Source organism: Agathobaculum hominis (assembly GCF_014288055.1).
Lineage (GTDB): Bacteria > Bacillota > Clostridia > Oscillospirales > Butyricicoccaceae > Agathobaculum > Agathobaculum hominis.
Window position 1 is genome coordinate 227114 of the sequence record NZ_JACOPK010000003.1, and the last position, 57475, is coordinate 284588.

General features: G+C 60.4%; 54 protein-coding genes and 1 other annotated feature (2 of these 55 cut by a window edge). Of the genes, 37 read left to right on the forward strand and 17 right to left on the reverse strand.

What is annotated here, in order from left to right:
• Positions 1–330: the 3' portion of a hypothetical protein gene (locus H8S02_RS04590; protein WP_186969499.1), read on the forward strand. 225 nt of this gene lie to the left of the window's left edge; only the last 330 of its 555 coding nucleotides appear in the window; the start codon falls outside the window, past its left edge; the stop codon is at positions 328–330.
• A gap of 987 nt (positions 331–1317) precedes the next feature.
• Positions 1318–2976 carry a ribonuclease J gene (locus tag H8S02_RS04595; protein WP_186969500.1) on the forward strand — a complete coding sequence of 553 codons (1659 nt, stop codon included), beginning with the start codon at positions 1318–1320 and terminating at the stop codon, positions 2974–2976.
• Positions 2977–3096: 120 nt separating this feature from the next.
• Here H8S02_RS04595 and H8S02_RS04600 read toward each other — a convergent pair whose 3' ends face one another.
• A complete protein-coding gene (locus tag H8S02_RS04600) occupies positions 3097–3633 on the reverse strand; it encodes a hypothetical protein (protein WP_186969501.1) in 537 nt (178 codons plus the stop codon).
• Between the two features lie 28 nt (positions 3634–3661).
• Positions 3662–4648 (reverse strand): biotin--[acetyl-CoA-carboxylase] ligase, encoded by a 987-nt coding sequence (locus H8S02_RS04605; RefSeq protein ID WP_186969503.1) that lies wholly within the window; start codon positions 4646–4648, stop codon positions 3662–3664.
• Positions 4649–4926: 278 nt separating this feature from the next.
• On the opposite strand from H8S02_RS04605, the gene H8S02_RS04610 reads away from it, so the two are divergent.
• From H8S02_RS04610 to hisE, 18 genes are all read left to right on the forward strand, one after another.
• Positions 4927–5724, forward strand: coding sequence for a YlmH family RNA-binding protein (locus H8S02_RS04610; protein ID WP_186969504.1), 798 nt, complete (start codon positions 4927–4929; stop codon positions 5722–5724).
• A gap of 127 nt (positions 5725–5851) precedes the next feature.
• The gene (locus tag H8S02_RS04615) at positions 5852–7933 is read left to right on the forward strand and encodes an S-layer homology domain-containing protein (RefSeq protein ID WP_186969506.1); all 2082 of its coding nucleotides are present in this window, start codon (positions 5852–5854) and stop codon (positions 7931–7933) included.
• Positions 7934–8052: 119 nt separating this feature from the next.
• Entirely contained in the window at positions 8053–8775 is a 723-nt protein-coding gene (gene pyrH, locus H8S02_RS04620) for a UMP kinase (protein WP_118686226.1), read from the forward strand.
• Entirely contained in the window at positions 8776–9330 is a 555-nt protein-coding gene (gene frr / locus H8S02_RS04625) for a ribosome recycling factor (protein ID WP_186969507.1), read from the forward strand.
• 388 nt (positions 9331–9718) lie between these two features.
• Positions 9719–10468 (forward strand): isoprenyl transferase, encoded by a 750-nt coding sequence (locus H8S02_RS04630; RefSeq protein ID WP_186969508.1) that lies wholly within the window; start codon positions 9719–9721, stop codon positions 10466–10468.
• 49 nt (positions 10469–10517) lie between these two features.
• Positions 10518–11336 carry a phosphatidate cytidylyltransferase gene (locus H8S02_RS04635; RefSeq protein WP_186969509.1) on the forward strand — a complete coding sequence of 273 codons (819 nt, stop codon included), beginning with the start codon at positions 10518–10520 and terminating at the stop codon, positions 11334–11336.
• Positions 11337–11385: 49 nt separating this feature from the next.
• Entirely contained in the window at positions 11386–12519 is a 1134-nt protein-coding gene (locus tag H8S02_RS04640) for a 1-deoxy-D-xylulose-5-phosphate reductoisomerase (RefSeq protein ID WP_186969510.1), read from the forward strand.
• Between the two features lie 27 nt (positions 12520–12546).
• Positions 12547–13593 (forward strand): RIP metalloprotease RseP, encoded by a 1047-nt coding sequence (gene rseP / locus H8S02_RS04645; protein ID WP_186969511.1) that lies wholly within the window; start codon positions 12547–12549, stop codon positions 13591–13593.
• A gap of 58 nt (positions 13594–13651) precedes the next feature.
• Positions 13652–14713 (forward strand): flavodoxin-dependent (E)-4-hydroxy-3-methylbut-2-enyl-diphosphate synthase, encoded by a 1062-nt coding sequence (gene ispG / locus H8S02_RS04650; protein ID WP_186969576.1) that lies wholly within the window; start codon positions 13652–13654, stop codon positions 14711–14713.
• Between the two features lie 3 nt (positions 14714–14716).
• On the forward strand, positions 14717–19093 hold the full coding sequence (locus H8S02_RS04655) for a PolC-type DNA polymerase III (protein WP_330601927.1): 4377 nt from the start codon (positions 14717–14719) through the stop codon (positions 19091–19093).
• Between the two features lie 804 nt (positions 19094–19897).
• Positions 19898–21532, forward strand: a complete 1635-nt coding sequence (hisZ, locus tag H8S02_RS04660; protein WP_186969512.1) for an ATP phosphoribosyltransferase regulatory subunit — start codon at positions 19898–19900, stop codon at positions 21530–21532.
• A gap of 27 nt (positions 21533–21559) precedes the next feature.
• Complete coding sequence (gene hisD, locus H8S02_RS04665) at positions 21560–22852, forward strand: histidinol dehydrogenase (RefSeq protein ID WP_118686217.1); 1293 nt, start codon at positions 21560–21562, stop codon at positions 22850–22852.
• On the forward strand, positions 22849–23424 hold the full coding sequence (gene hisB / locus H8S02_RS04670) for an imidazoleglycerol-phosphate dehydratase HisB (protein WP_118686216.1): 576 nt from the start codon (positions 22849–22851) through the stop codon (positions 23422–23424). The genes hisD and hisB overlap by 4 nt, the downstream gene beginning before the upstream one ends.
• Before the next feature lie 27 nt (positions 23425–23451).
• On the forward strand, positions 23452–24069 hold the full coding sequence (gene hisH / locus H8S02_RS04675) for an imidazole glycerol phosphate synthase subunit HisH (protein ID WP_118686215.1): 618 nt from the start codon (positions 23452–23454) through the stop codon (positions 24067–24069).
• A complete protein-coding gene (gene hisA, locus H8S02_RS04680; RefSeq protein ID WP_118686214.1) occupies positions 24066–24779 on the forward strand; it encodes a 1-(5-phosphoribosyl)-5-[(5-phosphoribosylamino)methylideneamino]imidazole-4-carboxamide isomerase in 714 nt (237 codons plus the stop codon). Before hisH ends, hisA begins: the two co-directional genes overlap by 4 nt.
• On the forward strand, positions 24779–25543 hold the full coding sequence (gene hisF / locus H8S02_RS04685) for an imidazole glycerol phosphate synthase subunit HisF (RefSeq protein WP_118686213.1): 765 nt from the start codon (positions 24779–24781) through the stop codon (positions 25541–25543). The genes hisA and hisF overlap by 1 nt, the downstream gene beginning before the upstream one ends.
• A 14-nt stretch (positions 25544–25557) precedes the next feature.
• Positions 25558–25887: a phosphoribosyl-AMP cyclohydrolase gene (gene hisI / locus H8S02_RS04690; RefSeq protein WP_118686212.1), complete on the forward strand. Its 330-nt coding sequence runs from the start codon at positions 25558–25560 to the stop codon at positions 25885–25887.
• Positions 25888–25902: 15 nt separating this feature from the next.
• Positions 25903–26226: a phosphoribosyl-ATP diphosphatase gene (gene hisE, locus H8S02_RS04695; RefSeq protein WP_186969513.1), complete on the forward strand. Its 324-nt coding sequence runs from the start codon at positions 25903–25905 to the stop codon at positions 26224–26226.
• 52 nt (positions 26227–26278) lie between these two features.
• Here the strand turns inward: hisE and H8S02_RS04700 are convergent, their stop codons facing one another.
• From H8S02_RS04700 to H8S02_RS04715, 4 genes are all read right to left on the reverse strand, one after another.
• Positions 26279–27520, reverse strand: a complete 1242-nt coding sequence (locus tag H8S02_RS04700) for a CapA family protein (protein ID WP_186969514.1) — start codon at positions 27518–27520, stop codon at positions 26279–26281.
• Positions 27517–28011 carry a pyridoxamine 5'-phosphate oxidase family protein gene (locus H8S02_RS04705; protein ID WP_186969516.1) on the reverse strand — a complete coding sequence of 165 codons (495 nt, stop codon included), beginning with the start codon at positions 28009–28011 and terminating at the stop codon, positions 27517–27519. The genes H8S02_RS04700 and H8S02_RS04705 overlap by 4 nt, the downstream gene beginning before the upstream one ends.
• 88 nt (positions 28012–28099) lie before the next feature.
• On the reverse strand, positions 28100–28435 hold the full coding sequence (locus H8S02_RS04710; protein ID WP_186969517.1) for a DUF4363 family protein: 336 nt from the start codon (positions 28433–28435) through the stop codon (positions 28100–28102).
• Positions 28435–29109, reverse strand: coding sequence for a DUF421 domain-containing protein (locus H8S02_RS04715; RefSeq protein ID WP_186969518.1), 675 nt, complete (start codon positions 29107–29109; stop codon positions 28435–28437). The genes H8S02_RS04710 and H8S02_RS04715 overlap by 1 nt, the downstream gene beginning before the upstream one ends.
• A gap of 152 nt (positions 29110–29261) precedes the next feature.
• Positions 29262–29510, forward strand: a binding site (T-box leader).
• A 78-nt stretch (positions 29511–29588) separates the two neighbouring features.
• Between H8S02_RS04715 and ilvB the strand changes: the two genes are divergently transcribed.
• From ilvB to pyrE, 5 genes are all read left to right on the forward strand, one after another.
• On the forward strand, positions 29589–31253 hold the full coding sequence (ilvB, locus tag H8S02_RS04720) for a biosynthetic-type acetolactate synthase large subunit (protein WP_186969520.1): 1665 nt from the start codon (positions 29589–29591) through the stop codon (positions 31251–31253).
• 19 nt (positions 31254–31272) lie between these two features.
• Complete coding sequence (ilvN, locus tag H8S02_RS04725; protein WP_186969522.1) at positions 31273–31749, forward strand: acetolactate synthase small subunit; 477 nt, start codon at positions 31273–31275, stop codon at positions 31747–31749.
• A gap of 88 nt (positions 31750–31837) precedes the next feature.
• The gene (gene ilvC / locus H8S02_RS04730) at positions 31838–32833 is read left to right on the forward strand and encodes a ketol-acid reductoisomerase (protein WP_186969523.1); all 996 of its coding nucleotides are present in this window, start codon (positions 31838–31840) and stop codon (positions 32831–32833) included.
• A 424-nt stretch (positions 32834–33257) separates the two neighbouring features.
• On the forward strand, positions 33258–34880 hold the full coding sequence (gene ilvD / locus H8S02_RS04735) for a dihydroxy-acid dehydratase (protein WP_243166417.1): 1623 nt from the start codon (positions 33258–33260) through the stop codon (positions 34878–34880).
• Between the two features lie 124 nt (positions 34881–35004).
• A complete protein-coding gene (gene pyrE / locus H8S02_RS04740) occupies positions 35005–35667 on the forward strand; it encodes an orotate phosphoribosyltransferase (RefSeq protein WP_186969526.1) in 663 nt (220 codons plus the stop codon).
• Positions 35668–35725: 58 nt separating this feature from the next.
• Here pyrE and H8S02_RS04745 read toward each other — a convergent pair whose 3' ends face one another.
• Both H8S02_RS04745 and H8S02_RS04750 read right to left on the reverse strand, forming a co-directional pair.
• Positions 35726–36910, reverse strand: a complete 1185-nt coding sequence (locus tag H8S02_RS04745; RefSeq protein ID WP_186969527.1) for a pyridoxal phosphate-dependent aminotransferase — start codon at positions 36908–36910, stop codon at positions 35726–35728.
• The gene (locus tag H8S02_RS04750; RefSeq protein ID WP_186969528.1) at positions 36904–37395 is read right to left on the reverse strand and encodes an Lrp/AsnC family transcriptional regulator; all 492 of its coding nucleotides are present in this window, start codon (positions 37393–37395) and stop codon (positions 36904–36906) included. Before H8S02_RS04750 ends, H8S02_RS04745 begins: the two co-directional genes overlap by 7 nt.
• Positions 37396–37617: 222 nt before the next feature.
• Between H8S02_RS04750 and H8S02_RS04755 the strand changes: the two genes are divergently transcribed.
• The 4 genes from H8S02_RS04755 to H8S02_RS04770 all read left to right on the forward strand — a co-directional run bounded on the left by H8S02_RS04755 (position 37618) and on the right by H8S02_RS04770 (position 40728).
• A complete protein-coding gene (locus tag H8S02_RS04755; RefSeq protein ID WP_186969529.1) occupies positions 37618–38316 on the forward strand; it encodes a DUF2461 domain-containing protein in 699 nt (232 codons plus the stop codon).
• A complete protein-coding gene (locus tag H8S02_RS04760; protein WP_186969530.1) occupies positions 38313–38948 on the forward strand; it encodes a 3'-5' exonuclease in 636 nt (211 codons plus the stop codon). The genes H8S02_RS04755 and H8S02_RS04760 overlap by 4 nt, the downstream gene beginning before the upstream one ends.
• A gap of 18 nt (positions 38949–38966) precedes the next feature.
• Entirely contained in the window at positions 38967–39269 is a 303-nt protein-coding gene (locus tag H8S02_RS04765) for a hypothetical protein (RefSeq protein WP_186969531.1), read from the forward strand.
• A gap of 103 nt (positions 39270–39372) precedes the next feature.
• Entirely contained in the window at positions 39373–40728 is a 1356-nt protein-coding gene (locus H8S02_RS04770) for an AI-2E family transporter (RefSeq protein WP_186969532.1), read from the forward strand.
• 46 nt (positions 40729–40774) lie between these two features.
• On the opposite strand, the gene H8S02_RS04775 is transcribed toward H8S02_RS04770, so the two are convergent.
• Genes H8S02_RS04775 through H8S02_RS04790 form a run of 4 tightly spaced genes read right to left on the reverse strand, consistent with a single transcriptional unit; the run spans position 40775 to position 43654 of the window.
• Positions 40775–41839: an aminopeptidase P family protein gene (locus tag H8S02_RS04775; protein WP_186969534.1), complete on the reverse strand. Its 1065-nt coding sequence runs from the start codon at positions 41837–41839 to the stop codon at positions 40775–40777.
• 13 nt (positions 41840–41852) lie between these two features.
• Positions 41853–42287, reverse strand: a complete 435-nt coding sequence (gene aroQ / locus H8S02_RS04780; RefSeq protein ID WP_118686195.1) for a type II 3-dehydroquinate dehydratase — start codon at positions 42285–42287, stop codon at positions 41853–41855.
• 4 nt (positions 42288–42291) lie between these two features.
• Positions 42292–43152: a TIM barrel protein gene (locus tag H8S02_RS04785; RefSeq protein ID WP_186969535.1), complete on the reverse strand. Its 861-nt coding sequence runs from the start codon at positions 43150–43152 to the stop codon at positions 42292–42294.
• Complete coding sequence (locus tag H8S02_RS04790; protein WP_186969537.1) at positions 43145–43654, reverse strand: YqeG family HAD IIIA-type phosphatase; 510 nt, start codon at positions 43652–43654, stop codon at positions 43145–43147. Before H8S02_RS04790 ends, H8S02_RS04785 begins: the two co-directional genes overlap by 8 nt.
• A gap of 193 nt (positions 43655–43847) precedes the next feature.
• Between H8S02_RS04790 and H8S02_RS04795 the strand changes: the two genes are divergently transcribed.
• Entirely contained in the window at positions 43848–44615 is a 768-nt protein-coding gene (locus H8S02_RS04795; RefSeq protein ID WP_186969539.1) for a hypothetical protein, read from the forward strand.
• On the opposite strand, the gene ybaK is transcribed toward H8S02_RS04795, so the two are convergent.
• Together ybaK and H8S02_RS04805 are read right to left on the reverse strand one after the other, a co-directional pair.
• On the reverse strand, positions 44602–45093 hold the full coding sequence (gene ybaK / locus H8S02_RS04800; protein WP_186969541.1) for a Cys-tRNA(Pro) deacylase: 492 nt from the start codon (positions 45091–45093) through the stop codon (positions 44602–44604). The two genes, H8S02_RS04795 and ybaK, sit on opposite strands and share 14 nt — an antisense overlap.
• Before the next feature lie 15 nt (positions 45094–45108).
• Positions 45109–45999 carry a fumarylacetoacetate hydrolase family protein gene (locus H8S02_RS04805; RefSeq protein WP_186969543.1) on the reverse strand — a complete coding sequence of 297 codons (891 nt, stop codon included), beginning with the start codon at positions 45997–45999 and terminating at the stop codon, positions 45109–45111.
• A 342-nt stretch (positions 46000–46341) separates the two neighbouring features.
• On the opposite strand from H8S02_RS04805, the gene H8S02_RS04810 reads away from it, so the two are divergent.
• The 6 genes from H8S02_RS04810 to H8S02_RS04835 all read left to right on the forward strand — a co-directional run bounded on the left by H8S02_RS04810 (position 46342) and on the right by H8S02_RS04835 (position 52711).
• Positions 46342–46515, forward strand: a complete 174-nt coding sequence (locus H8S02_RS04810; RefSeq protein WP_186969544.1) for a DUF6472 family protein — start codon at positions 46342–46344, stop codon at positions 46513–46515.
• A gap of 15 nt (positions 46516–46530) precedes the next feature.
• Positions 46531–47112, forward strand: a complete 582-nt coding sequence (locus tag H8S02_RS04815) for a sugar O-acetyltransferase (RefSeq protein ID WP_186969546.1) — start codon at positions 46531–46533, stop codon at positions 47110–47112.
• A gap of 104 nt (positions 47113–47216) precedes the next feature.
• Complete coding sequence (locus H8S02_RS04820; RefSeq protein WP_186969547.1) at positions 47217–48407, forward strand: pyridoxal phosphate-dependent aminotransferase; 1191 nt, start codon at positions 47217–47219, stop codon at positions 48405–48407.
• 587 nt (positions 48408–48994) lie between these two features.
• The gene (locus H8S02_RS04825) at positions 48995–49909 is read left to right on the forward strand and encodes a DMT family transporter (protein ID WP_186969548.1); all 915 of its coding nucleotides are present in this window, start codon (positions 48995–48997) and stop codon (positions 49907–49909) included.
• A 115-nt stretch (positions 49910–50024) separates the two neighbouring features.
• A complete protein-coding gene (locus tag H8S02_RS04830) occupies positions 50025–51194 on the forward strand; it encodes a peptidylprolyl isomerase (protein ID WP_186969549.1) in 1170 nt (389 codons plus the stop codon).
• A gap of 146 nt (positions 51195–51340) precedes the next feature.
• On the forward strand, positions 51341–52711 hold the full coding sequence (locus H8S02_RS04835) for a citrate/2-methylcitrate synthase (RefSeq protein ID WP_186969550.1): 1371 nt from the start codon (positions 51341–51343) through the stop codon (positions 52709–52711).
• Between the two features lie 333 nt (positions 52712–53044).
• On the opposite strand, the gene H8S02_RS04840 is transcribed toward H8S02_RS04835, so the two are convergent.
• Positions 53045–54052, reverse strand: coding sequence for a Gfo/Idh/MocA family protein (locus tag H8S02_RS04840; RefSeq protein WP_186969551.1), 1008 nt, complete (start codon positions 54050–54052; stop codon positions 53045–53047).
• A gap of 340 nt (positions 54053–54392) precedes the next feature.
• Here H8S02_RS04840 and H8S02_RS04845 point away from each other — a divergent pair, with 340 nt between their 5' ends.
• On the forward strand, positions 54393–55412 hold the full coding sequence (locus tag H8S02_RS04845) for a LacI family DNA-binding transcriptional regulator (protein WP_186969552.1): 1020 nt from the start codon (positions 54393–54395) through the stop codon (positions 55410–55412).
• Positions 55413–55782: 370 nt separating this feature from the next.
• Here the strand turns inward: H8S02_RS04845 and H8S02_RS04850 are convergent, their stop codons facing one another.
• Both H8S02_RS04850 and H8S02_RS04855 read right to left on the reverse strand, forming a co-directional pair.
• Positions 55783–56763, reverse strand: coding sequence for an ABC transporter permease (locus H8S02_RS04850; RefSeq protein ID WP_186969553.1), 981 nt, complete (start codon positions 56761–56763; stop codon positions 55783–55785).
• On the reverse strand, positions 56756–57475 hold the 3' portion of the coding sequence (locus tag H8S02_RS04855; protein ID WP_186969554.1) for a sugar ABC transporter ATP-binding protein. Its footprint extends 786 nt past the window's final position; 720 of the gene's 1506 nt are visible here — the last part of the coding sequence; its start codon lies beyond the right edge, outside the window; its stop codon occupies positions 56756–56758. The genes H8S02_RS04850 and H8S02_RS04855 overlap by 8 nt, the downstream gene beginning before the upstream one ends.

Sequence of the window (57475 nt, forward strand, 5' to 3'; positions counted from 1 at the left end):
GCGCTGCGCGCCGCATCGCATATCGTCTTTGCCGGTCTCGGCGCACTTTACCTCAAAAAGCATCCGGACACCATCGACCGTCCTGTCGCAAGCACCGTGTTCAATTTTGTGATTGCGCTGCTGCATGCAGCGGCGGAGATGATCGTCGTTGCGCCGTTCTTCCTGTCCGGCGCGCTGTTCACGCCCGAGCAGCTGGCGAACGGCTTTGTGACGAGTGTCGTCCTGCTCGTCGGCCTCGGCACGCTCATCCATTCCATGCTCGACTACTCGATTTCCATTCTCATCTGGAAGCCGGTCAGCCTCGCTGTACCGCGCTCCACGAAGGCGTAAGCCTTCAAAACCAAAGGCTCTCACATATTCCGGTGAATGTGTGGGAGTCTTTTTTTATCCGCAGGAAAGCTTTTTTACCCTCAGCAGAGGGTGAAGCCTTTCCGCCGTTCCGGCGGCCTGCCGCCGCAGGCGAGACTGGCCCTCCTGGGCCGGGGGTTATTCGCCATGACATGGCGTGGGGAGTGCCGCCGTCTGGCGGCGGAGACAAGAGGGGACGTAGGACACCTGCGGTTTCCTATGTCCCCTCTTGACACCCCTTTGACCTTCCGCGAGCCGCGACTCCCTGCGGTCGCGCGGCTAAACGGGGGTTACGGGGGCTCGGTTCCGTGCGTCGGGCAGCTTTTGGGACGCATTACTGCCCCGAATTTACTTTGCGTAAACCGCAGCGCTGTCAGTGCGCGGCCAGACAGTGCAGGGCGGCAGCGTTCCGCTGCGAAAAGCTCCGCTTCGATCAAGGATGAAGCCTTGGAGCACTAAACGCATCTGTGGGCCCCTCGCTTTTAGACGCGCGACCGAAGGGAGTCGCGTCCAAAGGAAGGTAGGGGGAGTCAAGAGGGGACAGGAAACCATATGGTGTCCTGTCCCCTTTTGCCCTTGTCGGTGGGCACCGACACCCCCGGCCGCCGAAGGCGGCCATTGTCCACGCTCACTTCGAGCGTAAATCTCGCCTCCAGCGGCGAGCCGCTGTATCGGCGGAAGGTCTGCCGTCTGCTGACGGTAAAGAAGAAGGGCGCTCATCGCCTCCGGCGCACCGAAGTTTCGCGACAGCTCAAAAAAAGACTTTACAGCGGGAGAGGGTTGTGGTATGCTGATAATAAGTGTTTGCAGGATTTCGTGGGGACGGACGACAGGTCCGCAGGCCTGCATCATATTTTATCTCATTATGTTGAAAAAAGGCAGATGAACGTCAGATCTGTCTTTGCGGCGCTTTATACCGCGTAAATAGAGAACAAATTTCGACTGATAAAGGAAAGTGATAAAATCGTTATGAAAGAAAAACTGAAGATCATACCGCTCGGCGGTCTCAACGAGATCGGCAAGAACATGACCGTGATCGAGTACGGCGGAGATATCGTCGTCATCGACTGCGGCGTCGCGTTCCCGGACGACGACATGCTCGGCGTAGACCTCGTCATCCCGGATACGACCTACCTCAAGCGCAACATCAACAAGCTGCGCGGCTACGTCATCACGCACGGCCATGAGGACCACATCGGCGCGATCCCGTATGTTCTGCGCGAATGCAACGCGCCGATCTATGCGACCCGTCTGACCTGCGGCATCATCGAGACCAAGCTCTCCGAGCACAGGATGCCCCAGAAGGTCAAGCTCAACCACGTCCGCGCCGGTGACACGATCAGGCTCGGCTGCTTCAGGATCGAGTTCATCCACACCAACCATTCGATCGCGGATTCGGTAGCGCTCGCCATCACTACGCCGCTCGGCACCATCCTGCACACGGGCGACTTCAAGATCGACCTGACGCCGGTCTCCGGCGAGATGATCGACCTCGTGCGCATCGGCGAGCTGGGCAAGAAGGGTCTGCTCGCGCTGATGAGCGACTCGACCAACGTCGAGCGCCCGGGCTACACGCCGAGCGAGAAGATCGTCGGCAAGTCGCTCGAGAAGTTCATCCTCGAGAGCGACCAGCGTATCATCATAGCGACGTTCGCCTCCAACGTGTCCCGTCTCCAGCAGATCCTCGACATCGCGGCCCGTGCAGGCCGAAAGGTCGCGGTCTGCGGCCGAAGCATGGAGAAGATCTCTCGTGTCGCCACCGAACTCGGCTACCTCAAGGACACCGGCAAGGTCATGATCGATATTTCCGAGATCAGGCGCTACGCGCGCAGCCAGCTGATCATCGTATCGACCGGCTCGCAGGGCGAGACCATGTCCGCGCTCTACCGCATGGCATACGGCAGCCACAAGCAGGTGGAAGTCAATGCCGGCGACCGTATCCTCATCGCGGCGTCCGCCATCCCGGGCAACGAGAAGTCTATCAACAACATGGTCAACGAGCTGTACAAGCAGGGCGCAGAGGTCATTTATGACCGCTCCGCAGCCATCCATGTTTCTGGCCACGCCTGCCAGGAGGACCTCAAGCTCATGCTCGGCCTGTGCAAGCCGAAGTATTTCATTCCGGTGCACGGCGAGTACCGCATGCTCGTGCAGCATGCCGGTCTGGCGCGCGAGATGGGCGTGAACCCGAAGAACATCCTCATCACTGAGATTGGCCGTCCGGTCGAGATCAGCGAGAATTCCGCCCGTCTGGGCAATCCGGTACCGTCCGGCCGTCTGCTTGTCGACGGTCTGGGCATCGGTGATGTCGGCACAGCCGTTCTGCGCGACCGAAAGCATCTGTCCGAGGACGGCCTGCTGATCGTCGTCGTCACGGTGGACGCGACGACCGGCGTCGTTATCGCAGGCCCGGACATCGTCTCCCGCGGCTTTGTCTACGTCAAGGAGGCCGAGGCGCTCATGGAGGAGCTGCGCACCATTTCGCAGATGGCGCTCGACCGCTGCTCGGTCGAGAACCTGCGCGACTGGAACAGCCTCAAGACCGCCATCAAGGGCGACGTCAGCGACTATCTGTTCAAAAAGACCAAGCGCAGCCCGATGGTGCTGCCCATCATTCAGGAGATCTGATTCTCTCCGTAAAAAAGAATATAACAAAACCGGGACCGGTTTCTCTTATAAGAGAGCCGGTCCCGGTTTTTGTCTGTCGATAAGCATTGTTTCAGACAATAACAGCAGCTGCGCGGCAAGTCATCCTTTGTACATGCCGATTCTGCACAGCTCGCGGATCATGTCGGGGATGGTCTGGCCGGCGACCTCAAGACGCTCGGCAGAGCCGGGATGCGCTTCGGAGAAGGTGTCCCACGCGGTGATGAGGTTCGGGGTCTTTTCCACATCGAACTGACGGAGCAGCGGCTCGAAGCGCTCGACGGTCTCGCTGTAGATCGAGAGCACCTTGTACTTCTGCACGAAAAGCTCCTCCTCGGTCGTGAGCGAGCCGATGGCGAATGCGGACAGACCGTCCTGGCACAGCAGCTCGCCGTAGCCGTCGAGGATCATGGTCAGCTGCTTTTTGGTCATGCCGTCCAGATACCAAACCTCGTCGGCCTCAGCGTCGGGATGCACCGCGAGGAACAGCGGCTCGTCAAGCTCGGCGTAGAACGCATGGATGAAGTCGGAGAGCTTTTCGAAGCTCAGATTTGCGGTGATGGTGTTGCCTTCGCGCAGATACTGCTCGCTCAGCTTTTCAGGGTAGGGTACGGTAACGCCTGCTGCGGTTTGAAACATATCGGAAATCTCCTTGCTGTGATGATTTTTATAAACGAATACTGATCTCGCCGGTCGAGAGCGCGGTCTCGGCGCCGTCGGCGGTGCGGATGAGCAGATGCCCCTCGCTGTCCAGACCGACGCATTCGGCCTCGTATTTTTCGAGCGGGGAGACGACTGTGATTTTCCGGCCGATGCAGCACAGCCGCTCGCGGTACAGCGCGACAAGCTCGCCCTCGCGTCCCTGCTCGACGAGCGAGTACGCCTGCTCGAAATGCGTCAGCACCGAGGCGATGAGCGCGGCTCTGCGCGGCACCGGGCCGAAGTCCGAGATAGCCCCGGCGACGCGGCGCACCTCCTCCGGCCACGCCGGGTTGGGGCGCAGATTGATGCCGATGCCGACGATGAGCGAGGAAACCGTGCCGCTCTCGCCCTCGATGACCGCCTCGGTCAGCGTGCCGTTGAGCTTCCGGCCCTGCATGAGCACATCGTTGACCCATTTGATCTCAGGGGTGAAACCTGCGGTGTCGGAAACGGCCTGCGTGACCGCGACCGCCGCCGCGAGCGTGGCGTACTGGATGTGCGTCAGCGGCAGCGCAGGGTGGAGCAGGATGGTGAAGTACACGCCGGTGCCGGAGGGGGAGACAAACGTGCGCCCGAGACGGCCGCGGCCGCCGGTCTGCTCCTCCGCCGCGAGCACAAAGCCGTGCGGCCGGTCGAGATACTGCTCCTTCATGACCGTGTTGGTCGAGGTGATGGAGGGCACGACGACGATTTCTCTGCCGATGCACCGGGTCTGAAGCAGCGCCATAATGCCTGCGGCGGTCAGGCTGTCGTCATCGCAGGCGAGGCGGTAGCCCTCGCCGGGCACGCCGTCGATGGCGAGGCCGTCCGCACGCAGCGTGCTGATGGCCTTGTGCACCGCCGCACGCGACACGCCGAGCGTCTCCGCGAGCCTGCCGCCCGAAAGCCTTTCGCCGCGCGCCTGCTCGAGCGCCGCGAGCACCTTGTCCTTCACTGCCATGAGTATGTTCATCCTTCCCAAACGGATTTTCTGTCTCATCTATTGTAAACGAAAAACGAAAATAGTACAATAGATATAATAATATTAGCCTGTTGAAAAGTCAGCTTTCTATTACGTGTTTCGTGCGGCAGCACGCATTTAATAGAATTTGCGCAGCAAATTCATAATTTCCGGGGGCGTGTACCTCGGAAATTATACAAGGGAAGAAAAAATGTGCCTGAAAGGCGCGGTTTTTCTTCAGTTTCGCTCGAAAGCGTGGTTTCGAGCGAGGATCAAAGGAGAATACCGTTTTGAAGACCAAGCATGAAATACTGACCGCGCTCGCGCACAGCGGCGAGGAAAAGATCCTGCTCGCAAGCCTGCTCGACAAGGAGCAGACCTGCGAAACGCGCGGCTACGCGACCAGCACCCGCTTTCTCAGCATGAGCGAGCGGGCGCTCTGCACCGAGGCGGTGCATCAGGCCGGGGCGACCGGCCACGCGCTGTTCTGGGGCGGCTACGAGGACGCCGAGCGCGGCATTTACCTGTTTTACCCGGATTACATGGACGAGGAGAGCGCAAGGCTGTCCGCGCCGCTCGCGCTGCTGCGCGCGCACAAGAGTCGCAGCGACACGCTGACCCACCGGGACTATCTCGGTGCGCTGATGGGACTTCAGATCGACCGCAGCGTCGTTGGCGATATTCTCGTGCACGACGAGGGCGCGGACATCATCGTTCTGGAGGACGTAGCGGAGTTCATCCTGATGAATTTCGGCAAGGCGGGCCGCAAGAACCTTTCGCTGACGCGCGAGGAGCTGTCCGATCTCCGGCAGGCCGTGACCGAGGAGAAGCGCGGCACCGGCTCGGTCGCCTCGCCCCGTCTCGACAGCATCGCCTCCCTCATTTTCGGTCTGCCGCGAAAGGACGCGCAGGCGCGCATCGAAAAGGGACTCGTGTTCGTCAACAACGCGCCCTGCCTCAAGCCGGAGCGCCAGATCGCCGAGGGCGACCGCATCACGGTGCGCGGACTGGGGCGCGCGAGGGTCGAGAGCTTCGGCGGGACCAGCCGGAAGGGCAGAATATTTTTGGATTTTGTTCGGAACATGTAATTTGGTTCGAAATATGTAAAAAACCGCCTGTTGCCAAGCGATTACCCCTATGGTATACTGGATATAACAGAAACAAACCATACCCGTTCCGCGCATGGTCTGCGGATTTTCAAAAGAGGTGTTTGTGATGAGAAAACGACTGCTCGCCGCTCTGCTGAGCGCCGTCCTGCTGCTGACCCTTGTGCCGGCGGCCTTCGCGGCGTCCGATCTGGACGGCCACTGGGCGAAAAAATATATCGACTATCTTGCGGATGAGGACATCATCAACCCCTCCGCGACGACCGGCAAATACCAGCCGGATACAAAGGTGACCCGTGCCGAGTTCATGCGCTACATCAACCGCGCGTTCCACTTCACGGAAACGGCCTCCATCAGCTACACCGACGTGCCGAAGAGCGCGTGGTACTATGAGACCGTGTGCATCGCACAGAAATACGGCTACATCAACGGCGTGGGCGGCGGCAGAATGGACCCGACCGGCACCGTGACGCGCGAGCAGGCCGCGACCATCATCGGCCGCCTGTACAAGGCCGACCCGGGCAATGTGTCCCCGTCGAGCCTCGACTTCAAGGACAAGGCGAAGATCTCGAGCTGGTCGGCCGGCTACATCAGAGCGGCGGTCGACAAGGGCTTCCTTGCCGGCTACAGCGACGGCACCTTCCGTCCGACCCGCGAGGTAACGCGCGGCGAGGTCGCGAAGATCATCTATTATTACCTCGGGACCTCGCTTTCGAGAGCCGGAAAGGCCTATACGGGCGCCGACCTGCGCGGGGATACGACGAACGCTACCATTTCGGAGAGCTGTACGCTGTCCGATGCGACGATCGAGGGCGATCTGTTCATCACGGAGGGCCTCGGTACGGACGCGGTAACGCTGAGCAACGTGACGGTCGAAGGAACCATCATCATTTCGGGCGGCACGGTAACAATGACAAATACGACGAGCGACCACATCATCGTGTCCTCGGCGATGGGGCGCCTGCTGCAGACCACTGCGACAGGCGCGTCGCGCTTTTCGGAGGCCGAGGTCCGCACGGCGGCGGTGCTGTACGAAAAGGTGCTGACCGACGGCTATGACGGCTTCGAGAACGTAACGGTCTGCGGCGGGAACAAGGTCTCGCTGACGGTCGACGCAGATCTGCTGAAGCTGACCGTGAACGCCCCGGCGACCGTCACGACGACGGCGGCGGCGAAGGTGTATCATCTCCGGGCGAACAGGGCCGCGACCGTCACCGGCTACGGCTCGGTGTATCAGGCGGATGTCCGCACGGACGGCGTCAGCTTTACGAAGGACGTAGTGCTCGGCGGCTATACGCTCGCGAGCGGCGTTTCGGTCTCGGTGGCGGGCGAGAACAGGACTTCGTCGAGTACGGCGGCGGTCTCGCCCTCGAGCGTCATCCTTGACCTCGGAGACGAGGAGTCGCTTGCGGACGGCGTGGAGTTTTCGCTTCCGTCCGGCGTCACGGCGGAAAAGCTGCTGCTGGACAGCAGCGAGCTGACCGGCACGGCCTTCGAAACCACGAGCCGCGGCCTCCGCGTGAAGGCGGACACGCTGAAGACGCTCTCGACCGGCAGCCATACGCTGACGTTCCGCCTGTCGGACGGGCAGACCGCGACCGTCATGGTCTCGGCGACGCGAGAGACGGCGGCGCAGCCGGTGCAGACGGCCGCGTTCGACCGCTATTACCGCAGCACGAATTTCAGGGATATTTCGGTCAAACTCGAGGGCGTGAACGCGAAGAGCGACATCGCAAAGGTCGTTCTGGGTCTGACGCCGCTCTCGTATGAGTTCGACGAGGCCTCGCGCACGCTGACCCTGCGCCGCGCCGCGCTTGCGCAGCTCCCGAGCGGCACCTATACCGTGACCGTCGAGACGCAGAGCGGCGGCAGCGTGCAGGCGGTCGACCTGACGGTCAGCGACACGACCCAGGCAGGCGTCAATGCGCTCACGGCAGCCTATCGGAGCGCGTCTCCGGCGGCGGTGCGCTTTGCGGTGCCCATGCAGGGCAGGAGCGTGCGCAGCATCACGGTCGCGCAGGACGGCCGCGCGTATACGCTGAACGCCGGCACGGATTACTTCGCCGCCTCGGACGGCATTTCGCTCGCGGCGAATGTGCTCGGGCGGTACGGGATCTCGGGCGCGTGCACGGTCTACACGGCGGCGCTCTCGGACAATTCCATCTGGCTGCTCGCGGCGGACTGCATCTGAAAGAGGCGGGAAGGGCGCGGTCTTTGCGCCGCTCCGCTTCCGGCAGAGAAATGTCCTTGCATTTTATACGGTTTTCGAGTAAACTATAATTTAGGAAAATAGCATGAGGAGTGTGGAGCATGGAAGCACAGAAATATAAGCGCGTACTGATCAAGATCAGCGGCGAGGCCCTTGCGGGCGACAAGCATTTCGGTCTGAACTTTGATGTGATCGGCCCGGTCTGCGACGTGATCAAGAAATGCAGCGAGGAGGGCTGTGAGATCGGCATCGTTGTCGGCGGCGGCAACTTCTGGCGCGGCGTCAAGGACGGCGGCGGCAAGATGGAGCGCACGCGCGCAGACCATATGGGTATGCTCGCGACCACTATCAACGCCCTGGCCCTTCAGGATGCGCTGGAGCAGCGCGGCGTGGACGTTCGCGTACAGACAGCTATCGAGATGAACAAGATCGCAGAGCCGTACATCCGCTCTCGTGCGACCCGTCATCTGGAAAAGGGCCGCGTCGTCATCTTCGGCTGCGGCACCGGCTGCCCGTTCTTCTCGACCGACACCGCAGCGGTGCTGCGTGCGGCTGAGATCGGTGCGGACGTTATCCTGCTGGCGAAGAATGTTGACGGCGTTTACGATTCCGACCCGGCAGTCAATCCGGACGCGAAGAAGTACGACCAGCTGTCCTACATGGACGTTTTGAACCAGGGTCTCGGCGTTATGGATTCGACCGCGACCTCGCTGTCGATGGACAACCATATTCCGATTCTTGTATTCGCGCTTTCCGACCCCGAAAATATTCACCGTGCCGTAAACGGCGAAAAGATCGGCACGCTCGTAGAGGAGGCAAAATAAATGAAAGAACAGCTCAAGGCCCACGAGGCAAAAATGCAGAAGACGCTCGATGTACTCGCGAAGGAGCTTGCAGCGGTCCGCGCAGGCCGTGCAAACCCGGCAGTGCTCGACAAGATCACCGTAGAGTATTACGGCGCACCGACTCCGCTCAACCAGGTCGCGGCGATCTCGACCCCTGATCCGCGCACGCTGGCAGTCCAGCCGTGGGACGGCTCGGTGCTCAAGGCGATCGAGAAGGCGATTCAGGTCTCCGATCTGGGCATCAATCCGCAGAACGACGGCAAGCAGATCCGCCTGTCCTTCCCGCCGCTGACCGAGGAGCGCCGCAAGGAGCTCATCAAGGGCGCGTCTAAGACCGGCGAGGAAGCAAAGGTTGCTCTGCGCAACATCCGCCGCGACGCGATGGACAAGTTCAAGTCCGCGCAGAAGAAGAGCGAGATCACCGAGGATGAGCTGCACGAGGGCGAAGACAAGCTGCAGAAGCTGACCGACAAGTACGTCAAGGAAGTTGACGCGATGGTCGCTAAGAAGTCCAAGGAGCTTGCAGAAGTTTAATTTCTGCAAGCTTATAGGGGGCTTCACAAGCCCCCTATATCTGAACACCGGTTCCGGGGAAACCGGCGTTCAGTACCCGAACGACGCCGCCCAAGGCGGCTGGGTCGGGGTAGCAAAACCCACGCGCATGTCGCGGGTTTTGCTGCGGCGCGAGCGCCGCTGTTGAATGCCGCCGCGGAGCGGCGGTCGCCTGCGGACGGGACCGAGATGCTCGTCATTCTTAATGAATGACTGCATCTGAGGTTGCAGTTTGCAAGCAAACTGGGATTTTATGCGCTGCTTTGCAGCGCGTGCAAGAGTGCATCGGGGGCGGCGGTATTCGTCGCCCTTTTGCATGAAGTGAGGCGGATTTTCACCGCAAGAGGGACAAAAACGGGGAGGAAACAGGTTGGGACTGTTTACACGAAAAAAGAAAGAGAACGTGCAGGAAAACCGTCCGGTTCCGCAGCATATCGCGGTCATCATGGACGGCAACGGCCGGTGGGCGAAAAAGCGCGGTCTGCCGCGCAAGGCAGGCCACAAGGTCGGCGCGGAGACCTTCCGCACGATTGCGACCTACTGCAAGGACATCGGCGTGAAGTATTTTACCGTCTATGCGTTCTCTACCGAAAACTGGAAGCGGCCGCAGGACGAAGTCGACGCGCTGATGAACCTGTTCCGCGCCTATCTGAAGGAGGCGGCGGAGACCATGTTCGAGCGCGGCGTTGCAGTGCGCGTTCTGGGTGATTTGAGCGTGCTGCCGGAGGATATCCGCGCACAGATCGCAGAGGTGGACGAGATCGCAGACCGACTCGGCCCGGATGCCGCGACCGCGTCGCTCTGCATCAACTACGGCGGCCGCGACGAGATCAAGAACGCCGTCCGCGCGATCGCGCAGCAGGTGAAAAACGGCGAAATTCAGCCGGAGGACATCACGGAGGAAACCATCGGCGCGCACCTTTACACGGCGCATATGCCCGACCCTGACCTCATCATCCGTCCCTCGGGCGAGATCCGCACATCGAACTTCCTTCTGTGGCAGTCGGCGTACTCCGAATATTATTTCACCGATGTGCTGTGGCCGGACTTCAAAACGAGCGATCTGGACGCGGCAATCGACAATTTCAACAGCAGAAACCGCCGTTTCGGCGGCGTATAACGCGCGGAAAACCGTTTTCCGCATAGATAACCAAAACGGGTGATAGAATATGAAAGCAAGAGTGTTATTCGGCGTGTTCGGCTTTATTTTTGTGCTGCTCGCGCTGTATGTATTTCCGCCCATCGTTCTGGAGGCGGTCGTCGCGGCGCTGTGCGTCATCGCGACCTGTGAGGTGCTCGGCTCGACGAAGCTCGTGCACAACCGGCTCGAGCTGCTGCTCGCGATGCTCGTGTCGCTCGGTCTCGCGGTCGGTCATTTTACCGTGCTGCCGCTCGACCTGACCGACGTGATGCAGGGTCTTGTTCTCGTCATGCTCGTCGGCTCGTTCGCCATCGAGCTGAAATTCCACGACAGCATGAAGGTGTCGCAGGTGGCGTGGGGCTTTTTCGGCGCGCTGCTCGTGCCGTACCTGCTGCTCAGCCTGCTGCGCATTTTCCAGATGAACTACCATCACGGCCCGTTCATCGTTCTGCTGCCGCTGCTCGCGGCGTGGGGCGCGGATACCTGCGCTCTGTTCGCCGGCATGTTTTTCGGCAGACATAAGCTCGCGCCGGTCGTCAGTCCGAAAAAGACGGTCGAGGGCGCGGTCGGCGGTGTGATCGGCGGCGCGGTGCTCGTTCTGATCGCGGCGCTCATCATGAACAGCACGCTGAAGCTCGGTCTGCCGCTGTGGGCGGCGGTCGTGCTCGGCGCTGTGGGCGCGGTGCTGGGCGAGATCGGTGACCTGTCCTTTTCGATCATCAAGCGCCAGACCGGCATCAAGGACTACGGCCATATTTTCCCGGGTCACGGCGGCGTGCTCGACCGCTTCGACAGCGTGATCTTTGTCGCGCCGTTCGCGGAATTCCTGTTCCGCATCGTATTCTGACAGAGCAATCCAACTATCGCTGCATTCCGCAGTTTCAGGAGCATAGATTATGAAAAAAATAGCGATTTTAGGTTCTACGGGTTCGATCGGCACGCAGACGGTCGATATTCTGCCTTCGATCGAGGCTGAAGTCGTCGCGCTGACGACCAACCGCCGCATAGGCTTACTGGAGGAGCAGGCGCGCGCCCTGCATCCGAAAATGGTGTGCGCGTTCGACGAAAACGCGGCGAAAGAGCTTCGCGTGAAGCTCGCGGACACGGACATCGAGGTGCTGACCGGCATGGACGGTCTGATCGCCTGCGCCTCGGAAAGCGGCGCGGACATCGTTGTGACCGCCGTTGTAGGCATGGTCGGCCTGCTGCCGACGCTCGCCGCCATCAACGCCGGAAAGGACATCGCGCTCGCGAACAAGGAAACGCTCGTGTGCGCGGGCGGCATCGTCATGGAGGCGGCGCGAAAAAAGGGCGTGCGCATCCTGCCGGTCGACTCCGAGCACTCGGCGATCTTTCAGTGTGTGCAGGCCGCGAACGGAAACCCGGTCTCGAAGATCCTGCTCACGGCTTCTGGCGGCCCGTTCTTCGGGAAAAAGTTCGAGGAAATGCGCGGCATGACGCGCGAGCAGGCGCTTGCGCACCCGAACTGGTCGATGGGCGCGAAGATCACCATCGACTCCGCGACCATGATGAACAAGGGACTGGAGCTGATCGAGGCGATGTGGCTGTATGACCTGCCGCCCGAGGACATCGAGATCGTCGTACATCGCGAGAGCATCGTGCACTCGGCCGTGGAATTTGCGGACGGCGCGGTCATCGCGCAGCTCGGCCTGCCGGATATGCGCCTGCCCATTCAGCTCGCGCTGACCTGGCCGGAGCGCGTGCCGTGCAAAGTGCCGCGCATGTCGCTCGCAGAGGTCGCGAAGCTCACATTCTTCGCGCCGGATTACGAGGCGTTCCCGGCGCTGAATCTCGCAAAGCAGGCCGCCGCCCTCAAGGGCGACCGCGGCGCGGTGCTCAACGGTGCAAATGAAGCGGCTGTCGGACTGTTCCTCGACGGAAGGATCGGCTTTACCGAGATCGCGGAGCGCGTTTCGCACGCACTGGACAGCATCCCGTACAGGAAGGACATCACGCTCGACGACGTGCTCGCCGCCGACAGAGCCGCACGCGAGCTCGTTCTGGGCTGAGACGGCTGACCCGGAAAGGAGACAGCTTTGCAGGTACTTTCAATCATTTTGGCCATTCTGGCCTTCGGCGTGCTGGTCATCGTGCATGAATTCGGCCATTTTATCACCGCCAAGCGCGGCGGCGTGCAGGTCAATGAATTCTGGATCGGCATGGGCCCGACCATTCTCAAGCACGAATATCATGGCACGATGTACTGCCTGAAGCTGCTGCCGGTCGGCGGCGCGTGCGTCATGGAGGGCGAGGACGGCGAAAGCGAGAGCGAGCACGCCTTCGGCAGGGCGCGCCTCCGCCGCCGCATCCTCATCGTCGCAGCAGGCGCGCTGATGAATTTTCTCATCGGCTTTGTCATCCTGCTGTTCGCGGTACAGGCGCCGACCGATAACGGCTTTATCACCACGACCGTTGCGAGCATCAGCGAGGGCAGCTCGGTGCTCGAGGGCGGCCTGCAGGAGGGCGACACGATCATCAGCATCGACGGCTTCCGACTGCTCGTGCGCAGCGATCTGAACGTCGCGATGGGCATGAGCAGCTCGACGACGCACAGCGTCAAGGTGCGCCGCGGCGGCGAGACGGTCGAACTGCCGTCTGTGCCGTTCGAGGCGCGCATCGACGACGGCGAGGGCGGAAAGCTGATCGGCCTCACCTTCGGCGCGACGCCGGACACCGTGGTTTCGCGCGTGCAGTATGCGGCGCTGACCGCGCTCGATGACGCGCGTCTCGTGTGGGTCAGCCTCGGTCAGCTGCTCGGCGGCAGGGTCGGCGTGAACGACCTGGCCGGACCGGTCGGCGTGGCCTCGACCATGGCTGTGACCGCACGGGTGAACATCCGGGCGTTTTTGCAGCTCGTGGCGTTCATCTCCATCAATCTCGGCGTGATGAACCTGCTGCCGCTCCCGGCGCTCGACGGCGGCCGCCTGGTGTTCCTCATCATTGAGGGCATCCGGCGCAAGCCCGTGCCGCCGAAGTACGAGGGCCTTGTGCACGCGGCCGGTCTCATGCTGCTGCTCATGCTCATGGTCTACGTCACGGGACACGACATCCTGCGCCTGCTGACAGGCAGAATGATGCAGTAAAATCAACACAGGGGGTGCAGGAAACCATCCTGCGCCCCGTGTTCGCTTCAAAAGAGGGATAGATATGAAACTGACAAAACAGATTAACATCGGCGGCGTTCCGGTCGGCGGCGGCGCGCCCATCGCCATCCAGTCCATGACGAACACGGACACGCGCGACGCGAAAGCGACGCTCGCACAGATTCGTGCGCTCGCGGAGGCAGGCTGCGACATCGTAAGATGCGCGGTGCCGGACAAAACGGCGGCGGAGGCGCTGCGCGAGATCTGCGCAGGCTCGCCCATTCCGGTCGTGGCGGATATCCATTTTGACTACCGTCTGGCGCTTGCCGCCATTGAGGCGGGTGTGGACAAGATTCGCCTGAACCCCGGCAACATCGGCGGCGCGGACCGCGTACAGGCGGTCGTGAAGGCCGCAAAGGAGCGCCATCTCCCCATCCGCATCGGCGTCAACTCCGGCTCGGTCGAAAAGCACATCCTCGAGAAGTTCGGCGGCCCGACCCCGGAAGCCATGGTCGAGAGCGCGCTGTATCACGTAAAGCTGCTGAACGACTGCGATTTTGATGACATCTGCATCTCGATCAAGTCTTCGTCCGTGCCGAACACCATGCAGGCGTATCTGCTCGCGAGCGAGCGGACGAGCTATCCGCTGCACCTCGGCGTGACCGAGGCCGGCACGGAGTACATGGGCACGATCAAGTCGGCAGCCGGCATCGGCGGCCTGCTCGCGCTCGGCGTGGGCGACACCATCCGCGTGTCGCTGACCGACGACCCGGTCAAGGAGGTCCACGCCGCGAAGGCGATCCTGCGCGCTGTCGGACGCGCGGAGGAGGGCATCAACGTCGTTTCCTGCCCGACCTGCGGCCGCACGCGCATCGACCTGATCGGCATCGCGAAGGAGGTCGAGCGCCGCTGTGCCGAGATCCGCGGCAAAAAGCTGAAGATCGCGGTCATGGGCTGCGTTGTCAACGGCCCGGGCGAGGCGCGCGAGGCCGACCTCGGCATCGCAGGCGGCGACGGCGAGGGCCTGATCTTCCGCCGCGGCGAAATCCTCCGCAAGGTGCCGCAGGAACGGCTTGTGGACGAGCTTATGGATGAAATCGCACATTTCGAAGGAGAATAATCGGTGGCTGCCAAGCTGATAGAGGTTTTTAACAACTGCAAATGTGTCGGAGAGGAGCAGCATCTTGCCGCAGGCGAGGTGCGCTCTCTCGCATTCGGAGACAACCGCTCGGTCATGGTCATCGAGCTGGGTCTGCATGAGGTCGTAAAGCGCGACACACTCGCGAAGGCCGAAAAGCAGCTTGCGAGCGCCTACGGCCTCGACCGCGTGTGCATCGAGCCGCGCTACGAGCTGCCGGGCGAGCTGCCGGGCGAGTATATCCGCTCGCTGTACGACGATATGGCGGCGCGGATGCCGTCGGCGCGCGGCCTGCTGCACGCGGAGAACTGGGAGTATGCGGACGGTGCGCTGCATATCCCGATGGACACCATCTGCGAAAAGCATTTCGAGACCGCGCTGCGCCATCTTGAAGCGCGTATCCGCCGCGAGACCGGGCGGAGCTGCCCGGTCCATGCAGTGCCGCTCGAGCAGACGGACGGCGCGCCGATGCAGGAGAATGAGCAGGAACGCGCGGAACTTTTACACAAGGCTGTGGAAAAAGCCGCAAGCGAAGCGCAGAGCGAGCCAAAGTCGAAAAAGCCTGCCCGTCAGACCCGCTCAGAGGGCCCGGCATACCAGCGCCCGAAGACCGAGAAGGTCCGCGAGGACGATCTCGTGTTCGGAAAGCTCATTCAGGACCCCATCGTCTCGGTCAACGAGGCCGTTTCGGCCTACGACATGGTCACCATTCAGGGCGAGGTGTTCTTCACCGAGCACAAGGATATCCACAGCAAAAAGACCGGCAAGGACTATGTGAAGATCGCGTTCGACATCACCGACCGCACGAATTCCGTGCGCGTCTCCAAGTTCCTTGCGGCGGACAAGGCCGGCGACACGGCCTCGCTCATCAAAAAGGGTCTGTACTGCACCGTGCAGGGCAAAATGGTGTTCGACACCTACGCTCGCGAAATGGTGCTCGAGCCGACCGGCATCGTCAAGGCGAAAAAGCCGGAGCGAAAGGACACCTATGACGGCATGAAGCGTGTCGAGCTGCACCTGCATACCAATATGTCCGCGATGGACGGCATGAGCTCGACCGCCTCGCTGCTGTGCCGCGCGGCAAAGTGGGGCCACCGCGCCATGGCCATCACCGACCACGGCGTCGCGCAGGCCTTTCCCGAGGCGCTCCACGCGCAGGAGGGCAAGCAGAAGGACATCATCGGGGACATGAAGATCATTTACGGCATCGAAGCGTACTACGTCAACGACGCGGACAGCCTGTCGGTCGTGCGCGGCAGGAGCACCGAGCCGCTCACCGGCACGTTCATCGTGTTCGACCTCGAGACGACCGGTCTCAACCCGGCGAACGAAGAGATCACCGAAATTGCCGCGGTGCGCATGGTCGAGGGCGAGATCCGCGACTCGTTCCAGACCTACGTCAATCCGCACAAGCCCATCCCGGCCGAGATCACCGAGCTGACCGGCATTTCGGATGAGACCGTTGCAGACGCGCCCGACCTCGACGAAGCCGTACCGAAATTCCTCGCGTGGGCGGGGGAGGGGCAGTATCCTCTCGTCGCGCACAACGCAGGCTTCGATATGGGCTTTCTGCGGACAGCGTGCAAACGGCTTGGCATCGAGCGGGAGTTCACCAGCATCGACACGCTCGAAATGAGCCGCCTCATGCTGCCGCATCTGCATAAATTCAAGCTGAACATCCTCGCCAAGGAGCTTCAGGTCGGCCCGTTCGAGCATCACCGCGCCAGCGAGGATGCCGCGGTGCTCGGCCGCATTTTCGTCAAGCTGCTCGCGCGGCTCAAGGACGAGATGCACGCGGTCACGACGGCGGACATCAATCCGGTGCTCGCAGCGACGACCGACCGCAAAAACAAGCTGAAAAACCTGCCGCGCTTCCACTTTATCATTCTGGTCAAAAATCAGGCCGGTCTGCGCAACCTGTATCAGCTCATTTCCAAGAGCTTTCTCGAATACTACAACAAGCGCCCCATCATGCCGCGCAGCGAGCTCATCCGTCACCGCGAGGGGCTGATCTTCGGCTCGGCGTGCGAGGCGGGCGAGGTATTCCGCGCGCTTACCAAGGGCGCGGAGTGGGACGAGATCAAGCGGCTGGCCGAGTTCTATGACTACCTCGAGATCCAGCCGATCGGCAACAATAAATTCATGCTTGCCAAGGGGCTCGCGAAGGACGAGGAGCAGCTGCGCGACTGGAACCGCGACATCCTGCGCCTCGCAGACGAGTTGGGCAAGCCGTGCTGCGCGACCGGCGACGTTCACTTCCTCGAGCCCGAGGACGAGGCCTTCCGCCGCATCCTCATGGCCGGTCAGGGCTTTTCGGACGCCGACAATCAGGCGCCGCTCTACCTCAAGACCACGGACGAAATGCTGAAGGAATTCTCCTATCTCGGCGAGGACCGTGCGTATGAGGTCGTAGTAAAGAACACCAACATGATCGCGGACATGTGCGACGTCATCCGTCCGGTTCCGCGCGAGAACTATCCGCCGCACATCGACGGCTGCGAGGACGATCTGCGCAATATGTGCTACGACAAGGCAAAGCGCATCTACGGCGACCCTCTGCCCGAGCAGGTGCAGGCGCGCCTTGACCGCGAGCTGAACTCCATCATCGGCAACGGCTACGCCGTCATGTACATCATCGCGCAGAAGCTCGTTACCAAGTCGCTCGCAGACGGCTATCTGGTCGGCTCGCGCGGCTCGGTCGGCTCGTCGCTCGCGGCGTTCATGTCGGATATCACCGAGGTTAATTCGCTCGCGCCGCACTATCTCTGTCCGGACGACAAGTACATCGAATGGCACGAGGATTACTCATGCGGCGTCGACCTGCCGGACAAGATCTGTCCGAAATGCGGCAAACCGCTCACCAAGCAGGGCTTTAACATTCCGTTCGAGACCTTCCTCGGCTTCGAGGGCGACAAGGTGCCGGATATCGACCTGAACTTCGCCGGCGAATATCAGTCGCGCATCCACTGGTACACGGGCGAGATCTTCGGCCACGACCATGTGTTCCGAGCGGGAACGATCGGTACGGTCGCGGAAAAGACCGCCTACGGCTACGTCAAGAAATACATGGACGAGCGCGGTATCGAGTGCTCGCGCGCCGAAGAGAACCGCCTCGCCGCAGGCTGCACCGGCGTGCGCCGTACCTCGGGTCAGCATCCGGGCGGCGTTGTTGTCGTGCCGAAGGAGATCGAGATCTACGATGTCTGTCCGGTACAGCATCCGGCGGATGACCCGGATTCCGATATCATTACCACCCATTTCGAGTACCACTCCATCGACGCAAACCTGCTGAAGCTCGACGAGCTCGGTCACGATGACCCGACCATGATCAAGCACCTCGAGAACCTCACCGGCATCAACGCGCAGGAGATCCCGCTTGATGACCCGGAGACGATGAGCCTATTCCACTCGTGCAAGGCGCTGCGCTACAAGGGCGAAAACCCGGACACCGACCCCATCCTGGGCGACCTCGGCTGCGTAGCGGTGCCCGAGTTCGGCACCAAGTTCGTCCGCGGCATGGTCAAGGAGACCCATCCGTCCACGTTCGCGGAGCTTGTCTCGATCTCCGGTCTGTCCCACGGTACGGATGTATGGCTCGGCAACGCGGCCGAGCTCGTGCGCAAGGGCATTCCGCTGTCCGGCTGCATCTGCTGCCGAGACGACATCATGAACTATCTTATTTTACAGGGCGTCAAGCCCAAGCTGTCGTTCAAGACGATGGAGTCCGTGCGAAAGGGCAAGGGTCTGACCGAGGAGATGGAGACCGCCATGAACGAGCAGCACGTTCCGGAATGGTACATCGATTCCTGCAAGAAGATCAAGTATATGTTCCCGAAGGCGCACGCGGTCGCTTATGTCATGATGGCGTTCCGCATTGCCTGGTTCAAGGTACATAAGCCGCTCGCGTTCTATTCGGCGTACTTTTCGGTCCGCGCGAAGGGTTTTGATGCGTCCTGCATGGTCAAGGGCGACAAGGTGTGTCTGGATAAGATGGCGGAGCTCAAGCAGAAGGACCGCGACAAGACCATTTCCGCCGCTGAGAAGGATATGATGACGACGCTCGAGGTCTGTCACGAATTTTACCGCCGCGGCTTCACGTTTGAGCCGATGGATGTGTATACCTCGGACGCGACGCGGTTTCTGGTCACGGAAAACGGACTTATTCCGCCCTTTACGTCCATGCCGGGCATCGGCGAGCAGGCAGCGCTCAGCATTGTGGAGGAGCGAAAGAACGGAAGGTTCCTTTCGGCGGAAGAGATGATCATCCGCTGCCCGAAGGCGTCGAAGGCGGTGGTCGAGCTGCTCGATCAGATCGGCGCGCTCGGTTCGATGCCGAAAACGACGCAGATGAGTCTTTTCTAAAAAAATTTTTAACGTCAGCAGACGGTATGCCTTCCGCCGATACAGCGGTGCGCCGGTGGAGGCGAGAATAGCTGCCGATGGGCAGGCTGGGCATTGCCGCCGCCCGGCGGCGGGGGATTGCCGGTGTTCACCGGCGGGAACAAGAGGGGGATAAGACACCGAATGGTTTCTTATCCCCCTCTTGACTCCCCCTCATCTTCCTTTGGACGCGACTCCCTTCGGTCGCGCGTCTAAAAGCGAGGGGCCCACAGGGGCGTCTGGTGCTTCAAGATACAGCACTTGATGGAAGCGGAGCTTTTCGCAGCGCAAATCAAGCGCCCTGCACCGTCTGGCCGTGCACTGACAGCGCTGCAAATCACGCAAAGTGAATTCAGGGCCTAACAGCGTCCCAAAACCTGCCCGACGCACGGAACCGAGCCCCCGTAACCCCCGTTTCGCCGCGCGACCAAAGGGAGTCGCGGCGCAAAGGAGGGGTGGGGGAGTCAAGAGGGGGCAAGGGAACCATACGGTGCCCTTCCCCCTTTTGCCCCAGCCGGTGGGCACCGGCATCTCCGCCGCCAGACGGCGGCACTCCCCGGCCGCCGAAGGCGGCCACTGACCACGCCATGTCATGGCGAACATCCCCCGTCCCGGGAGGGCGTAAATCTCGCCTCCAGCGGCGAGCCGCTGTATCGGCGGAGGTTTACCGTCAGCAGACGGTAAAAAGGGGAGGGCGCTCCGCGCCTGTGGAAAAAAGGGTTGACAGACCCTTGCTGGGTATGGTATGATTTCATCATGATAAAGCGATAAAGGAGCAGCGGAGCAATGAACCGTTTTCGTATTTCTACCCCCGAGGGCACCCGGGATCTTCTGTTTTCCTCCTGCCGCGCACTGCGGCAGACCGAGAACGCGGTGCGCGATGCGCTGGAGGAGCGCGGGTACAGCGAGATCATCACCCCGGCAGTTGAATATTATGATGTTTTTGCGCAGGCAAACCCCGAGCTCGACCAGGATCAGATGCTCAAGATCATCGACAAGTCCGGCCGGATCTGCGTGGCGCGTCCGGACAACACCACCCCCATCGCGCGTATCGCGGCGACCCGTCTGGATGACGCGGCTCTGCCGGTCCGCCTGTATTACAGTCAGAAGGTGTTTCGTTCGGTCTCCGGCGACCACGGCCACAAGGGCGAGTTCCTGCAGGTCGGCGCGGAGCTGATCGGCGCGGACGGTCTCGCGGCTGACAAGGACATCCTCTCCGCTGCCTTCGCGGCGCTGAGCAGGACCGGCGCGGACAACTTCCGCATCGAGCTCGGCCACGCGGAGATCTACAAGGCCCTCATCGAGGAGCTGGGTGCGGATGCGGCCTCCTCCGAGGCGATCCGCCGCCTGATCGAAAACAAGTCGTTCGCGGCGCTCGGCGACGCGCTCCAGCCGTTCGGCAGCAGACCGGCAGCAAAGGCGCTCAGCGCCATGCCGCAGCTGTTCGGCGGCATCGAGGTGCTCGACGAGGTCGAGACGCTGACCGGCAACGTGCGCGTTCTGGGCGCGATCGCCTATCTGCGCCGCCTGTATCAGGCGCTCGACGAGGCCGGCTACGGCGACCGCATCATGATCGACCTCGGTCTGGTGCACGAGATGGATTACTACACCGGCATTATGTTCCGCGGCTACATCGGCGGCGCAGGCGCTGCCATTCTCGCAGGCGGCCGCTACAACGCGCTGTGCGCGAAGTTCGGCAGGGATCTCCCGGCGGGCGGCTTCGGCATCGACGTGGAGAGCGTCGCGGAGAGCCTTCAGGGCGCGAGCCGCCCCGAGGTCGCAACGCGCCGCGATACGGTCCGCATCGCGCTGACCAAGGGCCGTCTGGAAAAGAAAACGCTCGCGCTGCTCAAGGACGCAGGCTACGATATTTCCGAGCTTGAGGCTGGAACGCGCAAGCTGATCTTCACCCTGCCGGACAGCGGCGTGGAGATCGTCCTGTCCAAGGCCGCCGACGTCATCACCTACGTCGAGCATGGCGTGTGCGATATGGGCGTCGTCGGCAAGGACACCATCATGGAAAAGGGCGGCAGCTTCTACGAAATGGTAGATCTCGGCTTCGGCAGGTGCCGTTTCGCCCTCGCCACCAAGAAGGGAAAGGACGTTTACGGCGGCTACAAGACCCCGGTCATCGCGACCAAGTACCCGGCCGTCACCAAGGCGTTCTTCAACAGGAAGAACATGGACGTCGAGACCATCAAGATCGAAGGCTCGGTCGAGCTTGCACCGCTGCTCGAGCTTGCGGACGCGATCGTCGACATTGTCGAAACCGGCACTACCCTCAAGGAAAACGGCCTTGAGGTCATCGAGGACGTCGCGCCCATCTCGGCCCGCGTGATCGTCAACCTTGCAAGCGCAAAGATGAAAAAGACAGCCATCCAGAAGGTCATTGCCGAGCTGGAAAAAGGGTTGGAGAAATAATTTCCGATTGGAACGGAGTGAAAATAGATGTTTCTGAAAACGGTTCTCGCGGACGGCACGGCGGAACAGACCGTCATCCGCGAGATGAAAGCGCGTGCGGCAGGTGCGCGCGGCGATATTGAGCAGATCGTGCGCGGCGTGATGGCCGACGTACAGGAGCGCGGCTGGGACGCGGTCGTAGAGTATGCGGAAAAGTTCGACGGCAAGGCGCCGTATATCGTCGAGCCGTCCGTTCTGGACGCGGCGTATGATGCGTGCGATCCGAAGCTGATCTCCGCGCTCGAAAAGGCGGCGGCGAACATCCGCGACTATCACGAGCAGATGCTCGTCAAGAGCTGGGAGTGGAAGCGCTCGGCAGGCGAGACCCTCGGTCAGACCGTGCGCGGTCTGGCGCGCGTCGGCATTTATGTGCCGGGCGGTACGGCGGCGTATCCCTCGAGCGTACTCATGAACGCTATCCCGGCCAAGGTCGCAGGCGTGGGCGAACTCATCATGGTGACGCCCCCGACGGAAAACATGTCGAATGAGGTGCTCGCGGCGGCGAAGATCGCAGGTGTGGACAAGGTCATCGCCATCGGCGGCACACAGGCCATCGCAGCGCTGACCTACGGCGCAGGCTTCATCCCGCAGGTCGACAAGATCGTCGGCCCGGGCAACGCCTTTGTTGCGGCGGCGAAAAAGCTCGCGTTCGGCACGGTCGACATCGACATGATCGCAGGCCCGTCCGAGGTCCTGGTCATCGCGGATCACACCGCAAATCCGACCTATGTCGCGGCCGACCTGCTCAGCCAGGCCGAGCACGACAGGCTGGCCTCTGCCGTCCTGCTGACCGACTCCATGGCGCAGGCGCAGGCCATCTCGTGTGAAATGGAGCGACAGGCGAAGCTGCTGCCGCGTTGGGACATCATCAAGGAGAGCGTTGCGAACTACGGCTGCGCGATCGTGTTCGACGAGCTCACGGACGCCTGCAAAATGGCGGACGTCGTCGCGCCCGAGCATCTGGAGGTCGTGACGGCCGAGCCGCGTGAGCTGCTGCCGTATCTGCATAACGCAGGCGCGATCTTCCTCGGCCAGTACGCGCCTGAGCCGCTCGGCGACTACATGGCAGGCCCCTGCCACGTTCTGCCGACCTCGGGCACGGCGCGGTTCTTCTCTCCGCTCTCGACCGACACCTTCCTGAAGAAAACGAGCGTCATCGAGTACACGCGCGATGCGCTGGAGGGATATGCACAGGACATCATTGCGCTCGCGCAGAGCGAGCATCTGGACGCGCACGCGAACTCCATCGCGGTGCGCTTTGCGGAGGAGCCGAAGAAATGAGAACTGCTGAGATCAAACGCAAGACAAAGGAGACCGACATCGAGCTCAGACTGACGCTCGAGGGCGGCGAGCGCAGAATCGATACCGGCATCGGCTTTTTCGACCATATGCTGAACAGCTTTGCGGTGCATTCCGGCTTCGGCCTCACGCTCACCTGCAAGGGCGACCTCGAGGTGGACGGCCATCATTCGGTCGAGGACTGCGGCATCGCGCTCGGACAGGCGCTTTCGCTGTGCCTCGGCGACAAGGCGGGCATCGCGCGCTTCGGACAGGCGTTCGTGCCGATGGATGAGGCGCTCGGCTTCTGTGCGCTCGATATTTCCGGCCGTCCGTACCTTGTGTTCGATGCACCCATGCCGCAGCCGATGTGCGGCCAGTACGACACCTGTCTGACGGTCGAGTTCATGCGTGCGCTCGCGGTCAACGCCGGTCTGACGCTTCATCTGAAGAGCGAGTACGGCGAAAACGCGCACCACATCACCGAAGCGCTGTTCAAGGCGCTCGCCCGTGCGCTCAAACAGGCCGTGACCGTCACCGGCGGCGGCGTGCTGAGCGCGAAGGGCGTTCTATAAGCTTTGCGGTTTTCGAAAGGTCAAAAAATGGGTTATATTGCAATCGTAGATTACGGCGCAGGCAATCTGATGAGCGTGCACAACACGCTGGATTTCCTGGGTTATGAAAATAAGGTCGCCTCGACGAGCGAGGTCATCGAAAATGCCGCGGGCGTGATCCTGCCGGGCGTGGGCGCGTTCCCGGATGCGATGGCGGCGCTGACCGGGTCCGGACTGACGGACGCGGTGCTGAAGGCGGCAGAGACAAAGCCCTTCCTCGGCATCTGCCTCGGTATGCAGATGCTGTTCGAGGAGTCGGACGAGGTGCGTCCCTGCAGGGGTCTGGGTCTGCTGCCCGGCCGCATCGAGCGCATCGAGACCGCGCTCAAGCTGCCGCAGATCGGCTGGAATGCACTGGATATCCTGCGCCCGAACGCCATGACCGAGGGTCTGGAAAACGGCAGCTATGTGTATTTCGTGCACAGCTTCATGGCGAAGCCGTCGGACGAAAACGACCTTGCCGCCGTGACGGACTACGGTACGCGCGTTCCGGCCATGGTGGCAAGGGGAAACCTGTTCGGCTGCCAGTTTCACCCGGAAAAGAGCGGTGAAGTGGGGCTTCAGATGCTCCGAAACTTTGCAAAACTGACGGAGGTGGGAAAATGAAGGTAATTCCTGCAATCGATTTGAAGGACGGACAGTGCGTGCGCCTGCAGAAGGGCGACTACGGCACGGCACATAAGGTAGCGGAAAATGCGGTCGAGACCGCGCGCCGTTTCCTCGAGGCAGGCGCGTCGCTCATCCACATGGTCGATCTCGACGCGGCGAAGGACGGCTCGCACGCCAATTACGGCGTGGTCGAGCAGGTCATCCGCGAGACCGGCGCGACGGTCGAGCTCGGCGGCGGCATCCGCTCGATGCAGGACGTCGAGACGGTGCTCGCGCTCGGCGTTTCGCGCGTCATCATCGGCTCGGCGGCAGTCCGCCACCCGGAATTTGTCGCGGAGGCGGTCAAAAAGTACGGCGACAAGATCGTTGTCGGCATTGATGCCAAGAGCGAGACTGTCCGCACGGACGGCTGGCTGGACGACAGCGGCGAAAATTACATCGCGTTCGCTGAGCGCATGGAGTCCTACGGGGTGAAAAACATCATTTTCACCGACATCGACAAGGACGGCATGCTCGCAGGCCCGAACTTCGACCAGCTCGCGGCGCTTCGCGCGTCGGTCTCCTGCGAGATTATCGCCTCGGGCGGCGTCTCCACGCTCGAGGACATTGCCGCGCTGAAAAAGCTCGGCATCGACGGCGCGATCGCAGGCAAGGCGGTCTATACCGGCACGCTCGACCTCGCGAAGGCGATCAAGGAGGCGGAGTGATGCTGGCAAAACGCATTATCCCCTGTCTGGACGTCAAGGACGGCCGCGTGGTCAAGGGCGTGAATTTCGTCGGTCTGCGCGACGCAGGAGACCCGGTCGAGCTTGCGAAGTTCTATTCGCAGGAGGGTGCGGACGAGATCGTATTTCTCGACATTACCGCGACGAGCGACAACCGCGACACGATCGCGGACGTTGTGCGCCGCACCTGCCGCGAGGTTTTCGTGCCGGTAACGGTCGGCGGCGGCATCCGCACGGTGGACGATTTCCGCGAGATCCTGCGCGCCGGTGCGGATAAGATCTCCATCAACTCCTCGGCGGTCAAAAACCCCGATCTGGTGAACGCAGCGGCGGAAAAGTACGGCAGTCAGTGCGTTGTCGTCGCGATCGACGCGCGCGCAAACGAGCAGATGCCCTCGGGCTTTGAGGTATATGTGGCCGGCGGCCGCACTCCGACCGGAAAGGACGCAGTCGCGTGGGCGAAGGAGGTCTATGAGCGCGGCGCAGGCGAGATCCTGCTCACCTCGATGGACAAGGACGGCACCAAATCCGGCTTTGACCTGCCGCTTACCAAGGCGGTCACGGATGTTGTCGGCATCCCGGTCATCGCCTCGGGCGGCTGCGGCAGCCTCGCGCATTTTTCCGAGGTGTTCGAGCAGACCGGCTGTGATGCCGCGCTCGCCGCGAGCCTGTTCCATTACCGCGAGCTGACGGTAAAAGAGGTCAAGGAGCACCTCAGAGAAAAGAATATTCCGGTTAGACTGTGAACGGAGTGAATAGATTGGATTTAAGCAAGTTTTTCGTGAAAGCGCCGCTCATCCCGGTCGTCTGTCAGGATGAGCGCAGCGGCGAGGTGCTCATGCTCGGCTATGCGAACGAGCAGGCGCTTCAGCTGACGATGGATACCGGCACGGCGTGGTTTTTCTCGCGCTCGCGCCAGAAGCTGTGGAACAAGGGCGAGACCTCGGGCAATTTCATTTTTGTGAAGAAGATCCTGTCCGACTGTGACGATGATACGCTGATCTATGTCGGCACGCCCAAGGGTCCGGTCTGCCACACAGGCCACCGCACCTGCTTTTTCACGACGCTGTGGGAAAAAGACGAGAAGTAAAAAGGAGAGCAGTATATGAATTCGTTTGAGCAAATGGAGGCTGTCATCGCACAGCGCCGCGCAGAGCCGCAGGAGGGCTCGTACACCTGCTACCTGTTCGAGAAGGGCATCGACAAGATCCTCAAGAAGGTAGGCGAGGAGTGCGCGGAGACCATCATCGCCGCCAAGAACGGCGACAAGGAGGAGCTCGTCGGTGAGATCAACGACGTATTCTATCACATGATGGTCATGATGAACGAGTGCGGCGTGACGATGGAGGATGTCTGCAAGGAAATGGACATCCGTGCGCAGAAGATCGGCAACCTCAAGAAGTTCCACGTTTCCGATCACAATACCTGATAAAACGGCAAAAAAAGAGAGCTGACCGGTAAAAGTCAGCTCTTTTTTCGTGTTATACGGCCTTTTCGGCGGGGGATAACTGTAATTCCTCCTCCGCGCCGAAGATGCTGTGCGCGTCCGCAAGACCCTGCCTGAGCGCCGGGAGAACGGCGGCCGGTACGACCGTATGATCTCCGCTCTCGCAGTCTGCGATGCTCCGGTTCAGATCGAGCAGATGGTAGCGTCCGTCGGCCGAGGCGTCCGGATGCAGCATATACATCGGCACATATTCGGCATCGGAGACCGTGACCGCGCCGGTCTCGCCGTCCTTCGTCAGCTCGAGGCTGACCGCGGCGGTGAGATTGGTGTAGCGGTCGTGCTGGTTGGAGATCAGATTGCCGAGACAGTAGCACAGAAAGCCGGTGCGTCCGTCGGGCAGCTCGCGCAGCTCCATCGGCTGCGGCACATGGACATGGCCGCCGAGCACAAGCGTTGCGCCGTTCTCGAACAGAAAATCCGCCAGCTCGCGCTGCTGGGCGGAGGGGGAGGTCGCGTATTCCTGTCCCCAGTGCATAAAGACCGCGATGGCGTCCGCGTCGGTCTGACGGGCGCGAGCAAGGTCGCTTTTCAGCAGCTCATAGTCGATTACGCCGCAGTTTGTCATGTAATCGGTCGTAAAAACATTGACGCAGTACGGATGCTCGCCCTTCGGCAGACCGTTCGTGCCGTAGGTATAGGCGAGGACGGCGAGACGGATGCCGCCGACGTCGATGACCTTCACCGTGTCGCGCTCCTCCTGCGTGCGGTAGGTGCCGACATGGTCGAGTCCGGCCTCGTCGAGCACATCGAGCGTGCGCGTCAGGCCAGAAAACCAGGTGTCCAGACTGTGATTGCTCGCAGTCGAGAGCAGATCAAGGCCGACGCTCTTGAGGTCTCCTGCAAGCTGGTCGGGCGCGCAGAACTGCGGGAATCCTGAGTAGGGAGGGCCGTTGAACGTGGTTTCGATGCAGGCGGCGGCATAGTCGGCGCTTTCGTAATACGGCCGCGCCTCGTCGAACAGGCCGGTGAAGTCATAGCCGTCGTCCGTGCGGCAGGAATTGATGATGGGAATGTGCATGACAAGGTCGCCGGCGACGCACAGCGTGGAGACCGTGTCGGGCACGGCCTCGGGCGGCGCCGGAACGGCGGGCGTCTGTGTCTGCCCGGCGGGCGGAGAGGCGCTCGTGCGGTGCAGGCCGTGCCAGGCGAGCAGGCCGCCGGAAACGGCGAGCGTCAGCACGAGCAGCGCCGAGACCAGCTTTTTGAGCGCACTCATTCCGGTTTGCGGGGGCGCAGGGCCTTGCGCGAGGCCTCGAACGAGTCCGCGCGGACATGGAACACCTCGGCAACGGACAGCGACGCATCGTTATAGGTGAAGCCGCTGCGGCCGGTCTGGTGCTGCATGATGATGTCAAAGCCCTTTCGCTTTTCATCGGGCGTTTTCGCGAACTCCATGCTGCCGTAGCCGACGATGGAGGAGAAGGCGAAGCTGTACCGGCAGGCAATGTCGCCCTCGCCGGTCACGCCCTGCTCGGTGTCGAGTTCAAAGCAGACACGCGGGTCGGCGCGCAGCGCGTCGATCTTCTTGCCCTTGAGGCCGCTGTGGAAATACAGCGTCAGGCTGTCGTCGTCCCACGTATAGCCGAAGTTGAGCGGCACGACATAGGGTGCGCCGTCCGCGATCATCGCCACGCGGCAGGTTTTGCATGCCCGGAGGATGGGTTCGATATTTTCCCGTCCGGTAATTTCTCTGTCTTTTCTGCGCATAATCAGTCACCTCTGACAAGAGCATACCATCTTTCCGGCATTTTCGCAACACAGGGCCTGCCGAAAAGCGCAGTTTTTTCGACAGGTTTTACAGTATGTTGCGCAAGGACGCCTTTTCCATCTCGGGAAGATGATGCAGCCGGGCGAGCAGCTCCGCACGGTCGAGCAGATTTTCGTCGTCCGTTCCGTCATGCGCTGCCGCAAGCCGCTCGAAGAGCAGACCGGTCTCGTCGATCTCCTCGTGGGGGAGCAGAGCGCCGAGCAGCGGCTGCGCCTCCTCCCAGATCGCACGGGCGCGGTCGAGCTCTCCTGCGTACAGCGCCTCGGCGGCCTCGGTGCAGACCTTTTCGACCGAGCGCCGGCTCCAGACGCAGCCGGTGAGCAGGAGCGCGAGCAGCACGAGCGCCGCAGTCAGCCGCCGCATTACGCTCCCTCCTTTTTCTGCACGAACATATTGCCGCAGTCGTCAAGCGTCATCAGAAAGACCTCCTCGGGGCGCAGCCCTCTGTTCCTGAGCCGGTTGACAACGGCGTCCCGGTCGAGCCGCAGCAGGCCGAGCGAGCGCTCGACCAGCTGTCCGTCCGAGATGACGACGAGCGGGAGTCCGGTATCTTTTGGCGAGAGGGACAGCATTTCCGCCGTGACCGGCTGCTGCTGCGGGTAGAGCACGATGGTCAGCGAGCCGTCCGGCTCGATCACGCCGTATTTCACGTCGCTGACCGAGGCGACGCTCTGCTTGCGCAGCGCTACGACCAGATCCTCGGTCGTGAGCCGCAGCTGGCGCAGCTTGGACAGGTCGAGCTGCCCCTTGCGGATGATGATGGCAGGCTGTCCGTTGATCAGACGGCGGAAAAAACGGCTCTTGAGCGAGAGAATGCTGAGCAGCACCTCGAGCGCGACGAGCGCAGCAATCGGCACAAGACCGAAAAACAGCGGAATGCCGAGATCCTGCATGGGCACGGCGGCAAGATCGCTGACGAGAATGGTCACGACGAGCTCGGCCGGGTCCATCTCTCCGAGCTGGCGCTTTCCCATCAGCCGCACCGCGCAGATGACCGCGAAATACAGCACGAGCGTGCGCACGAGAGGCACGGACATGAAACCGCCTCCTTTTCAAAAAATATGCGGTTATAGTGTGAGGCGAAATTGTGCAAATTATGAGCGGGGAAAACTTATAAATCTGTCGGAAATTATCGTTGACAAGCTGACGGTTGCGCTTTATAATAAGAATTACATTTTGAACAATAACGGTAAAGGCGATGAATGGAAAAGTAGCGTCCCGAAGCCCCGAAGAAGAGAGCCGTCGGCTGGTGTAAGACGGCGGGGAAGGGAAAGAGCGAAAGTCCTCCGGGAGCCGAGCGGGTGAAATGGGATGAAACAGGGCCCAGGCGTAACCCGTTCCGCAGGATCAGCGTTACAGGATCGAAACAAGCGGCTGTGCAGCGTACTGCGCACACAGCAAGAAGAGTGGTACCGCAGGGTGAGTCTTTGTCTCTTTATGGAAGAGATGAAGGCTTTTTTATTTTATCTACAACGGTATAAACAGTATGTAAGACATAGAAAGGAGGCGGTTTCGCATGGTAAAGAACGGTTCGGAGATTCTGATCGACGCGCTCGTAGAGCAGGGCGTCGACACCATTTTCGGCTACCCGGGCGGTGCGGTCCTCAATATCTACGACGCACTTTATAAAAACAGCGACCGCATTCATCACATTTTGACGGCACATGAACAGGGCGCGGCTCATGCGGCGGACGGCTATGCCCGTTCCACCGGCAAGGTCGGCGTGTGCCTCGCAACGAGCGGCCCGGGCGCGACCAACCTCGTCACCGGCATCGCAACGGCTTATATGGACTCCATCCCGATGGTCGCCATCACCGGCAACGTCGGCACGAGCCTCATCGGCCGAGACTCCTTCCAGGAGGTCTATATCGCCGGCATCACCATGCCGATCACCAAGCACAATTTCGTGGTACGTCACGTAGAGGAGCTCGCGGATACCGTCCGCGAGGCGTTCCGCATCGCGCAGTCCGGACGTCCGGGTCCGGTGCTCATCGACATCCCGAAGGATGTCACTGCCGCGACGACCGAGTTCATCCCGAAGAGCAGGGTCGAGGTGCATGAGACCTACGACATCAGCGAGGAACAGCTGAAGACCGTCGCGGACATGATCGGCAAGGCCGAGCGCCCGTTCATCTATTACGGCGGCGGCGTCGAGATCTCGGACGCAGGCAGCGAGCTGCTCGCCCTGATGCGCAAGGCGGAGATCCCGTCCGCGCACACCATGATGGCGATCGGCTGCGTGCCCGATGACGACGAGCTGAGCCTCGGCATGATCGGCATGCACGGCACGGTTTCGGCTGACTGGGCGGTCGAGCGCAGCGATCTGCTGATCTGCATCGGCGCGCGCTTCTCTGACCGCGTTGCCACCAATACCGGCCATTTTGCCCCCGGCGCGCGCATCATCCACGTGGACATCGACGCGGCGGAGATCAACAAGAACATCGAAACGACCTATTCGGTCGTTTCCGACGCCAAGACCTTCCTTCAGAAGATCCTGCCGTACATTAAAGAAAACCGGCACGCCGCGTGGCTCGCGCAGATCAATGAGTGGCGCGCGAAGCTCGACTACCACGCAAAGGACGACAACAGCGTCATCCATCCGCATCAGCTGCTGCGCACGGTCGCAGAGGAGACGCCGGAGGATACCATCATCGCGACCGACGTCGGTCAGCATCAGCTCTGGAGCGCGCAGTACAACGGCCGCAGACATCCGCGTCAGTTCCTGACCTCGGGCGGCCTCGGCACGATGGGCTTCGGCTACGGCGCCGCGATCGGCGCACAGATCGCCTTCCCGGGCCGCACCGTGGTCCATATCACGGGCGACGGCTCGTTCCACATGAATCTCAACGAGATCTGCACCGCAGTCTCCTACAGGCTGCCGGTCATCACGGTCATCATGAACAACCGCGTGCTCGGTAACGTCCGTCAGTGGCAGACCATGTTCTACGGCAGCCGCTATTCGCAGACCGACCCGCACCGCAAGACCGATTACGTCAAGCTCGCCGATGCGTTCGGCGCAGTCGGCTACCGCGTGTCCAACATCGCGGAGCTGCGCGAGGCGCTGCGCAAGGCGCAGCAGAGCGACGGCCCGGTGCTCATCGACTGCCAGATCGACAAGGACGAGCGCGTTCTGCCGATGATCCCGGCAGGCGGCACGATCGACGATCTCGTGGTAGACTGAGAAGGGGGAAAATAGACCAATGCAGAAGTTTATCCTTTCTGTCACCGTACAGAATAACGCCGGTGTTCTGGCGCGCGTTTCCAGCCTTTTCGGCCGCCGCGGCTACAACATCGACTCTCTGACCGTTTCCGCGACCAATGATCCGCGCGTTTCGCGCATGTCGATCATCGTGCAGGGCGACGAGGTCATCCTCGAGCAGATCATCAAGCAGCTCGACAAGCTGGAGGAGGTCATGCGCGTCGACCACATCGAGGAGCATGACTCGGTATGCAGCGAGCTTGTCTTTGTCAAGCTGCATGCGCAGTCTCCCTCGACGAGAGATGACATCCGTCAGCTGTGCAGCCTGTACGAGGGCCGCATCGTTGACTCGACCGAGGACGAGCTGATCGTGGAGCTGGCCAACGTGCCCAGCCGCATCGACGCCTTCCTCGACGTCATTTCCAACTTCGAGATCGTGGAGATGAGCCGCTCGGGCGTCACCGCAATCCGCAGATAATTTCATTCCGCTTAATTGGCGGCTCCGGCCGTCGGTTAATAAATTTGTTTACCCAATTCACTTTCCATACATTTAGGAGGTAATAACAATGGTAAAAATGTTCTATGATGCAGACTGCAACCTGTCTCTGCTCGACGGCAAGACCGTTGCCATCATCGGCTTCGGCTCCCAGGGCCATGCTCACGCAATGAACCTGAAGGACTCCGGCGTACATGTTGTCGTTGGTCTGCGTCCGGGCTCCAAGCACGAGAAGAAGGCAAAGGACTACGGTCTGGAGGTCATGACTCCGGCTGAGGCTGCTGCTGCCGGCGACATCATCATGATGCTGACCCCGGACGAGAAGCAGGCTGACATCTACAAGGACGTTATCGAGCCGAACCTGAAGCCGGGCAACGTACTGGCTTTCGCTCACGGCTTCAACATCCACTTCAAGCAGATCGTTCCGCCGGCTGACGTCGACGTTATCATGATCGCTCCGAAGGGCCCGGGCCACACCGTTCGTTCTCAGTACCTCGAGGGTCACGGCGTTCCGGATCTGGTCTGCGTTGAGCAGGATGCTTCCGGCAAGGCTATGGACATCGCTCTGGCATATGCCTGCGGCATCGGCGGCGGCCGTGCCGGCATCCTCGAGTCCACCTTCAAGACCGAGACCGAGACCGACCTGTTCGGCGAGCAGGCTGTCCTCTGCGGCGGCGTCTGCGAGCTGATGAAGGCTGGCTTTGAGACCCTGGTCGAGGCTGGCTACGCTCCGGAGAACGCTTACTTCGAGTGCGTTCACGAGATGAAGCTGATCGTTGACCTGATCAACGAGGGCGGCTTTGCCAAGATGCGTTACTCCATCTCCGATACCGCTGAGTACGGCGATTACCGCACCGGCAAGCGCATCATCACCGAGGAGACCCGCAAGGAGATGAAGAAGATCCTGCGCGAGATCCAGGACGGCACCTTCGCTTCCGAGTGGATTCAGGAGAACCGTGCAGGCGGTCGTGCACACTTCCTGGCAAACCGCGCACTCGAGGCTGACACCCAGCTCGAGGAGACCGGCAAGAAGTTGCGCGGCATGATGAGCTGGCTGAAGAAGTAAGCGCGAAGCTTCGCTTCTGGCTTGCTTCTTATAGGGGGCTTCAAAAGCCCCCTATATACGAAAGGCGGTTCCGTAGAAACCGCCTTTCGATACCCGAATGACGCCGCCCAAGGCGGCTGAGTCGGGGTGTGCTCTCATCTTATCGCCGCACGGCGGCGGAATAAGGTTAGAGGGCTACGGCCAAAACCCACGCGCATGTCGCGGGTTTTTACGGCGCACTTCGTGCACCTTTTTGATGCCGCAACCGTTCGGTTGCGGTTACGGAAAGGTAAAATTGGTGCAAGAGTGTAAATTTTACTACCCCGAACGGGCGGACGGATTTTCCCGTCCGCCCGTTTTTTCTATCAGGCAGTCCGCTGGACTGCTTTCAAAGGAGGAAATCCCCGTGAGAAGAAGTGACAACATCACCGCAGGCCCTGAGCGTATGCCGAACCGTTCTCTGCTGCGCGCCTGCGGCATGACCGACGAGGAGATGAAGCAGCCGATCATCGGCGTCGTTTCCGCATATTCCGAGATCATCCCGGGTCACATCAACCTCGACAAGATCGCGGACGCCGTCAAGGCCGGCGTTCGCATGGCAGGCGGCACGCCGGTGCTCGTTCCGGCGATCGGCGTCTGCGACGGCATCGCGATGGGCCATATCGGCATGAAGTATTCTCTGGCGAGCCGCGAGCTGATCGCGGACAGCGTTGAGACGCTCGCACAGGCGCATCAGCTCGATGGCCTGGTGCTCATCCCGAACTGCGACAAAATCGTTCCGGGCATGCTGATGGCGGCGGCCCGCCTGAACATCCCGTCCATTCTGGTTTCCGGCGGCCCGATGCTCGCAGGCCATTTCGGCGGTGAGGAGGTTTCGCTGTCCAAGACCTTCGAGGCGGTCGGCGCATACAAGGCCGGCATGATGGACGAGGCGACGTTCTACGAAGCTGAGTGCAATTCCTGCCCGGGCTGCGGCTCGTGCGCAGGCATGTACACCGCAAACTCGATGAACTGCCTGTCCGAGGCGATCGGCATGGCGCTGCCGGGCAACGGCACGACCCCGGCCGTTTCCGCTGCACGCATTCATCTGGCAAAGCACGCCGGCATGAAGATCATGGAGCTGATCGAGAAGGACATCAAGCCGCGCGATATTCTGACCCCGGCTGCATTCCGCAACGCACTGACCTGCGAGATGGCGATCGGCTGCTCGACCAACTCGGTCCTGCATCTGCTCGCGATCGCGAACGAAGCAGGCGTTCCGCTCCAGCTCGAGACGCTCAACGAGCTCTCCGGCAAGGTGCCGAACATCTGCCACCTCGCTCCGGCAGGCCCGCACCATATCGAGCAGCTTTACATGGCGGGCGGCGTTCCGGCCATCATGAAGGAGCTCACCAAGCGCGACTTCCTCGACCTCTCGCTCATCACCTGCACCGGCAGAACGGTCGGCGAGAACCTGGAGGGCGTGGTCAACCGCAACCCCGAGGTCGTTCGTCCGCTCGAAAATCCGTACTCCCAGACCGGCGGCATCGCGGTTCTGTGGGGCAACATCGCAAAGAACGGCTGCGTTGTCAAGCGTTCGGCTGTTGCACCGGAAATGATGGTGCATGAGGGTCCGGCGCGCGTATTCGACTGCGAGGAGGACGCAATTTCCGCTATCTACAACGGCAGGATCGTTCCGGGCGACGTTGTCGTCATCCGTTACGAGGGCCCGAAGGGCGGCCCCGGCATGCGTGAGATGCTCAACCCGACCTCCGCGCTCGCTGGCATGAAGCTCGACACCACGGTCGCGCTCATCACCGACGGCCGTTTCTCCGGCGCGTCCCGCGGCGCATCCATCGGCCATGTCTCCCCGGAGGCTGCCTCCGGCGGCGAGATCGGTCTGGTCGAGGAGGGCGACATCATCTCCATCGACATTCCGAACAGCAAGGTAAACGTCAACATCTCGGACGAGGAGATGGAGGCGCGCCGTGCAAAGTACGTTCCGCGTGAGCCGAACGTCAAGTCCGGCTGGCTGTATCGCTACTCCCGTCTGGTCACCTCCGCAGATCAGGGCGCGGTCGTTCGATAAACTGTCGAAAAACTTCGTTTGTCAGGCAAACTCAGAGGCACGTCGCAGGGCGTGCCTCTTTACATATCCCGTCCAATTTGCTATACTGGTAATAACAAAACGAGAATAAAGGACGGTAATCCCCATGCTGACTGAAGCGAAGAAGAAATTTATCGAGTTTATGATGAGCGCGGACGTTCTGCGTTTCGGCGACTTCACGACCAAGTCCGGCCGCAAGACCCCGTATTTTGTCAACACCGGCAACTATAAGACCGGTATGCAGAACTCCCGTCTGGGCGAGTTCTATGCCGCTCTCGTCAAGGAGACGGTAGGCGACGACTTCGACGCGATGTTCGGCCCGGCATACAAGGGCATTCCGCTCGCGACCTCGGTTTCCGGTGCGCTCGCCCGCAACTACGGCATCGACAAGCCGTTCTTCTTCAACCGCAAGGAAGCGAAGGACCACGGCGAGGGCGGCAGCATCGTCGGCTACAAGCCGCAGGACGGCGACCGCGTCATCATCATCGAGGACGTTATCACCGCAGGCACCGCCATCCGTGAGACCATGCCGGTGCTCAAGAGCTGCGCGGACGTCAAGGTAACCGATATGTTCATCTCGGTCAACCGCTGCGAGATCGGCCAGAACCCCGGCAAGACCGCTGTCATGGAGGTCGGTGAGGAATTCGGCATCAAGGTGCACGCCCTCGTGACCGTTCAGGACATCCGTGAGTACCTCGCGGACAAGGCGGAGTATGCACACCTCCTGCCGCTGATGGACGCCTACATGAAGCAGTACTGCGTATTCTAAAATTTGCAGAAAAAGAGACCCGATACAGTTCGTTTTTACTGTATCGGGTCTCTTTTTGTTATTTTTGTTCCTGCTTCAGGTTTTCGAGGAAGATCTTCATGCGGGAGCAGGCCTCACGCAGGTGACTCATCGAATACGAATACGAAATACGCACATGACCCTCACCGCTCGCGCCGAAGGCGCTGCCGGGGATGACCGCGACCTCCTGCTCGTGCAGCAGGCGCTCGCAGAACTCCTCGGAGGACAGGCCGGTGGACTCGATGGAGGGGAAGATATAGAACGCGCCCTCAGGTTCGAAGCATTCCAGACCCATCGAGCGGAGCTCGCCGAGCAGATAGCGGCGGCGCAGGTCGTACTGGTCGCGCATGCGCGCGATGTCGTCGTCGCCCGTGCGGATGGCCTCGATGCCGGCGAACTGCGCGGTCGTCGGGGCGGACATGATGCCGAACTGGTGGATCTTGCAGATATGGCGCATAAGCTCCTTCGGGCCCATCGCCCAGCCGAGACGCCAGCCGGTCATGGCGTAGGACTTGGAGAAGCCGTCCACGACGATGGTACGCTCCTTCATGCCGTCGATCTCCGCGAAGCAGACATGGCGGTCGGGACCGTAGGTCAGGCTGTTGTAGATCTCGTCGGAGAGCACCATGATGTTGGTCTCGCGGATGACGTTCGCGATCGCCTGAAGCTCGTCGCGGTCCATGATCGCGCCGGTCGGGTTGTTCGGATAGGGAAGGATGAGCAGCTTGGTGCGCGGCGTGATGGCGGCGCGCAGCGCCTCGGGCGTCAGCTTGAACTTGTCCTCGACGCGCGTCGGCAGCGGCACGGGAACGCCGCCTGCCATCTGCGTGAGCGGCGTGTAGCAGACAAAGCTCGGCTCGGGGATGAGCACCTCCTCGCCGGGATTGACGAGGGCGCGGATGGTGTTGTCGATCGCCTCGGAGCCGCCGACGGTGACGAGGATCTCCTTGTCTGCGTCGTAGCACAGCTGGTACTTGCGGCGCGCGAGCGCGGCGATCTGGCTGCGAAGCTCGGCAAGACCCCAATTGGAGGTATAGAAGGTCTGACCCTTCTCAAGCGACTGGATGCCGGCGCGCCGGATCTGCCACGGGGTCTCGAAATCCGGTTCGCCGACGCCGAGCGAGATCGCGTGGGGCATTTTGGCTGCCATTTCGAAAAAACGGCGGATGCCCGAAGGTTTGACTACTTTGACGCGGTCAGAAAGCATCTGATCGTAGTTTACCATGACATCATGACCTCTCTTTTATCTTTTTCGGAGGGGTTATATTCAACGCCGTAGTCCTTGTACTTTTTGAGGATGAAGTGGGTTCCGGTGGACAGAACGTTCTCCATCGGCGCGAGCTGCTCGGCGACGAAGCGCGCGACCTCGCGCATGGTGCGGTCCTTGATGATGACGGTCAGATCGAAGCCGCCGCTCATCAGATAAACGCTCTCGACCTGATGGTGCGAGTAGATCTGACGGGCGATCTCGTCGAAGCCCATGCCCTTCTGCGGCGTGATCTTAACCTCGATGAGCGCGGTAACGCTCTCGCGGTCGGTCTTGTCCCAGTCGACGAGAGCCTTGTAGCCGAGAATGGTGCCGTTCTTTTCATAGTGCTTGAGCTGAGATGCGACCTCGTCCTCAGAAGAGCCGGTCATGGCGGCGAGCTGGGCGGTCGAAAGACGAGCGTCCTGGCTGAGCAGGTCGAGCAGTTTTTCGGGGTTCTTCATAATAATCAGCCTCCCGGTATATTTTTTAGTATAATACTGTATTATACACCGCAGAGAAGGGACTTGTCAAAATAAAGCGAAGCGCGCGGACATATTTTCTTAACATCTTCGAGGCGAAATTCTCCTTGCTTTACCATACACGAGGGGTTAAAATATAATAAGGCAGGAAGCACGTTTTTTTGCTTCCTGCGGATCAAGACAAAGGTGGAACAGACAGATATTATGGCATTCACAGGCTTTTCCGCAGCAGGCGTCGACCTGCTTCAGCTTAACCGCCTGCAAAACAGCAAGGAATTTTACGAAGAACATAAAAACGAGATCAAAAAACTCGCCATCACGCCGTTTTACGAGCTGATCGAGCAGATGACGCCCGTCATGCAGCAGATCGACGCGCAGTTCGTCACCGTGCCCTCGCGCATGGTCTCGCGCGTGCGGCGCGATACCCGGTATACGAAGGACAAGACGCTTTACCGCGCAAATCTGTGGCTTTTCTTCCGCAGAGCGCGCCGGCAGCACGAAAGCGTGCCGTGCTATTACTTTGAGCTGCACCCCGAATACTGGGCGTGGGGCTGCTGGGGCGCATGGGGCACGGGCGAGATGCAGGCGCTGCGCGACATGATCCTGCACGAGGACAGACTGTTCCTCGACGCCTTCGAGGCAGTGGAGCGCTGCCCGGAGGTGACGCTTGCAGGCGAGCTGTACAAGCGCCCGAAATATCCCGACGCGAAGCCGGAATACCAGTCGTGGCTGAACCGCAAGGAGATCGGCGTGGATTTTCGCGAAAGCGAGGACTTCGCGCCCGTGCTCGACGGCTCGTTCGTCGGACCGATGCTCGAGACCATGAAAAAGCTCGCGCCCTTTTACCGTTTCCTGCTCGCGGGCAAGGAACGCGCGGCCGCCGTCCGGGAGGTGCGCCTGTGAGATACTTCGCACTCGATTTCGAGACCGGAAACGCCTCGCCGCTCAGCGCCTGTGCGCTCGGCGTCAGCATTTTCGAGGCCGGCAGGCTGGTCGGAGAGCGCGTTTCGCTGCTGAAGCCGCCCGCCTGCGCCGGCAAATTTCACTGGGGCAACGTCCGCGTCAACCACATCAAGGAAAACATGGTGCAGGATGCGCCGTCGTTCGCGTCGTTCTGGCGCGAGCTTGCGCCCCTCGCAGAGGGCAGCGTCCTCGTCGCGCACAACGCGATGTTCGACACCGGCGTGCTGTGCGCCTGTCTGGCGCATTACGGGCTGCCGATGCCGGAATGCCGCTATGTGTGCACGGTAAAGGTTTCGCAGCGCGTATGGCCGGACCTTGCCAATCATAAACTGGATACCGTATCCGATTATCTCGGCATCACGCTCGACCATCATGAGGCCGGCTCGGACGCGAGAGCCGCCGGTCTGATCCTGCAGGCCGCGCTCCGCGAGACCGGCGCGGCGGACGCTGACGTGCTTGCCGATACGATCGGCATGCGCATGGGCCGCATTTCCTCGATGGGGAAAACGCCGTGCAGCATCGCAAAGAATACGATCGAAAAACGCAGGACTCCTGCAAAACGCAATCTGTAACAGAAGGAGAGACACGCTATGAAAAACTATCTGGAAAATGTTGACCGCGAAGCGCTCCGCGCCCGTGCAGAGCAGATGCTCCATTACGCCGACGAGGCGCGCGGCACCGCGAGCCGCTGGACCAATCATGCCGTGGACAAGGCGCGCGGCTTCTCGATTTTGGATTTCGCTGTGTTCGAGACCTGCCTGCTCTCGCTCGGTCTGTGGCTCGGCACCTGCTTTTCCAAGTGCTTCAAAAAGCTGCGCACGCTGTTCTTTGTGGCGTTCGCGGCGAGCTGGCTGTATATGCTCTGGCGGATCTTCTTCGACGAGGAGGAGTAAGACCGCGCCGCAGGAGGCCGCCCCTGTTCCGTGATGCGGCTTTGTCCTGAGCGGTTTTCTCCGGCTTGCGCCCGTCCGGAGCGGGCAGGAAAGGAATGAATTTATGGAGAACCCAAACGAACCTAAAAAGTCAAAATTCAGCGAGCAGCCCCACTATTTTCAGTGGGGGCTGACCGCTTTCTGTGTCATCGGCTGCTGCGTTCTCGTGGCGTTCGTGCTGATCAAGCTCCCGTTCATCTGGAACGTGGTGAAAAAGCTGTTCGGCGCGCTCAGTCCGTTTATTTACGGCTTTGTCATGGCGTATCTGCTCATGCCGGTCTTTAATATGCTTTACCGGCGCATCCAGCCGCCGATGTCGAGAAAATTCACCCACGGAACGCGCATCGCCAAGGGCATCAGCAGTCTGCTGACGCTGATCATCGGTCTCGCCGTCGTGGCGGGCCTGCTCTGGATGGTGCTGCCGCAGCTCGTCGTCAGCATTTTTTCCATCGTCGAGTCAGCGGATACCTATATGAACGACGTGTCGAACTGGGTGACGGGACTTCTGAAGGACAACCCGGTCATCGCGCGCAACTTCATGCAGGTCTATGAGCAGTTTTCCGAACAGCTGGTCAACTGGGTGCAGAACATCGCGCTGCCGCACCTCGTCACCATGATGACGGGCGTCGTTACGACGGTTTCGGTCGTCGTTGATATTCTGATCGGCATCATCATCGCTCTTTATATCCTGAACGGCAAGGAGACCTTCTGCGCGCAGGCCAAAAAAATGACGTACAGCCTGTTCTCCATCGACCGGGCGAACTCGATCATCGAGCGCGTCGCATACATTCACCGCGTGTTCGGCGGCTTTATCACCGGCAAGCTCATCGATTCGCTCATCATCGGCGTGCTGTGCTTCATCGGCATACGCGTGATGATGTCGGTGGGGCTGCTGACCATCGAGTCGTCCTTCGCGCTGCTGATCTCGGTCATTATCGGCGTTACGAACATTATCCCGTTCTTCGGCCCGTTTATCGGCGCTATTCCGAGCGTGATCCTGATCATGGTCGAAAGTCCGCTTCAGGCGCTGTACTTCGTTATCTTCATCATCATTCTTCAGCAGATCGACGGCAACATCCTCGGCCCGAAGATCCTCGGCAACTCGACCGGCCTTTCGAGCTTCTGGGTCATGTTCGCCATTCTGATCTTCGGCGGCCTGTTCGGCTTTGTCGGCATGGCGATCGGCGTACCGCTGTTCGCGGTCATTTACAGCATCGTTTCCGAGTGCATCAACCATCTGCTGCATAACCGCGGTCTGTCCGAGGACACGAACGACTACCGCGGCGACAAGCGGCTTGATGCGGGAACGGGTCAGTTTGTACATGTGTCGAGCAATGTCCCGCCGGTGAGCGCGCGCGAGCGCCGCGCCGCCGCAAAGGCGAAGGAGCAGAGCAAAACCGAAAACAACGAAAAAGCATAACAAAAGGGTATCTGCCGAGGCAGATACCCTTAACTTTTGCGCTGTTTTAGAGGATGAGCAGCGATTTCGGTGCGTCGGTGAGGTCGATGCAGCCGTCTTCGATGACGTACAGCATATCCTCGATGCGCACGCCGAATCTGCCCGGGAGATAGATGCCCGGCTCAGCGGTGACGATGCTGCCGGCGGGGAGGGGACTGTTGCCGCGCGGCGAGGCCGTCGGCGCCTCATGGATCTCCAGACCGACGCCGTGGCCGAAGCCGTGGCCGAAGGCGTCGCCGTAACCGGCCTGCTCGATGATGCGGCGGCCGGCCGCGTCCACGTCCCGGCCGGTCACACCGGCCTTGCAGCACGCGATGCCTGCGAGCTGCGCGTTCAGCACGGTGTCGTAGACGAGACGCATTTCATCGGTCACATGATCGACCGCGACCGTGCGCGTCATGTCCGAGCAGTAGCCGTCATAGATGCAGCCGAAGTCCATCGTGACGAAATCACCTGCCTCGATGGTCTTTTCGGTGGGCACGCCGTGCGGTTTGGAGCTGTTCGCACCCGAAACAACGATCGGGTCAAACGACATGTTTTCCGCGCCGTAGTGCAGCATGAGGTAGGTCAGGCGGGCGGCGATCTCCTTTTCGGTCACGCCGATCCTGATGTCGTTCAGCACCTCCTCGAGCGCCTGCTCGGCGATACGCTGCGCCGCGACGATCTTTTCGACCTCAGTGTCCTCCTTCATCATGCGCAGGCTTTCCACGCCGTCCTCGAGACGGACCGCCGTCGCGTGGAGCGCGGTGGACCACGACATAAACTCCGCGTAGGTCAGCGTTTTGTCCTCGAGCGCGACCTTTTTCGCGCCGTCCTCCTCGATGAGTCCGTTGATGAGGGAGGAATAGCTCTGTCCGGCCTTGATCTCGCGCACCTCGAAATCCGAGATGGCCGCGCGCGCCGCCTCGGCATAGCGGAAGTCTGTGAAGAAAACGGCCTGCTTCGCGGAGAGGTAGACAGCGCCTGCGGTGGAGTGGAAGCCGGTCGCGTAGCGACGGCTGATCTCGCTCGTCAGCACCATCGCGTCATACGGCTTTTCTGCGAGAAAAGCTCTTAAATCGTCTCGTTTCATGTGTTTTCGCCTCTTAACCGATGATAGACTTGACCGCGTCGACCGCGAGCAGGTAGCTCTGCCTGCCGAAGCCGGCGATCACGCCGGCGCAGACCGGGCCGATGACCGACTTGTGGCGGAATTCCTCGCGTGCATGGACGTTGGACATATGAACCTCGACGCAGGGCAGGCGCACCGCCGCGATGGCGTCGCGGATAGCGTAGCTGTAATGCGTGTACGCGCCGGCATTCATGATGATCGCGTCGCAGTCCTCGCGGGCCGCATGGATGCGGTCGATGAGCGCGCCCTCGGAGTTGGACTGGAATACCGAGCAGTCCATGCCGAGCCGCTCGCATTTCTGGACGACCTCGGCATTGATGGAGGCGAGGGTGTCCGTGCCGTAGATGCCCGGCTCGCGCATGCCCGTCAGATTGAGGTTGGGTCCGTGGATGAGTAATACTTTTTTCATATCGTTATTCCCCTTTGCAGGTTTGATAGCAGCGCTTCATGGCCAGCGCGTCCTCGGCCTGTGTCCCGGCGGATTCGCAGATGAAGGTCGGCGTGTAGCCGCGCACGGCGGTCTCTGCGGCGACCGGCGCAAAATCCGGGCCGTAGACCGTGTCTGCGAAGGTGAGGTGGCGCACCTCGCCCTTGTCGTTGTATTCGATGTGCGAGAAATGGGCGTGGAGCTTTGCGGTGCGCTCGCGGCCGATGGTATTCTCCATCAGGTCGAACAGCGCCGCCACCTCCTCGCGCGTATTCATACGGCCGCCGGTGCGGCAGTTGAGGTGGCCGAAGTCGATGCAGGGCAGCAGACGGTCGTCCGCCGCGACCAGCTCGCAGACTTCCGCCGCCGTACCGAGCACGCTCTTCTTGCCCATGGTCTCGAGACAGACCGTGCAGCCGGTGAGATGCGCCTCATCGAGCGCACGCAGGATGTTTTTTACGTTCGCGTGAGAATTTCGCATGGCGCGGTCGCGCGTCAGCTTGCCCTGACCGCCGCAGTGGACGACCATGCGCGTCGCGCCGAGCGGCACGGCGAGACGGGCGGTCTCGAGTACATAGCCGACATTTTTCTCCATGCGTTCGCTCTCCTCGGAGGAGAGGTTGATGAAATACGGCGCATGGATGCTCATGCGGATGCCGTGCTGCTTTGCCGCCGCGCCGATCTTCAGCGCGGTCTCCTCGCCGCAGCGCACGCCGCGGCCGCACTGATACTCGAAGGCGGTAAGGCCCATCTGCGCGAGCCATGCGGGAGCGTCCTCGCTTTTCTTGAAGCCGGCGGCTGCGAAGGACTCGGAATTTCCGGCAGGGCCGAAACGGGGCTCAGTCATGGCGTCTCGCCTCCATTCTGCGCCGTCCGCGCGCGATAAAGCCGCGCTCAAGCTGATAGCGGACGTTGATCCAGAAAAAACGGCGGTCAAGCGTCTCAACATAGCAGGTCAGCGCACCGGCGCGGTTGCCGCCGAACACATCGGTGTAGATCTGGTCGCCGATGACCGCGATCTGGTCGATCGGCAGGCCGAGCTTTTCCACAGCCTGTGCATAAGCGCGCGCGAACGGCTTGTGGGCGCGGCTGATGAAGTCCACGCCGAGCGGCTCGCAGAACGTGCCGACGCGGTTCGCGTTGTTGTTGGAAAAGACGACGACATGAATGCCATTGTCCTCCAGACGGCGGATAAACGCCGCGACCTCCTCAGTGGGCAGGGCGGTCTTGTGCGAGACCATCGTGCCGTCAAGGTCGATCAGCACGGCGCGGATGCCGTGGCTTTGCAGGATCTCGGGCGTGATGTCGTATATCGAGTCGAAAACGTAATCGGGTATGAATTTGCTCATTCGTACACTCTTTCTGAACGAACGGAAAAGAACCGTTCGGGATTTTTGCAGGAGTCATTTGGTCTGTCGATAAAAAGTCCGGATGGGAACGCCCTGACAGGCTCATGAAAATGCGGCTCCCTGCGTATAGTGTAAAGGAATTTACCGTAAAAGTCCAGAGTGACATCACGATAATGCAAAGGAGTCGTTTTTCATGGTATATACCAAAAATCTGGTAGCTGTGTGCGCCGGACGGGACGCCGTGCGTGCCGCCGCGCAGGGAATGCAGGTGCTGCATCTGTGCCTCGGACTGAGCGAAAACGGAGCGCTCGAGCGCAGACAGCTCCCGGCGATGCAGCGCGGCTGCTTCCTCGGCTTATGCGATCCGCCGCGCGGACTGCGGCTGTGCAATCCCGAGCGTCTCGCTCTCGACCTCGCCTTTGAGGCGAAGCGCGTAAACGCGCCCGGCGTGTTCGCGGATTTCGAGCGCGAGACGGCACAGACCCTCGCGCTGCTGCGTGCCTTTGATGAAGCGCTCGCGGAGGACGGCATCCCGCTCTATGTTCCGGTGAACATCGGGCGCGATCTGGAGCATGCGGTGCTGACGGTTTCGACCGCGCTTTCGGGCGGCAGCCTGACCGCATATTTTTCCTCGTTGCAGGGCATTTACGGGGCGCACCGTGTCGCGGCGTTCCTTCAGCCGGTGTCGCAGGATTTTACCCTGCCCTCTGCCTCGCCGGACGGAAAACCGCTCTCCGCCGCCGCACGGGCGGCGCTGCTTGCCGAGACCGGCGCACAGGTATTTTTCTCGCACGAGCTGTGTGCGCGGTACTTTACCTATACAGACCGCGAGGGCGCGGCGCACTTCGTGCTGTTCGACGACGCGGATACGCTCGCGGCGAAGCTCGCGCAGCTCACCGGCTGCGGCGTGCAGACCGTGTTCGCGCTGTATCCGGATGCGGCCGGGCTTATTCCGTCGTGATGGCTGCGGTCTGGGCGCGGACAAGGCCGATGAGGTCGGCCGGGGTGCACTCGACCTGATAGCCGATCTTTCCGGCGGAGACCATGACAGTCGGAACGTTCAGCACGCTCTCGTCGAACACGGTCGGAAAGGCTTTTTTCATGCCGACCGGCGAGCAGCCGCCGCGCACATAGCCGGTCAGGCCGAGCAGCTCCTTGACATGCACCATCTCGACCGATTTTTCGCCCGAGGCTTTGGCGGCTTTTTTGAGGTCAAGCTCCTTCTCGACCGGGATGACGAACACATGGAAGCCGCCGGATTTTCCGCGCGCGACCAGCGTCTTGAACACCTGCGCCGGGTCCTGGCCGAGCAGGTGCGCGACCGACGCGCCGTCCACCGCTTCCTTGCCGTGGGGGTATTCGTGGGGGGTATAGGCGATTTTGTGCTGCTCGAGCACGCGCATGACGTTGGTCTTTTCGGAGGCCGATTTCTTTGCCATTTCTGCCGCGCCCCTTTACTTTACCATGTTGGTGAGTCTGCCGATCTTCTCGATCTCGCAGGTCACGACGTCGCCGGATTTGAGAAACTTCGGAGGATCGAAGCCCATGCCGACACCGGCGGGGGTGCCGGTCGCGATGATCGTACCGGCGAGCAGGGTCATGCCCTGCGACAGCTCGGCGATGATCTCGGAGATGGAATGCAGCAGGTAATTCGTATTGCTGTTCTGGCGCAGCTCGCCGTTGACCGTAGAGGAGATGGAGAGCGCCGGGGGATAGGGGATCTCGTCCTCGGTGACGATGCACGGACCCATCGGGGTGAAGCCGTCGAGCGACTTGCCGAAGTACCACTGGTTGTGCTCGGTCTGAAGATTGCGTGCGGAGACATCGTTGAGCACGGTGTAGCCGAAGATGCAGGCCGCAGCGTCGCGCTCGCAGACGTTTTTGCAGTCGCGGCCGATGATGACGGCGAGCTCCGCCTCGTAGTCGAGACTGGTCACGAGCTCAGGGTAGGAGGGGATGAGGTCGTCCGGGCCGCTCGTCTGATATGCGCGCTTGCTGAAATAGGTCGCCTTCTTGCGGTCGAGCAGAAAGGCCTTGCGGTCGAACTGGGCGCTTTCGTCTGCGTGCGCGGCGTAGTTTACGCCGAGGCAGATGATGTCCTGCTCGGGATGCGGAATAGGCGAGCAGACGCGGACGGAGGACAGGCGCAGCGGACGGCCGTCGAGCGCGGCCTCGGGGTCCGAGATGCGTTCCTTTTCGAGCGGGGTGATGTGACGGATGAGGTCGGTCATATCGCGGTACGGAAGGCCGAAATCGCGCACATCACGGATGAGGCCCGGAAAACCGGAAAGCTCTACGCCGACGCGCTTTACGCCGTCACCATTATCAAAGGTATACAGTTTCATAGTGTTCACGCTCCTGGGGGTAGGTTTTATCTATCTGTATCATAGCACAGTCTGCAAAAAATAAAAAGCATGGAATAAAAAGAGACTGTCGAAAAACTTCGTTTTTCCGACAATCTGTGTTCTGACGAACGCAGAACACGAGTCGTCCGAAAGTTCCCATACGGAAACTTTCTCCCTCCAGAAGTATCAAAACCGAGGCGCATGTCCCCGGTTTTGATGAATTCGCTGCGCAAATTCTATTTCGTGCGCGCTGTCGCGCAAAAAGATAGAAATACAGTTTGTCGACAAGCGGGATAAAATATGTTATGCTGATAGCAGCAATGAGAGAAATGAGGTGCGCGCATGACAGGAACCTGTGAGGACTGCGCTTATAATGTTTACGACGACGAGATGGACGAGTATGTCTGCGAGGCATATCTCGACGAGGACGAGTTCTACCGCGTGCAGACCTGCGGCAGGGCCTGCCCTTATTACCGCTCGGGCGACGACTATGAGCTTGTACGACATCAGAACTAAGGAGAGATACAGACTATGACAGAGAGTGAAAAGGCTCAGCTGGGTCAGCTTTACAACGCAAACCACGATCCGCAGCTGCTGAACAGGCGCACATGGGCGAAAAACCTGTGCATGGATTACAATCAGCTGCGCTGGGGCGAGGGCGTGAAGCGCACGGCGCTCCTGCAGGAGCTGCTCGGCATCTGCGGCGAGGACGCCGTCATCGAGCCGCCGTTCTTCGTCGACTACGGAAAAAATATCTGCATCGGCCGCAGCTTTTACGCCAACCATAACCTTGTTATCCTGGACGGCGCGACCGTCACCATCGGCAACAACGTGTTCATCGGGCCGAACTGCACGATCTCGACCGCAGGTCATCCCTTTGAGGCGCGTCTGCGCGGCGAGGGACTGGAGTATGCGAAGGCGGTCACCATCGGCAGCAATGTCTGGATCGGCATGGGCGTGCAGATATGCCCGGGCGTCACGATCGGAGACAACGCGGTCATCGGCGCCGGCAGCGTCGTGACGAAGGACGTTCCGGCCGGCTGGCTCGCCTACGGCAACCCATGCGCGCCGGTCAAGGCGGTCGAGGAGAAGCCGGTAAGGCGCATCCTCTAAGCCGGCCGCGAAACTGATGTTTCGCCGACCGTGAAAAAATCGACTTTATCGACAGACAGATAAAGCTATGCTATAATAAAGCCTATCTGAAAGGGGCGATACCTGTGATAAACAGACAGATGTACGAGCTGGGAAGTCACCGCTCGACCATTCGTGAGATCTTTGAATACGGCAATCAGCGCGCCGCGATCGTCGGACGCGAAAACGTCCTCGACTTTTCGCTCGGCAATCCGAACGTGCCGGCGCCGGATGAGGTGCGTCAGGCTATTCTCGCGGAGGCCGCAGGCGATCCGGTCGCGATCCACGGCTATACCTCCGCGCCGGGTGCGCCGGACGTGCGCAGAACGCTCGCGGACAGCCTTAACCGCCGTTTCGGCACGGACTACACCGGCGACAGCCTGTATCTGACCGCAGGCGCGGCTGCCGCGCTCATGTGCGCCTTCCGTGCGCTCGCGTGCGAGGGGGACGAGTTCGTCGTATTCGCGCCCTTCTTCCCAGAGTATAAGATGTTCATCGAGAGCGGCGCAGGCGCGAAATGCGTGCTCGTTCCGCCGTCCATCGAGGATTTCCAGATCGACTTCGACGCCTTTGCGCAGCGCGTCAGCGAGCACACCAAGGCGGTCGTCATCAACTCCCCGAACAACCCCTCCGGTGCGGTCTACTCCGAGCAGACCATCCGCCGCCTTGCGGCGTTCCTGCGCGAAAAGGAAAACGAGTACGGCCATCCGATCTATCTGATCTCGGACGAGCCGTACCGCGAGATCGTTTACGATAACGTGACCATCCCGTTCGTGCCGAACTATTATGACGACACCATCGTCTGCTACTCCTACTCCAAGTCGCTCTCGCTCCCCGGCGAGCGCATCGGCTATGTGCTGGTGCCGCCGAAGGCTGCGGACAGCGCTGACCTGTATGCGGCGGTCTGCGGCGCAGGCCGTGCGCTTGGCTATGTCTGTGCGCCGAGCCTGTTCCAGCGCGTCGCGGCCCGCTGCGCAGACCTGACGAGCGATATTGCGGTGTACAGGACCAACCGCGACCTGCTGTACAGCGGTCTGACGGAAATGGGCTATACCTGCGTCAAGCCGGAGGGCGCGTTCTATCTGTTCCCGCGCACGCTGGAGGCGGATGACCGCGCGTTCTGCGAGCGGGCGAAGAAATACGACCTGCTGCTCGTTCCCGGCTCGGACTTCGGCGCTCCCGGACATATGCGAATCTCCTACTGCGTCAAGACCGAGACCGTCGAGAAGGCGCTGCCGCTGTTCAAAAAGCTCGCGGAAGAGTACAAAATTCGATGATAATGCGGACTCAGAGCGGAAAACGGTGTTTTCCGCTCTTTCGCTTACCGCTTTCCTTCAAATTATTTTGCTTTCACTTCATTGTGTAAACTGAATAAAAACAAAATATTAACTATGTGCAAACTGCGCAAGCACCCTCGTCAATATGCACAATAAAATGATGTCTACGATGTGCAACATTCATAAAAACTCACTCTTGTTTTTCTGTGCCCTGCGGTGTATTATAATACCAGAGATCAGGAAAGACGATCTCAGGAAAATACAAACACTGAAAAGGAGTGCATGAATCATGATGAAGGGTTTCTTTAACGGTCTGGTAGCTGCTCGTACCATGGAGCTTGAGAGCGAACGCATCGATGCTAAGACTCTGAGAAATTCCCGCCGTGCTCGCTAAGGACAGCGAATACAGGGAATTTCAAAGGAGCAGATCAGTCTGATGTCAACAACCGAAGAATCACAGTGAAGGAACTTCCGAAACGCGAAATGCATCGGAAGTTCCTTTCTTTTGCCCGGATTTGTTGCGGAAGGGCGAAAAAACTGCTATACTGAACCTGCTGCATAAATTTTCAAGGGGTAGGAATATAGATATGAAAAGGAAAAACAATACGCTTCTCTCGCTTGTTCTGCCGGCGGTTCTGTGCACCGCGCTCTGGGGCAGCGCCGCGCCCTGCGTCAAAAAGGGATACGAGCTGTTCGAGATCGCGGCAGGGGACTCGTTCTCGCAGCTGGTGTTCGCCGGATGGCGCTTCACGCTCGCAGGCGTGCTCGTGCTGCTCGTCGCGGCCTGCATGGGACACCGCATTCGTCCGAAGCGCGGCGAATACAGGGCGATCTTTATGATCAGCCTGTTCCAGAGCATGCTCCAGTACGTCTGCTACTATATCGGTCTCGCCGGTACGACCGGCACAAAGGCTTCGGTGCTCTCGGGCACGCAGACCTTCTTTGCGTTGCTGCTCGCGCACGCTCTGCTGGAAAATGACCGGCTCACGAGACGGAAAACGCTCGGCTGCGTGCTCGGCTTTGCCGGCGTGCTCGTGCTCGGCCTCGGCGGTCTGGACGGCTTCCGTCTGCACGGCGACGGCCTGATTCTGCTCTCTGCGGTCTCGGCAGGCGCCGGGGCGCTCGTCTCGCGCATCTATACACCCGGCCGCGACCCGATGCTGCTCACCGGCTGGCAGCTCGCCCTCGGCGGCACGTTCCTCGGCCTGCTCGGCAGGGTCGGCGGCGGCGCCCTCGGCAGCGTGACCGCCGGCGGCGCGGCGCTGCTCGGCTACATGATCGTGCTCTCGGCGGCAGCCTTCACGATCTGGACCGCGCTGCTCGGCCGGTTCCCGGTCGGCCGGGTCAGCCTGTTCGGCTTCCTCATCCCGGTTTTCGGCGCGGTCTTTTCCGCGCTCGTGCTCGGGGAGAATATCATGACCGTGCGCAATCTGCTGTCGCTCCTGCTCGTCAGCGGCGGCATCGCGCTGGCAAATTCCGCCGCGGCTTCCTCGAAAAGCTGACGCGCACGCAGACCGCACCGCTGTTTTTGTGTCGATTCTGTGATTTTTCTTGTCACCGAGGGCAAATGGTGTTATACTGATTGAAGTCTGTTAAATGTAAGGAGATAGGAGTAACATGAGCAAATTAGTACAGCGTCTTGCTGCAATGGTTGCCATGACCGCCGTTGTACTGGGCGCGACCATCGGCGGCGTGTCGAGCATGATGATCCACTATAAGCCGCTGAACGAAGGCGCGGAGACCGTGCTGACCGTAAACGGCGATGCAGTAACTGCCGACGAATACTCGGGCTACATGCTCTACAACATGCAGTATTACGCGAGCATGTATGCGCAGATGGGGCTGACCGACCTGTGGTCGAACGAGGACATGGCCAAGTCGCTCGGCGCTTCCATGCCGGAGGCGGCGGAGCAGCAGGCGATCTATGCGCGCGTCGTCATGCAGAAGTTCAACGAGCTCGGCCTCAAGCTCAGCTACAACGAGCAGAAGGAGATGGCGTCCGTTCGCCGCAACAGCATCGCGAACACCACCAAGGACGCTTATCTGAACCAGATCGCGCAGTTCGGTTTTTCTGACCAGACCTACCAGAACTTCATGTATATCAGCCAGTGCTATCAGGCGCTGAACGATTACTATTTCGGCGAGAACGGCGTCAATACCCCGTCTGATGAGGACATTCAGAAGTACTACGAGGATAACTACATCACCGCAAAGCACATCCTCATCACGACCGTTGACCCGGCTTCCGGCGAGACCAAGCGCACCGATGAGGAAGCGAAGAAGGAAGCGCAGTCCATCCTCGACCGCATCAACGCAGGCGAGGACTTCGACACGCTGATGAACCAGTACAGCGAGGATACCGGCCTGTCCAACAACCCGAACGGCTACACCTTCACCGAGGGTCAGATGGTCACCGAGTTCTACGACGGCGCGAAGGCTCTGGCTGAGGACGAGGTTTCCGAGCTCGTCAAGAGCAGCTACGGCTACCACATCATCAAGCGCGTCAAGCTGGACGACAGCCAGCTCGACAACTTCAAGAGCGACATCATCTCCGCGATCTCCGGCTCGATGGACGAGCTGCTCCAGCAGTGGATGGATGAGGCGCAGGTCGAGACCACCGATCTGTACAGCACCATCACCTATGAAAATGTCTACGATTATCTGCCGCAGGACGTTCAGACCCTCGTAACCCGTCCGGGTGAGGCGAGCGAGCAGTCCGACGCACAGCAGTCCGACGCACAGCCGTCCGACGCAGAGCAGTCTGCGACCGAGCAGTCCGCTCAGTAAAGTCAATCATGAAAAGAGTCTGTACACAGCGTACAGGCTCTTTTTTGTTCATGAAAAATTCACAGAATGTTTCCGAATTTGTGCAGAATGGCCCGTTCTGATCTGGTAGAATAAAATATCTAAATCAAAGGAAGGAAGGCGAGAGGATGACGCCGGAAAACAACATTTTGATCGTCACGCCGCGCATGGAGGAGCTGGCAGCGCTCTGCCGCAGCAATACCCTCATCGAGGCGGGACTTTATCGGGAATATGACGTAAAGCGCGGCCTGCGCGACGTAAACGGCAAGGGCGTGCTGGCCGGACTGACCAACATTTCGGACATTATCGCACAGCGCGAGGTGGATGGCATTTTGCAGCCGTGCCCGGGCGAGCTGTACTACCGCGGCATACGCATCGAGGAGCTCGTGCAGGGCTTTGTGCGCGAGGGACGCAAGGGCTACGAGGAAGTCGCATATCTGCTGCTGTTCGGCAGACTGCCCGACGCAAAGGAGCTCGGCAGCTTCAAGAGCCTGCTCGCGCAGGGGCGCACGCTGCCGACCAATTTCACGCGCGACGTTATCATGAAGGCGCCGACGCACGACATGATGAACAGCCTGTCCCGCAGCGTGCTGACGCTCGCCTCCTATGACGAGAGCGCGGACGACATCAGCCTGCCGAACGTGCTGCGGCAGTGCCTCATGCTCATTGCGGTGTTCCCCATGCTCGCGGTCTACTCCTACCATGCCTACAACCACTATGAGTGCGGCGCGAGCATGTACATTCATTACCCCTCGGACAGCCTGTCTACCGCCTCCAATCTGCTGCGGATGCTGCGCCCGGATATGCAGTATACGCCGCTCGAGGCGAGTGTGCTCGATCTGGCGCTCGTGCTGCATATGGAGCACGGCGGCGGCAACAATTCCTCGTTTACGACGCATGTCGTGACCTCCTCGGGCACGGATACCTATTCGGTCATCTCGGCTGCGCTCGGCTCGCTCAAGGGCCCCAAGCATGGCGGCGCGAACTACAAGGTCGTGCAGATGTTCGAGGATATGAAGCGCGAGGTCAGCGACCCGACCGATGAGGCGGAGGTCACGGAATACCTCAAAAAGCTGCTGCGCAGAGAGGCCTTCGACCGCAAGGGTCTGATCTACGGCGTCGGCCATGCGGTCTACTCGGTCTCCGATCCGCGCGCACAGGTGTTCAAGTCGTTTGTCGGTCAGCTGGCGCACGAAAAGGGCAGAGACGCGGATTTTGCGCTCTACCAGATGGTTGAGCGCCTCGCGCCGGCCGCGATCGCCGAGGAGCGCCGCATCTACAAGGGCGTCTCGGTCAACGTGGATTTCTATTCGGGCTTCGTGTATTCCATGCTCGGTCTGCCGCCCGAGCTGTATACGCCGGTGTTCGCCATCGCGCGTATCGTCGGCTGGAGCGCACACCGTCTGGAGGAGCTGGTCAATACGGACAAGATCATCCGTCCGGCATACCGCTGCGTGCGTGAGCACGAGGAATATACGCCGCTGCGCTTCCGAGAGTAACGGCAATACCGCATAATTGGACAAGAGCAATTTGCGAGTAAATTTTGCGTACTGACGAGGCGCGGTTTTGCGGTAATACTTGACGTATTACCGTGAAATCGCAACAAAGTCAGGGCACAAAATTTCCGCAAAGCGCCGCAGCTTTAATTGTGCGGTGTTGCCTAACATAAAAAAGCCCTCCGGCACACCGTGATCTGTGAGAAACACGGCGTGCGGAGGACTTTCCTTTCCGTACCGCAAATTGGGAGAACTGCGATATGGAGGTTCCCCTCGACTCGCATGTCAGGGACATTCTATGAAAAAAGAGAGGACAAGGGTTAACGAGAGACCGGTTTATCTGTACAGCTCCGGCTTCTCCATGGTCTCGACCGGCAGGAATCTGCCCGTGCCGCGGGAGCGATTGAGGGCGTCGGCGGCAACGCAGGCTGCGTAGCCGTCCCATGCGGACGGGCCGTCCGGCTCGCCCTTTTCCTCAAGGGTCTTGACCCAGTGGGTCAGCTCGATGTCATATGCCTCGATAAAGCGGTCCTTCCAGTCGGTGAGGATGGGGAAGGAACGGCTTGCGTTCGCGCGCTTGACAACGGCGTAGGGATCGGGCAGGTTGACCGTGCCCTTTTCGCAGACGACCTGGCACTGGATGTCGTAGCCGTAGGCGTCAGCGACCTGTACCTCGACGTCGATGCGTGCGCCGGACTTGGTCTCGAGCAGAACGATCTGCGGATTGTCATAGCCCTTGGTCGAGCAGGCGGACTGACGGACCTTGAGCACCTGAGCGCTCTCGTACTCGTCACCGAGCAGCCAGCGGCAGATGTCGAGCTCGTGGATAGCAACGTTGGAAACACCCATTTCGGTCTGGAAGCCATCCGGCTGGGAAACGTTGCGGTGGCAGGCATGGATCATGAGCGGCGCGCCAAGCTCGCCGGAGTCGATGATGCGCTTCATCTCCGCATAGCCGCGGTCATAGCGACGCATGAAGCCGACCTGAAGCAGACGCCTGCCATGAGCAGTCTCGGCTGCGATGATCTTCTCGCAGTCGCCTGCGTTCTGCGCGAGCGGCTTTTCGCAGAAAACGAATTTGCCTGCCTTCAGCGCCTCGAGAACGTAGCCTGCGTGGCTCGGGTCGGACGAGGTGATGACGACAGCCTGAACCTCGGGGGCGTGGATGAGCTCCTCGCCGGTCTTATAGACCTTCATGCCCTCGTACTGTGCAGCAACCTTGTTTGCGGATTCTTCGAAGTAGTCTGCGCAGGCAACGACCTGGCAGCCCGGAACGATGTCGGTCAGACGACGGATATGATCGCGGCCGATGGCGCCGCAGCCGATCACACCAATGTTCAGCATAGCGTATTCTCCTTTTGAATCGTATTATGAACTGCGAAGCGGTGTCCGCAGCCTGTTTTCTGTTATGAGTTAATCATACTCTGCCGTGGCCGCAAGGTCAATATCCGCTGCGCAACATTGTTATCCTGCCTAAAAAATGGCTTGGGTTTTGCGCAGAATGAGAGGGAACAGAGGGGACGGATGCGAACGCATGATTGTGCGCTGTGCACGGAAATTCTTGACGGAAAAAGCATTTGCGGGTATAATGATTTCTGTTCAGCCGCAGCAGGGATTTGCAGCGGCGGAGAGATGACAGCTCAAGGCGGTTTTGCCGCCGGATAGACGGAAGGAGAGTCAGCAGATGGCAGTAACAATGCAGCAGGTGGCGGAGCTTGCGGGCGTATCGCGCGGCACGGTGGACCGTGTCTTGCACGGCAGACCGAACGTCGATGCAGTCGTGCGTGAAAAAGTGCTCCGTGCAGCGGAAAAGCTGGGATACAGCTGCAAAAAGACCGCGTCCGCGTCCGCGCCGCGGCACCGCGCCGCCATCCTGATTCCGCAGTGGACGGATACCTATTTCAACCGGCAGGTCATCAGCGGCATCCGCCGAGCGCTGCGCTATATCGCGGACGATTCGTTCGAGCTGCTCGAGGTGCCGCTGCGCACGATGACGAGTCAGGAGCTTGTCGGCGCGATCGGGCAGCAGGTAGAGAACGGCGTGGACGGGCTGATCGTCCGCGCGGAGAACACGCCTGAGGTCTATCTGGCCATCCGGCAGGCGCTCGAGAGCGGCATCCGCGTCATCACCTATGACGGAGATATTCCCGACAGCGGCCGCGCGTGCTTTGTCGGACAGGATCTGATGCGCGCCGGCGCGATCGCCGCCGGGGTCATGGCGCGGCTCATCCGTTACTCCGAGCACGTGCTGGTCGTGACCGGAAACATGCGAATGGAGGCGCACAAGGGCCGTGTGGACGGTTTTTGCAGCCATCTGTGTGAGCTTGGCTTTCCCTCGGACGCCTACCATATCATCGAGACCAACGAGATGCACTCGCTGACCGAGGAGCTTGTCGCGCAGGCGATCTCGGAGGACCGTCAGATCCGCGCGGTATATATGTCCACGCAGCCGGTTTCCGGCTGCATCGCAGGCCTGCGCCGCGCGGGCGTCGGCTCGGGCGTGCATGTCGTTTGCAACGACCTTACCCCGGCCGCGAAGCGCTACCTCAAGGAGGGCACGGTGGATTTCGTTATCGGCCAGTCCTTCTGGCAGGAGTCCTTTCGCGCCGTTATCGCCATGTATCAGCTCCTTGCCCGTAACATCACCCCAAAGGAAACCGCCTATTATACCGACCTGACACTAGTCTGCAAGGAAATGCTGTAAATCTGTCGACGAAAAGTAAAAAATCCGGGACGAAAGTCCCGGATTTTCTTATGTGATTTTCCTGACGTATTCCGGCAAAGCCGGAACAGTCAGGATAGGCCTGCCGCAGCAGGCCGCGTAAAATTCCCTATAAAAGTCCAGCTTTGCCGGACTTTTATACCTCTGCCCGCGCCGTGGCGGCGCGGCCTCGTCCGCTGCACCCCAGGGCACCTTCTCTTGCCCTTTCAGGGCAATTCACCTTGTGCGGACGAGAGGGGGTTATCGCTTGTGGTTTCTCCGGAACCACAAGCGTATCTAAGGGGGACAGCGTCCCCCTTGGAAATAAGCAAGAAAAAATCGCTGCCGAAGCAGCGATTTTTTTTCTTGCGTTTTACTTGGTAGCCAGACGGCGAGCCTTAGCTTCCATGCGCTCACGGGTAACGTCGAGCAGTACGGCGCCGATGATAACGAGGCCGAGAACGAGGTTCTGAACTGCGGACGAAACGGACAGCAGCGAGAAGCCGTTACGCAGAACTGCGATGATCAGAGCGCCGAGCATGGTACCAACCATGGTGCCCTTGCCGCCCATGAAGGATGCGCCGCCGATGATGCAGGCTGCGATAGCGTCGGTATCGTACGGCTGGATAGCGTTAACGCCGTTGCAGATACCGGAACGACCGATGGATACGATGCCTGCCAGAGCAGCCATGAAGCCGGACAGGGTGTAGCAGAAGGTGAGTACGTTAGCGGAGTTGATACCGGACAGACGAGCTGCTTCCGGGTTGCCGCCTACGCAGTAGATCGAGCGGCCAAGAGCGGTCTTGGTCAGCAGGACGTGCATTACGATGTAGATCGCGATAACAACGATGAAGGAGATCGGGAAGCCGCCCAGGGTAGCGGAGCCGAGCCACATAACAGCGTCATTGCCGGAGAAGGATACCATCTGAGAGTTGGTAACGATCAGCGCGCCGCCCCAGAGTACGTTCTTCATACCGAGGGTAGATACGAACGGATGGGGGAGGTGCAGACGGGTGAGGAGCATACCGTTGACCCAGCCGATCAGGGTGCCGCCGACGATAGCGACGAGCAGGAGAACGACCGGATTGGACATGCCCTTGTTCATCAGCATACCTGCAAGGCAGGCTGCGAACGTTGCGTTAGCGCCTACAGAAAGGTCGATGCCGGCGGTGATCAGGCAGAGCAGCATGCCGGTGGAAACCAGTGCATTGAACGACGTCTGCTTGAGAATGGACATCATGTTCGAATACTTAAAGAAGTTGGGCGATGCGATCGCCAGTACAACACAAAGGATAACCAGTGCGCCAAACGTACCGGCATAGTTCATCAAATTGCTGGATTTCTTCTTAGTCATCTAATTTACCTCCCCAAGCTGCCTTCATAAGGTCTTCCTGATTGAAATGTTCGCTGTCGCGATCGACGGTTGCCATTACCTCGCCGCCGCGCATAACGATAACGCGGTCGGACATACCAAGGATCTCAGGCATTTCCGAGGAGACCATGATAACGCACTTGCCCTGCTTTACCAGGCTGTTCATTACGTTGTAAACCTCGACCTTTGCGCCGACGTCGATACCACGGGTCGGCTCGTCGAAGATAAAGATGTCTGCGTCCGTGTTGACCCACTTGCCGATAACAACCTTCTGCTGGTTGCCGCCGGACAGCTGACCGACGATCTCGTCGATAGACGGGGTCTTGATGCGCAGAGACGCGATGTTCTTCTGACCTGCGTCCTCGATCCTCTTCTCGTTCAGGAACATGCCGGTCGAGAAGCCCTTCATATTGGCGAGGATGAGGTTGGTGCGGATGGACTGCGCAAGAACCAGACCCTGACCCTTGCGGTCCTCGGTCAGGAACGCGATGCCGTGCTGGATCGCCTGACGCGGGGTCTTGATGTGTACCTGCTTGCCCTTGATCTCGATGGTGCCGCCGTCGATCGGGTCTGCGCCGAAGATCGCGCGCATGGTCTCGGTACGGCCTGCGCCGACCAGACCTGCAAAGCCGAGGATCTGTCCGCCGTATGCTTCGAAGGATACATCCTTCAGCACGCCGGTCTCCTTCAGATG

Coding starts and splice junctions, on each gene's coding strand:
- H8S02_RS04595 (WP_186969500.1), top strand. CDS start 1,318: ATGAAAGAAAAACTGAAGATCATACCGCTCGGCGGTCTCAACGAGATC.
- H8S02_RS04600 (WP_186969501.1), bottom strand. CDS start 3,633: ATGTTTCAAACCGCAGCAGGCGTTACCGTACCCTACCCTGAAAAGCTG.
- H8S02_RS04605 (WP_186969503.1), bottom strand. CDS start 4,648: ATGAACATACTCATGGCAGTGAAGGACAAGGTGCTCGCGGCGCTCGAG.
- H8S02_RS04615 (WP_186969506.1), top strand. CDS start 5,852: ATGAGAAAACGACTGCTCGCCGCTCTGCTGAGCGCCGTCCTGCTGCTG.
- pyrH (WP_118686226.1), top strand. CDS start 8,053: ATGGAAGCACAGAAATATAAGCGCGTACTGATCAAGATCAGCGGCGAG.
- frr (WP_186969507.1), top strand. CDS start 8,776: ATGAAAGAACAGCTCAAGGCCCACGAGGCAAAAATGCAGAAGACGCTC.
- H8S02_RS04635 (WP_186969509.1), top strand. CDS start 10,518: ATGAAAGCAAGAGTGTTATTCGGCGTGTTCGGCTTTATTTTTGTGCTG.
- H8S02_RS04640 (WP_186969510.1), top strand. CDS start 11,386: ATGAAAAAAATAGCGATTTTAGGTTCTACGGGTTCGATCGGCACGCAG.
- hisZ (WP_186969512.1), top strand. CDS start 19,898: ATGAACCGTTTTCGTATTTCTACCCCCGAGGGCACCCGGGATCTTCTG.
- hisD (WP_118686217.1), top strand. CDS start 21,560: ATGTTTCTGAAAACGGTTCTCGCGGACGGCACGGCGGAACAGACCGTC.
- hisB (WP_118686216.1), top strand. CDS start 22,849: ATGAGAACTGCTGAGATCAAACGCAAGACAAAGGAGACCGACATCGAG.
- hisH (WP_118686215.1), top strand. CDS start 23,452: ATGGGTTATATTGCAATCGTAGATTACGGCGCAGGCAATCTGATGAGC.
- hisA (WP_118686214.1), top strand. CDS start 24,066: ATGAAGGTAATTCCTGCAATCGATTTGAAGGACGGACAGTGCGTGCGC.
- hisF (WP_118686213.1), top strand. CDS start 24,779: ATGCTGGCAAAACGCATTATCCCCTGTCTGGACGTCAAGGACGGCCGC.
- hisE (WP_186969513.1), top strand. CDS start 25,903: ATGAATTCGTTTGAGCAAATGGAGGCTGTCATCGCACAGCGCCGCGCA.
- H8S02_RS04700 (WP_186969514.1), bottom strand. CDS start 27,520: ATGAGTGCGCTCAAAAAGCTGGTCTCGGCGCTGCTCGTGCTGACGCTC.
- H8S02_RS04705 (WP_186969516.1), bottom strand. CDS start 28,011: ATGCGCAGAAAAGACAGAGAAATTACCGGACGGGAAAATATCGAACCC.
- H8S02_RS04710 (WP_186969517.1), bottom strand. CDS start 28,435: ATGCGGCGGCTGACTGCGGCGCTCGTGCTGCTCGCGCTCCTGCTCACC.
- H8S02_RS04715 (WP_186969518.1), bottom strand. CDS start 29,109: ATGTCCGTGCCTCTCGTGCGCACGCTCGTGCTGTATTTCGCGGTCATC.
- ilvB (WP_186969520.1), top strand. CDS start 29,589: ATGGTAAAGAACGGTTCGGAGATTCTGATCGACGCGCTCGTAGAGCAG.
- ilvN (WP_186969522.1), top strand. CDS start 31,273: ATGCAGAAGTTTATCCTTTCTGTCACCGTACAGAATAACGCCGGTGTT.
- ilvC (WP_186969523.1), top strand. CDS start 31,838: ATGGTAAAAATGTTCTATGATGCAGACTGCAACCTGTCTCTGCTCGAC.
- ilvD (WP_243166417.1), top strand. CDS start 33,258: ATGCCGAACCGTTCTCTGCTGCGCGCCTGCGGCATGACCGACGAGGAG.
- pyrE (WP_186969526.1), top strand. CDS start 35,005: ATGCTGACTGAAGCGAAGAAGAAATTTATCGAGTTTATGATGAGCGCG.
- H8S02_RS04745 (WP_186969527.1), bottom strand. CDS start 36,910: ATGGTAAACTACGATCAGATGCTTTCTGACCGCGTCAAAGTAGTCAAA.
- H8S02_RS04750 (WP_186969528.1), bottom strand. CDS start 37,395: ATGAAGAACCCCGAAAAACTGCTCGACCTGCTCAGCCAGGACGCTCGT.
- H8S02_RS04755 (WP_186969529.1), top strand. CDS start 37,618: ATGGCATTCACAGGCTTTTCCGCAGCAGGCGTCGACCTGCTTCAGCTT.
- H8S02_RS04765 (WP_186969531.1), top strand. CDS start 38,967: ATGAAAAACTATCTGGAAAATGTTGACCGCGAAGCGCTCCGCGCCCGT.
- H8S02_RS04770 (WP_186969532.1), top strand. CDS start 39,373: ATGGAGAACCCAAACGAACCTAAAAAGTCAAAATTCAGCGAGCAGCCC.
- H8S02_RS04775 (WP_186969534.1), bottom strand. CDS start 41,839: ATGAAACGAGACGATTTAAGAGCTTTTCTCGCAGAAAAGCCGTATGAC.
- aroQ (WP_118686195.1), bottom strand. CDS start 42,287: ATGAAAAAAGTATTACTCATCCACGGACCCAACCTCAATCTGACGGGC.
- H8S02_RS04785 (WP_186969535.1), bottom strand. CDS start 43,152: ATGACTGAGCCCCGTTTCGGCCCTGCCGGAAATTCCGAGTCCTTCGCA.
- H8S02_RS04790 (WP_186969537.1), bottom strand. CDS start 43,654: ATGAGCAAATTCATACCCGATTACGTTTTCGACTCGATATACGACATC.
- H8S02_RS04795 (WP_186969539.1), top strand. CDS start 43,848: ATGGTATATACCAAAAATCTGGTAGCTGTGTGCGCCGGACGGGACGCC.
- ybaK (WP_186969541.1), bottom strand. CDS start 45,093: ATGGCAAAGAAATCGGCCTCCGAAAAGACCAACGTCATGCGCGTGCTC.
- H8S02_RS04805 (WP_186969543.1), bottom strand. CDS start 45,999: ATGAAACTGTATACCTTTGATAATGGTGACGGCGTAAAGCGCGTCGGC.
- H8S02_RS04810 (WP_186969544.1), top strand. CDS start 46,342: ATGACAGGAACCTGTGAGGACTGCGCTTATAATGTTTACGACGACGAG.
- H8S02_RS04815 (WP_186969546.1), top strand. CDS start 46,531: ATGACAGAGAGTGAAAAGGCTCAGCTGGGTCAGCTTTACAACGCAAAC.
- H8S02_RS04825 (WP_186969548.1), top strand. CDS start 48,995: ATGAAAAGGAAAAACAATACGCTTCTCTCGCTTGTTCTGCCGGCGGTT.
- H8S02_RS04830 (WP_186969549.1), top strand. CDS start 50,025: ATGAGCAAATTAGTACAGCGTCTTGCTGCAATGGTTGCCATGACCGCC.
- H8S02_RS04835 (WP_186969550.1), top strand. CDS start 51,341: ATGACGCCGGAAAACAACATTTTGATCGTCACGCCGCGCATGGAGGAG.
- H8S02_RS04840 (WP_186969551.1), bottom strand. CDS start 54,052: ATGCTGAACATTGGTGTGATCGGCTGCGGCGCCATCGGCCGCGATCAT.
- H8S02_RS04845 (WP_186969552.1), top strand. CDS start 54,393: ATGGCAGTAACAATGCAGCAGGTGGCGGAGCTTGCGGGCGTATCGCGC.
- H8S02_RS04850 (WP_186969553.1), bottom strand. CDS start 56,763: ATGACTAAGAAGAAATCCAGCAATTTGATGAACTATGCCGGTACGTTT.